The 56369-nt window shown below is 72.1% G+C and carries 52 protein-coding genes and 1 pseudogene (2 of these 53 cut by a window edge); 31 read left to right on the forward strand and 22 right to left on the reverse strand.

Annotated elements, in window-relative coordinates:
* The 3 genes from AB0B55_RS20525 to AB0B55_RS20535 all read left to right on the forward strand — a co-directional run.
* Positions 1-122 carry the final stretch of an AAA family ATPase gene (locus AB0B55_RS20525; protein WP_357172980.1) on the forward strand. Its footprint begins 337 nt before the window's first position, so only the last 122 of its 459 coding nucleotides appear in the window; its start codon lies off the left edge, out of view; its stop codon occupies positions 120-122.
* Positions 123-157: 35 nt separating this feature from the next.
* Positions 158-1087, forward strand: a complete 930-nt coding sequence (locus tag AB0B55_RS20530) for a DUF234 domain-containing protein (RefSeq protein ID WP_357172983.1) — start codon at positions 158-160, stop codon at positions 1085-1087.
* Between the two features lie 88 nt (positions 1088-1175).
* Complete coding sequence (locus tag AB0B55_RS20535) at positions 1176-1667, forward strand: hypothetical protein (protein ID WP_357127772.1); 492 nt, start codon at positions 1176-1178, stop codon at positions 1665-1667.
* Between the two features lie 102 nt (positions 1668-1769).
* Here the strand turns inward: AB0B55_RS20535 and AB0B55_RS20540 are convergent, their stop codons facing one another.
* Positions 1770-2558 (reverse strand): D-Ala-D-Ala carboxypeptidase family metallohydrolase, encoded by a 789-nt coding sequence (locus AB0B55_RS20540; RefSeq protein WP_357127769.1) that lies wholly within the window; start codon positions 2556-2558, stop codon positions 1770-1772.
* 304 nt (positions 2559-2862) lie between these two features.
* Here AB0B55_RS20540 and AB0B55_RS20545 point away from each other — a divergent pair, with 304 nt between their 5' ends.
* Together AB0B55_RS20545 and AB0B55_RS20550 are read left to right on the forward strand one after the other, a co-directional pair.
* A complete protein-coding gene (locus AB0B55_RS20545) occupies positions 2863-3501 on the forward strand; it encodes a hypothetical protein (protein ID WP_357127766.1) in 639 nt (212 codons plus the stop codon).
* Between the two features lie 95 nt (positions 3502-3596).
* Positions 3597-4061, forward strand: coding sequence for a PPOX class F420-dependent oxidoreductase (locus tag AB0B55_RS20550; RefSeq protein ID WP_357127763.1), 465 nt, complete (start codon positions 3597-3599; stop codon positions 4059-4061).
* A 444-nt stretch (positions 4062-4505) separates the two neighbouring features.
* On the opposite strand, the gene AB0B55_RS20555 is transcribed toward AB0B55_RS20550, so the two are convergent.
* Positions 4506-5147 (reverse strand): NAD(P)H-binding protein, encoded by a 642-nt coding sequence (locus AB0B55_RS20555; RefSeq protein WP_357127760.1) that lies wholly within the window; start codon positions 5145-5147, stop codon positions 4506-4508.
* A gap of 133 nt (positions 5148-5280) precedes the next feature.
* On the opposite strand from AB0B55_RS20555, the gene AB0B55_RS20560 reads away from it, so the two are divergent.
* Positions 5281-6327, forward strand: coding sequence for a hypothetical protein (locus AB0B55_RS20560; protein ID WP_357127757.1), 1047 nt, complete (start codon positions 5281-5283; stop codon positions 6325-6327).
* A gap of 45 nt (positions 6328-6372) precedes the next feature.
* On the opposite strand, the gene AB0B55_RS20565 is transcribed toward AB0B55_RS20560, so the two are convergent.
* Complete coding sequence (locus tag AB0B55_RS20565; RefSeq protein ID WP_357172986.1) at positions 6373-7605, reverse strand: serine hydrolase domain-containing protein; 1233 nt, start codon at positions 7603-7605, stop codon at positions 6373-6375.
* Positions 7606-7688: 83 nt separating this feature from the next.
* Between AB0B55_RS20565 and AB0B55_RS20570 the strand changes: the two genes are divergently transcribed.
* The 3 genes from AB0B55_RS20570 (at position 7689) to AB0B55_RS20580 (ending at position 9834) form a co-directional block, all read left to right on the forward strand.
* Complete coding sequence (locus tag AB0B55_RS20570; RefSeq protein ID WP_357127751.1) at positions 7689-8282, forward strand: pentapeptide repeat-containing protein; 594 nt, start codon at positions 7689-7691, stop codon at positions 8280-8282.
* 176 nt (positions 8283-8458) lie between these two features.
* Positions 8459-9424 (forward strand): hypothetical protein, encoded by a 966-nt coding sequence (locus tag AB0B55_RS20575; protein WP_357172989.1) that lies wholly within the window; start codon positions 8459-8461, stop codon positions 9422-9424.
* Positions 9425-9510: 86 nt separating this feature from the next.
* Entirely contained in the window at positions 9511-9834 is a 324-nt protein-coding gene (locus AB0B55_RS20580) for a hypothetical protein (RefSeq protein WP_357127745.1), read from the forward strand.
* Positions 9835-9865: 31 nt separating this feature from the next.
* Here the strand turns inward: AB0B55_RS20580 and AB0B55_RS20585 are convergent, their stop codons facing one another.
* Positions 9866-10600, reverse strand: a complete 735-nt coding sequence (locus tag AB0B55_RS20585; protein WP_357127742.1) for an aquaporin — start codon at positions 10598-10600, stop codon at positions 9866-9868.
* Between the two features lie 275 nt (positions 10601-10875).
* On the opposite strand from AB0B55_RS20585, the gene AB0B55_RS20590 reads away from it, so the two are divergent.
* Positions 10876-11151 carry an adhesin gene (locus tag AB0B55_RS20590; RefSeq protein WP_357172992.1) on the forward strand — a complete coding sequence of 92 codons (276 nt, stop codon included), beginning with the start codon at positions 10876-10878 and terminating at the stop codon, positions 11149-11151.
* A gap of 6 nt (positions 11152-11157) precedes the next feature.
* Here the strand turns inward: AB0B55_RS20590 and AB0B55_RS20595 are convergent, their stop codons facing one another.
* Positions 11158-12228, reverse strand: a complete 1071-nt coding sequence (locus AB0B55_RS20595; protein WP_357172995.1) for a hypothetical protein — start codon at positions 12226-12228, stop codon at positions 11158-11160.
* 92 nt (positions 12229-12320) lie between these two features.
* Here AB0B55_RS20595 and AB0B55_RS20600 point away from each other — a divergent pair, with 92 nt between their 5' ends.
* From AB0B55_RS20600 to AB0B55_RS20615, 4 genes are all read left to right on the forward strand, one after another.
* Positions 12321-13214, forward strand: a complete 894-nt coding sequence (locus tag AB0B55_RS20600; protein WP_357172998.1) for a sulfotransferase domain-containing protein — start codon at positions 12321-12323, stop codon at positions 13212-13214.
* Between the two features lie 245 nt (positions 13215-13459).
* Positions 13460-13852 (forward strand): cupin domain-containing protein, encoded by a 393-nt coding sequence (locus tag AB0B55_RS20605; RefSeq protein WP_355051904.1) that lies wholly within the window; start codon positions 13460-13462, stop codon positions 13850-13852.
* 42 nt (positions 13853-13894) lie between these two features.
* Positions 13895-15691 carry a glycoside hydrolase family 15 protein gene (locus AB0B55_RS20610; protein WP_357173001.1) on the forward strand — a complete coding sequence of 599 codons (1797 nt, stop codon included), beginning with the start codon at positions 13895-13897 and terminating at the stop codon, positions 15689-15691.
* A gap of 245 nt (positions 15692-15936) precedes the next feature.
* Positions 15937-17286, forward strand: a complete 1350-nt coding sequence (locus tag AB0B55_RS20615) for a pectate lyase (protein ID WP_357173004.1) — start codon at positions 15937-15939, stop codon at positions 17284-17286.
* A 40-nt stretch (positions 17287-17326) separates the two neighbouring features.
* Here the strand turns inward: AB0B55_RS20615 and AB0B55_RS20620 are convergent, their stop codons facing one another.
* Positions 17327-18517, reverse strand: a complete 1191-nt coding sequence (locus tag AB0B55_RS20620; RefSeq protein WP_357173007.1) for a threonine synthase — start codon at positions 18515-18517, stop codon at positions 17327-17329.
* Positions 18518-18531: 14 nt separating this feature from the next.
* Positions 18532-19581 carry a DNA polymerase ligase N-terminal domain-containing protein gene (locus AB0B55_RS20625; protein WP_357173009.1) on the reverse strand — a complete coding sequence of 350 codons (1050 nt, stop codon included), beginning with the start codon at positions 19579-19581 and terminating at the stop codon, positions 18532-18534.
* Positions 19582-19675: 94 nt separating this feature from the next.
* Here AB0B55_RS20625 and AB0B55_RS20630 point away from each other — a divergent pair, with 94 nt between their 5' ends.
* From AB0B55_RS20630 to AB0B55_RS20640, 3 genes are all read left to right on the forward strand, one after another.
* Positions 19676-20464: an aldo/keto reductase gene (locus AB0B55_RS20630; RefSeq protein ID WP_355051899.1), complete on the forward strand. Its 789-nt coding sequence runs from the start codon at positions 19676-19678 to the stop codon at positions 20462-20464.
* A gap of 126 nt (positions 20465-20590) precedes the next feature.
* Positions 20591-20746, forward strand: a complete 156-nt coding sequence (locus tag AB0B55_RS20635; RefSeq protein ID WP_357173011.1) for a hypothetical protein — start codon at positions 20591-20593, stop codon at positions 20744-20746.
* Positions 20746-21711 (forward strand): N-acetylmuramoyl-L-alanine amidase, encoded by a 966-nt coding sequence (locus tag AB0B55_RS20640; protein ID WP_357173014.1) that lies wholly within the window; start codon positions 20746-20748, stop codon positions 21709-21711. The genes AB0B55_RS20635 and AB0B55_RS20640 overlap by 1 nt, the downstream gene beginning before the upstream one ends.
* Positions 21712-21814: 103 nt before the next feature.
* On the opposite strand, the gene AB0B55_RS20645 is transcribed toward AB0B55_RS20640, so the two are convergent.
* Together AB0B55_RS20645 and AB0B55_RS20650 are read right to left on the reverse strand one after the other, a co-directional pair.
* A complete protein-coding gene (locus AB0B55_RS20645) occupies positions 21815-23356 on the reverse strand; it encodes a SulP family inorganic anion transporter (RefSeq protein ID WP_357173017.1) in 1542 nt (513 codons plus the stop codon).
* A 110-nt stretch (positions 23357-23466) separates the two neighbouring features.
* Entirely contained in the window at positions 23467-24591 is a 1125-nt protein-coding gene (locus AB0B55_RS20650; protein ID WP_357173021.1) for a cellulose binding domain-containing protein, read from the reverse strand.
* A 298-nt stretch (positions 24592-24889) separates the two neighbouring features.
* Here AB0B55_RS20650 and AB0B55_RS20655 point away from each other — a divergent pair, with 298 nt between their 5' ends.
* Together AB0B55_RS20655 and ctaD are read left to right on the forward strand one after the other, a co-directional pair.
* The gene (locus AB0B55_RS20655; protein WP_357173024.1) at positions 24890-25996 is read left to right on the forward strand and encodes an FAD-dependent monooxygenase; all 1107 of its coding nucleotides are present in this window, start codon (positions 24890-24892) and stop codon (positions 25994-25996) included.
* A gap of 130 nt (positions 25997-26126) precedes the next feature.
* A complete protein-coding gene (gene ctaD / locus AB0B55_RS20660) occupies positions 26127-27884 on the forward strand; it encodes a cytochrome c oxidase subunit I (RefSeq protein WP_357127703.1) in 1758 nt (585 codons plus the stop codon).
* Between the two features lie 493 nt (positions 27885-28377).
* On the opposite strand, the pseudogene AB0B55_RS20665 reads toward ctaD, so the two are convergent.
* The 4 genes and pseudogenes from AB0B55_RS20665 to AB0B55_RS20680 all read right to left on the reverse strand — a co-directional run bounded on the left by AB0B55_RS20665 (position 28378) and on the right by AB0B55_RS20680 (position 34228).
* Positions 28378-29593 (reverse strand): annotated as a pseudogene (locus AB0B55_RS20665) (MFS transporter).
* Positions 29594-29633: 40 nt separating this feature from the next.
* Positions 29634-30215 carry a nicotinamidase gene (locus tag AB0B55_RS20670; RefSeq protein ID WP_357173027.1) on the reverse strand — a complete coding sequence of 194 codons (582 nt, stop codon included), beginning with the start codon at positions 30213-30215 and terminating at the stop codon, positions 29634-29636.
* A gap of 31 nt (positions 30216-30246) precedes the next feature.
* On the reverse strand, positions 30247-31533 hold the full coding sequence (locus AB0B55_RS20675) for a nicotinate phosphoribosyltransferase (RefSeq protein ID WP_357127698.1): 1287 nt from the start codon (positions 31531-31533) through the stop codon (positions 30247-30249).
* 16 nt (positions 31534-31549) lie between these two features.
* On the reverse strand, positions 31550-34228 hold the full coding sequence (locus AB0B55_RS20680; protein WP_357127695.1) for a LuxR C-terminal-related transcriptional regulator: 2679 nt from the start codon (positions 34226-34228) through the stop codon (positions 31550-31552).
* Positions 34229-34425: 197 nt separating this feature from the next.
* Here AB0B55_RS20680 and AB0B55_RS20685 point away from each other — a divergent pair, with 197 nt between their 5' ends.
* The 11 genes from AB0B55_RS20685 (at position 34426) to rdgB (ending at position 43708) form a co-directional block, all read left to right on the forward strand.
* Positions 34426-35976 carry a hypothetical protein gene (locus AB0B55_RS20685; protein ID WP_357127692.1) on the forward strand — a complete coding sequence of 517 codons (1551 nt, stop codon included), beginning with the start codon at positions 34426-34428 and terminating at the stop codon, positions 35974-35976.
* A 148-nt stretch (positions 35977-36124) separates the two neighbouring features.
* Positions 36125-36415 (forward strand): ATP-dependent Clp protease adapter ClpS, encoded by a 291-nt coding sequence (clpS, locus tag AB0B55_RS20690; protein ID WP_039905549.1) that lies wholly within the window; start codon positions 36125-36127, stop codon positions 36413-36415.
* A gap of 61 nt (positions 36416-36476) precedes the next feature.
* Positions 36477-36971, forward strand: coding sequence for a DUF2017 domain-containing protein (locus AB0B55_RS20695; protein ID WP_357128035.1), 495 nt, complete (start codon positions 36477-36479; stop codon positions 36969-36971).
* Positions 36972-37023: 52 nt separating this feature from the next.
* On the forward strand, positions 37024-37512 hold the full coding sequence (locus AB0B55_RS20700) for a M67 family metallopeptidase (RefSeq protein ID WP_357127689.1): 489 nt from the start codon (positions 37024-37026) through the stop codon (positions 37510-37512).
* A 66-nt stretch (positions 37513-37578) separates the two neighbouring features.
* Positions 37579-37974 (forward strand): MoaD/ThiS family protein, encoded by a 396-nt coding sequence (locus tag AB0B55_RS20705; protein ID WP_357173030.1) that lies wholly within the window; start codon positions 37579-37581, stop codon positions 37972-37974.
* Between the two features lie 11 nt (positions 37975-37985).
* A complete protein-coding gene (locus AB0B55_RS20710; RefSeq protein ID WP_357127683.1) occupies positions 37986-38951 on the forward strand; it encodes a pyridoxal-phosphate dependent enzyme in 966 nt (321 codons plus the stop codon).
* 226 nt (positions 38952-39177) lie between these two features.
* Positions 39178-39921, forward strand: a complete 744-nt coding sequence (locus AB0B55_RS20715; protein WP_357173033.1) for an MBL fold metallo-hydrolase — start codon at positions 39178-39180, stop codon at positions 39919-39921.
* 123 nt (positions 39922-40044) lie between these two features.
* On the forward strand, positions 40045-41190 hold the full coding sequence (locus AB0B55_RS20720) for a glycosyltransferase family 1 protein (RefSeq protein ID WP_357127677.1): 1146 nt from the start codon (positions 40045-40047) through the stop codon (positions 41188-41190).
* On the forward strand, positions 41187-42356 hold the full coding sequence (locus tag AB0B55_RS20725) for a glycosyltransferase (RefSeq protein ID WP_357173036.1): 1170 nt from the start codon (positions 41187-41189) through the stop codon (positions 42354-42356). Before AB0B55_RS20720 ends, AB0B55_RS20725 begins: the two co-directional genes overlap by 4 nt.
* Before the next feature lie 9 nt (positions 42357-42365).
* Complete coding sequence (gene rph, locus AB0B55_RS20730; RefSeq protein ID WP_357173039.1) at positions 42366-43094, forward strand: ribonuclease PH; 729 nt, start codon at positions 42366-42368, stop codon at positions 43092-43094.
* Positions 43091-43708 carry an RdgB/HAM1 family non-canonical purine NTP pyrophosphatase gene (gene rdgB, locus AB0B55_RS20735; RefSeq protein ID WP_357173043.1) on the forward strand — a complete coding sequence of 206 codons (618 nt, stop codon included), beginning with the start codon at positions 43091-43093 and terminating at the stop codon, positions 43706-43708. Before rph ends, rdgB begins: the two co-directional genes overlap by 4 nt.
* A 61-nt stretch (positions 43709-43769) precedes the next feature.
* On the opposite strand, the gene hutH is transcribed toward rdgB, so the two are convergent.
* The 6 genes from hutH to AB0B55_RS20765 are packed head-to-tail and all read right to left on the reverse strand — an operon-like array spanning position 43770 to position 51582.
* Entirely contained in the window at positions 43770-45308 is a 1539-nt protein-coding gene (gene hutH / locus AB0B55_RS20740) for a histidine ammonia-lyase (RefSeq protein ID WP_357127669.1), read from the reverse strand.
* Positions 45305-46489, reverse strand: coding sequence for an imidazolonepropionase (gene hutI, locus AB0B55_RS20745; RefSeq protein ID WP_357173046.1), 1185 nt, complete (start codon positions 46487-46489; stop codon positions 45305-45307). Before hutI ends, hutH begins: the two co-directional genes overlap by 4 nt.
* Entirely contained in the window at positions 46486-47853 is a 1368-nt protein-coding gene (locus AB0B55_RS20750; RefSeq protein ID WP_357173049.1) for a formimidoylglutamate deiminase, read from the reverse strand. Before AB0B55_RS20750 ends, hutI begins: the two co-directional genes overlap by 4 nt.
* The gene (locus AB0B55_RS20755; RefSeq protein WP_357173052.1) at positions 47844-49064 is read right to left on the reverse strand and encodes an allantoate amidohydrolase; all 1221 of its coding nucleotides are present in this window, start codon (positions 49062-49064) and stop codon (positions 47844-47846) included. Before AB0B55_RS20755 ends, AB0B55_RS20750 begins: the two co-directional genes overlap by 10 nt.
* Before the next feature lie 11 nt (positions 49065-49075).
* Positions 49076-50725, reverse strand: coding sequence for a urocanate hydratase (gene hutU / locus AB0B55_RS20760; RefSeq protein WP_357127658.1), 1650 nt, complete (start codon positions 50723-50725; stop codon positions 49076-49078).
* A gap of 14 nt (positions 50726-50739) precedes the next feature.
* The gene (locus AB0B55_RS20765; protein ID WP_357173055.1) at positions 50740-51582 is read right to left on the reverse strand and encodes a MurR/RpiR family transcriptional regulator; all 843 of its coding nucleotides are present in this window, start codon (positions 51580-51582) and stop codon (positions 50740-50742) included.
* 126 nt (positions 51583-51708) lie between these two features.
* Here AB0B55_RS20765 and AB0B55_RS20770 point away from each other — a divergent pair, with 126 nt between their 5' ends.
* A complete protein-coding gene (locus tag AB0B55_RS20770; protein ID WP_357127652.1) occupies positions 51709-53007 on the forward strand; it encodes a hypothetical protein in 1299 nt (432 codons plus the stop codon).
* A 7-nt stretch (positions 53008-53014) separates the two neighbouring features.
* Here AB0B55_RS20770 and AB0B55_RS20775 read toward each other — a convergent pair whose 3' ends face one another.
* The 3 genes in view from AB0B55_RS20775 to AB0B55_RS20785 are tightly spaced (at most 10 nt apart) and all read right to left on the reverse strand, a layout consistent with a single transcriptional unit that may run on beyond the window.
* Positions 53015-55048, reverse strand: coding sequence for a hypothetical protein (locus tag AB0B55_RS20775; RefSeq protein WP_357127649.1), 2034 nt, complete (start codon positions 55046-55048; stop codon positions 53015-53017).
* A gap of 10 nt (positions 55049-55058) precedes the next feature.
* Entirely contained in the window at positions 55059-55928 is an 870-nt protein-coding gene (locus AB0B55_RS20780) for a glycosyltransferase family 2 protein (protein ID WP_357127646.1), read from the reverse strand.
* Positions 55928-56369, reverse strand: partial view of a glycosyltransferase family 2 protein gene (locus AB0B55_RS20785; protein ID WP_357127643.1) — the final stretch only. Its footprint extends 470 nt past the window's final position; the window shows 442 of its 912 coding nt (coding positions 471-912); its start codon lies beyond the right edge, outside the window; its stop codon occupies positions 55928-55930. Before AB0B55_RS20785 ends, AB0B55_RS20780 begins: the two co-directional genes overlap by 1 nt.

The raw sequence follows: 56369 nt of genomic DNA on the forward strand, positions 1-56369 counted from the left end.
CCGATCGGCCGAGCGTCGTCGTCCTGGACGAGATGCCGTACCTCATCGCGAGCGATCCGGGTTTCGAGGGCACGCTGCAGAAGGTCTTCGACGCGAGCTGTCCCGGCGGCCGGTCCTGCTGATCTGCGTCGGCTCGGACCTGGCCATGATGGAGGCCTTGAACGACTATGGTCGGCCGTTCCACCAGCGGGCCACCGAGATGGTCGTCCCTCCGCTGAGCCCGGCCGATGTCCGCGACATGCTCGACCTCTCCGCCGCCGACGCGTTCGACGCCTACCTGGTGTCCGGGGGTCTGCCGCTGATCCTCGACGAGTGGCCGACCGGTGCGTCGGTGCACGACTATCTGGCCGACGCGGTACGCGATCCGACCTCGGCCCTGCTGGTCAGCGGCGAACGCGCGCTCGCGGCGGAGTTTCCACCCCAGTCCCAGGCAGGTCTGGTGCTGCGGGCCATCGGCTCCGGTGAACGGACCTTTACGCTGATCTCCCGTGCGGCGGGGGACCTACCGCAGGCGTCCCTGAACCGTGCCCTGGGTCTGCTGACCCAGAAGCGGGCCGTGGAGGTCACCGTCCCGCTGTCGACCAAGCCGTCACGGGAAACGAGGTATGCGGTGGCTGACCCGTACTTGCGTTTCTGGCTGTCGTTCCTGGGGCCCCACCTGGCCGAGATCGAGCGTGGGCGAGGTGACCTGACCCTGCAGCGGATCCTGCGATCGTGGACGTCCTGGCGGGGTCGGGCGATCGAGCCTGTCGTCCGCGAGACGATGCGCCGGCTGCCCGGAGACACGCTGCCGGCCGAAGCGTCGGCGATCGGCGGCTATTGGACGCGTACGAACGACCCGGAGATCGACATCGTCGGTGCCGATCGGGGGCCGGTCGCTGAGCGCATCTGCTTCGTCGGCTCGGTGAAGTGGCAGGAGAACCGGCCCTTCGACGCCCATGACCTGGGCCGACTACTTCTTCACCGGTCCCGGCTACCCGGAGCGGACGAATCGGTACCGACCGTTGCCGTGTCGCGTAGCGGCACCGCCGTCGATGGGCTCCGTGTGCTATCGCCGGAGGATCTGCTTACCGCGTACCGGAATTGAACCTTCGTCCGATGCCGGCCGTACCAATGCCCGAGGATGTCGGTGCGGTCAGTCCGCCGTACCGCTGCCGAGCTGCGGGAGGCCTGCCGTGCGTGTTGGTGAGCAGTCGACGGATCCCATCGACCAGGTGCTGGGTGAGGTGCCGATGCCGGCGCCACTGACCCCCGAGGATGTCCGGCTCGCGGTCCGGGCGGTGGTCGTGCACACCGCCGAGGAGTGGCCGACCGGACCGCTGTGCCGCAACGACGGCGCGTCCTACCCGTGCCGCCTGCACCGCTGGGGGCGTCGGGTCCTGGAGGCGCACGGGCTCAACGAGCGGCAGATCGAGGCGTTGATCCGGCACGGCAACCCGTTCGTGCACGTGCCGTTCCCGTTCACGGCGACCGGGCCGTCGTCCGCGCGCCCCGCCGGCGTCCGGCCGGCCACGCCCCCCGGCTATCCGGCGCCGGCCCCGGGCCGGGCCGGACTGCCCGCGCGACACCAGGCCGCGCGGGCCACCCCCACGGGGGTACGACCCGCGCCTGCCAGCCGCCCGGTGAGTCCCGGTGTCACCGCGCCGCGCTGGCCCCGGGCGAGCTGAGCGGCGTCACCCCACGGCCCGCTCTGCCCGGGGCGACAGGGCGTCGGCCCGGCGCGGAGGTTTCCCCACCGCGCCGGGCCGACGTCACGCCGACCGGCTGGTTCAGTCGTTGCCAGCGCCGATCCCGCAGTCCGGCGCGGACCAGTTCGTCGTGTTCGAACTGCCGTCGCTGTTGTTCTCGCGCCGCGAGTCGACGTGCACGTGGTCGTCGTGGTCGGGGTAGCCGGGCCCGTAGATCCCGCTGAAGCCGTGGTTACGGGCGTCCCGCGCGACCGTGCACAGGGACGACGTCCGTGAGGTGACGTCGGCCGCGTGGCCGTACAGGTGCTGGCTGTCCGACGCGCCGCCGACCTGGTTGTTGCAGGCACGGCTGCGGAAACCGCTCGTCACGTTCAGCGGCTTGTCGCCGAGGCTTTTGCGCAACGCCTCCAACTTCCACATGGTGCGCAGCGCGTTCTGCTTGGTCTGGGCCGCCGACAGCGGACCGCCGCTCCACCCGCTGCCGCCGCACCCGTTGTCCAACTCGTTGTAGCTGAAGTGCGCGGGCGTGCAGTCGTTGTCCTGGAGCTGGTACAGCTTGGCGTACGTCTGCGGGCCGGCGATGCCGTCGGCGCGCAACCCGTACGCCTGCTGGAACCGCTTCACCGCGGCGGCGGTCTTCGGTCCGTAGCGGCCGTCGTTCTCGACGATGTCCCGGTTGCCGGCCCAGCCAGCGACCCGGATCTGCAGCTGACGGACGTCGTCGCCCGAGCGCCCCTGGTAGAGGTTGCGGTTCCAGGTATAACAGCCGTCCGCGTACGCTGCCGGCGCGGCGACCACCGAGGCGATCGCTGCCCCGGGCAACGCCAGGGCGAAAGCGACAGCAACTCGCTTCAAGGTGTTTACGCGCACAGAAGTCCTCCCGTTAGGAGAGCGAATGGGGTGGCTCTGGGACATCGACCGGGACGTCCCGCGATTTCCACCTTCGCACTGATCAGTGCGGTTGGCGGCAATAACGAGAATTGTCCTCACGATTCGCCCGTTCCTGGGCAGCGCCTGTGAATTCGGCTGATTTGCGAAACAGCCATTTCCCCCGATCGGCCCGGGAACGCGGGAACGGCACCGAACGTCGCATTCAGTCGCACCCAGGGTGATGTTCCACTCCACTGGGCGGGCGGTAACGTCAGGCCCGGGTGGCGAACTGGCGGAGGTGCGCGTGGCACGCGGTGGCGTCTTCTGTGTCGAGGGTCAGTGGCACCGTGACCTCAACGAACGCGGTTCCGTGCTGCCCACCCTCGAACTGCTGGAGCGACTCGGCAAGATCCGCTTCATCCACAAGGACGCCGCCACCCGCGACGAGTTGTTCTACTTCCTGGACCGCTGGCTGCTCAAGCAGTACGCCGATCACCGGGTCGGCTTCTTCGCCATGCACGGTGAGCCGAGCCGGCTCTGCCTCACCGACTGGCAGTCGGTGGAGCTGAACGAGGTGGCCGAGTTGATGGCCGGCCGCTGTGAGGGGCGGCGGCTCTACTTCGGCAGTTGCTCGGTGCTGCGCGCGTCGGACGCGGTGCTGCGCGAGTTCCTGGAGGTCACCGGCGCCGCCCTGATCTGCGGTTTCACCCGGGACGTCGACTGGGTTGAATCGGCCGCCTTCGAAACCGTCCTGCTCGACGTGCTGGCCAACGGGCAGCGGCACAACGCCGCCGAACTGCGGATGGGCTCCGCGCACTGGGCGCCGCTCGCCTCGTACCTCGGCTTTCGGGTGATCTATGCCAACGGCCGGGCGTGGCGCCCGGCCGGTCGGCCTCGCGTGCCCACCCAGGCGGTGCACCGCACCGCCGCCGACCCGCGCTGACCTCCACCGCCCGCTGACCCCCACGCCCGCTGACCTCCACCGCCCGCTGACCCCCACCGCCCGCGGACCCGCCGCCGGCCTGGTAGGAACGAGTGATGGCACGCAGCATCGCGAAGAACACCCGGGTCGACCGGGACACCCTGCTCGACTTCCTCCGGCCGCGACACCGCGTCGTGCTGATGACCACCCGAGCCGACGGCCGGCCGCAGTCCTCCCCGGTCTCCGCCGGCATCGACGGCGAGGGTCGCCTGGTGGTGTCCACGTACCCCGAGCGGGCGAAGGTGACCAACATCCGCCGCGACCCCCGGGTTTCGGCGTGCGTCCTCTCCGACGACTGGAACGGCCCGTGGGTGCAGATCGACGGCACGGCCGAGGTGCTGGACCTGCCCGAGGCGCTGGAGCCGTTGGTCGAGTACTTCCGCAGCATCTCCGGCGAGCACCCGGACTGGGACGACTACCGGGCGGCGATGGTGCGCCAGGGCAAGTCGCTGATCCGAGTGACCATTGATGCCTGGGGTCCGATCGCCACCGGCGGTTTCCCGGCCCGCCTCGCCGACTGAGCGCGCGCTTCGAACGCGTCCGTACCCGCCAGCTGTTCGTCCGCTGTCGAGCTGCCCCGGATGTGGGGCGGCGGTGGTGGGGCGCGGTCGCGGTGGTGGGTTGGCCGTGCAGGGGTGGTGCGCTGTCGAGCTGCCCCGGATGTGGGGCGGGCGGTCGTCGTGGTGGGTTGGCCGTGTAGGGGTGGTGCGCTGTCGAGTTGCCCCGGATGTGGGGCGGCGGGCGACGACGGTGCCGTTCGATCCGCCGGGTGCGGGTGCGGGTGCGGGTGCGGGTGCGGGTGCGGGTGCGGGTGCGGGGGTGCGGGGGTGCGGCGCTGTCTACCGCAAGCTGTTCTTCCGCATCTCGCTGCGTCTGCCCCATATCTGGAGCAGCTCGACAGGGGCTGAGGGGGAGGTCGGCCCGACCGCCGAGCGCCGAGCGCCGACCGCCGACCGCCGTGCCGGTCAGTACGCGGCGGTGAAGCGCGCGTTCATGTGTTGGGGCTGCTCGATCTCGTCGACGATCGCTACCGCGAGGTCCTCGTAGGTGAGCACCGACCGGCCCTGGTCATCGGTGACCGGCTCGTCGGTGCCCGTGCGGTAGTGCCCGGTGCGGTCGCCGGGGTGGAACTCCAGCGGCGGCGGCGAGACGTAGGTCCAGCGCACCCCGTCGGCGGAGCTGCGGTAGTAGTCCAGAGCGTCGGCCTGGCCCATCGCCGAGTCCCGGTACTGCTCGGGGAAGTCGGGCTCGTCGAGGAAGCGGGTGCCGCGCGGGGTGAGCAGGGTGGACCCGCCACCCAGATGGATGATCCGGGGCGCGGCCGGCATGGGCCGCAGGGCGGTCACCAGGGTCTCGGCGGCCGTGCGCCAGAGCCCGCGCTCGCCGCCGCCGATCGCCACCACCAGCGCGTCCGCGTCCGGCGCCAACTCCCGGACACTGCGCTCGCTGGTGGCGTCGCCGGTGACCGTCCGTACCCCGTCCGGCAGGTACGAGGTCGCCTCCGGGCGACGGACCGCGGCGATCACCCGGTGTCCCCGGTCGACGGCCTCGGCGGCGATCCGCGACCCGGCGGTGCCGCCCGCGCCAAACACGACGATGGTGCTCACCAGCCCAGGCTAGGGCCGGCTCGCCCCGGAGATGCCGTTATGACGAACCCGGCCGGGCGTTCAGGGGAGCGACCGACTGGCATGGGCCCACTACGGTGAGCCAAACAAGATCCATTGACTGAACGGGGAATCCATGAAGCACCTCTCCGCCCGTCGCCGGCTGCTCGCCTGGACGGTGCCTGCCACCCTGGCGCTCGCCGTCGTCCCGGCCCTGCCGGCCCAGGCCGCACCGGTCCACACGCCGACCACCGCCGTCACCGGCCCGGTCGACAAGGACCTCAACGGTGACGGCGTACCGGACCTGGTGACCGCCGGCGGCACCACGACGCGCCTCGACTCCGGTGTCTGGACGGCGCGGGGCCGGATCAACGCGACCACCGGCGTCGGCACCGGCCGGGTGAAGGTCCCAGCGGTGAACATCGGTATCTACGGCAACGGCGTCACCGGCAATGAATCGCCGGCCGACTTCGACGGCGCCCAGATGATCACCGGCACCTTCTGGGGCACCGCGAACCAGGACTTCCTGGCCTACTACCCGGGCGGCGACAACGCCGGTGGCGGCGTCATCATCAAGGGTGTCGGCGACGGAACGATGGCAAAGCCCTACAGCGCCTCGGTCAGCCTCGCGCGCGAATTCCTGGCCGACGACTACGGCAACTCCCCGATCCAGCTCGTCAGCGGGTACGTGGCGGACGGCGTCGGCGACTACATCCCTGACCTGGTCGGGATCGTCGGCGACACGACGAACGGTTACCGACTGGCCTACTACCCGAACGCCTGGGCGGTGGGCCTCTACCTCCGGGTGGCGTTGAACACCGCCACCCCGACCGGCGGCAGCGACTGGCAGAACTGGACCCTGGCCAGCACCGAGTTGGCTTCGGGCGTGGCCCTGGTCCTGCGCAACGCCACTACCGGCGACCTGTACCTGTGGCAGGGCGTGACGATGACCGACAACGGCGACGGGACCGGCGCGCTCGCCTACACCCAGTACCGGCTCGCCTCGGGCTGGAACACCGGCGTGGCAGTCAGCAGCCTCCTCGCCGCCGACCTGAACGCCGACGGCGTGGCCGACCTGTGGGCGGTGTTCCCCGACGGCAGCGTGCGGGCGTACCTGATCTCGAACCTCTCCGTCAGCAAGCCGGCGAAGATCCGCGCGATCCAGGCCCAGCAGCTCGGCTGAGCTGCGGTGTGGGGTCCGTCAGCCGTGGGCGACGGACCCCACCCCTCAGTCGATGAGCGCGGAGTAGACGAGTTGGCGCAGCTGGGAGCGGAGGGGATAGGTGCTCGACGGCAGGAGCTGGGTGAAGAGCAGCGCGGTGATCTCCTCGGTCGGGTCCACCCAGAACGCGGTGCTGGCGACCCCGCCCCAGTAGTACTCGCCGACGCTGCTCGGCACCCGGCTCGGGACCGGGTCCTCGACGACCGCGAAGCCGAGGCCGAAGCCGACCCCGTCCAGGGTGCTCTCGGCGAAGCCGCCGGTGGACAGGGTGCCCAGGTCCTGCCCGCCGGGCAGGTGGTTGCGGGCCATGAAACGCACCGTGCGTGGCCCGAGCAGACGTACGCCGTCCCACTCGCCGCCGCGCAGCAGCATCTGGGTGAAGCGGTGGTAGTCGGCGGCGCTGGAGATCAGGCCGCCGCCACCGGAGAGCAGGCCGGGCTTGTGGTGCGCCAGGGCGCCGAGCCGGTCGTAGCGGAACGCCTGCCCGCTGCGCGGATCCGGCGCGTAGAGCGCGGCCAGTCGTTCGGCCTCGTCGCCCTCGACCCACCAGCGGCTGTCCGTCATGCCCAGCGGGGCGAAGATCCGGTCGGCGAAGAAGGCGTCGAGGCTCTGCCCGGAGACCACCTCGACCAGTCGACCGAGCACGTCGGTGGCGACCGAGTAACCCCAGGCCGTGCCGGGCTCGAAGAGCAGGGGGAACTCGGCGAAGGCCGCGCAGGCCGTGGCCAGGTCGACGCCGGGCGGCGGGTACATGTCGTAGCCGGCGGCCCGGTAGAGCCCGTCGACCACCGACGTCTGCATGAAGCCGTACGTCAGGCCGGCCGTGTGGGTGAGCAGGTGCCAGACCCGGATCGGCTCGGTCGCCGGCACCGTGTACGGCTTGAGCGTCGAGCCCTTCGAGTAGACCCGCAGGTCGGCGAACTCGGGCAGCCAGCGGCTGATCTCGTCGGTCAGCTCGAAGCGACCCTCCTCCCACAGCATCATCGCCGCGACCGAGGTGATCGGCTTGGTCATCGAGTAGATGCGCCAGAGCGTGTCCGCCCCGACCGGCGCACCCGACTCGCGGTCCCGCAGGCCGTACGTCGAGGAGTGCGCCACCTCGCCGCGGCGGGTGACCACCACCTGCCAGCCGGCGAGCCGGCCGTCGTCGACGTACCTGCCGAAGTGTTCGTCGATCCGGGCCAGCCGTTCCGGGTCGAAGCCGATCTCATCCGGGTCCTTGCTCCGCGCCACACTCACGCCGCCGAAACTACTCGCCGGTACGCCGCTACCGGAAGGGGCGGCTCCCCGGTGGTGTCGGTCGGCGGCACTAGCCTGGCCGGATGCCGGAGTTGACCGAGGACGTGACCTTCCGCCACGAGGACTGGTACGGCGAGGAGTTGACCGACCGCCAGTTCGTCGCCTGCGAGTTCTTCGACGTGGATTTGACCGAGGCGGTCACCCGGGGCGCGGTCTTCACCGGATGCACGTTCGGCAACGTACGGTTCAACGCGTCCCGGCACCTCGACTCGGCGTTCACCCGCTGTGTCTTCAAGCGCTGCAACTTCTTCGAGGCCGAGTTCACCGGCTGCAAGCTGGTGGGCAGCACCTTCGTCCAGTGCGAGCTGCGCCCGTTACGCGTCGACGGCGGTGACTGGTCGTTCGTCGCGCTGCCCGGCGCGGACCTGCGCGCTGTCCGGCTGAGCGACGTGCGGATGCGCGAGGCCGACCTGACCGGCGCGAACCTCACCGGGGCCACCGTTACCGGCGTCGACCTCTCCGGAGCGCAACTTCAGCGCTGCCGCCTCGGCGGCGCCGACCTGCGGCGCAGTGATCTCACCGCGCTCGACCCGACGTCGGTCGAGCGGGCCGGCGCGCTCGTGGACGTCGAGCAGGCTCTCGTCATCGCGCAGGCGCTCGGCTTCCGCATCGGCTGAGCCGGGGTGACCACCGGAGGGTGAGCCGGCCGTCCCATACCGTCCCGATCCGGACTGGACACGTCATGCTGTCCCGATTTAGCGTGTCGACCACGCCGGTGCAATCGTGAACGACCCACAGTGGACGGTCGATCCGTCACGTGCGGTGGCGGTCGGGCGGCAACGTGGAGGAGTCGGTGGCGGACGAGGACCGTACGCGGGATGGTTCGCGGGCCGGGGACGAGTCGGCCGCTCGACCCGCGTCGCACCGGCCGCGATCTGCCGGGGCCGGACTGGGCCACCGAGCGCTGCGCCGGCTCGCCCGCGCCCGGCAGCGGCGGCGCTGGGCACTGGAAGGCGTCGGCGCGGTCGTCTGCCTCGTGGTGCTCGTGGCGTACCTCGGCACGCGGTCCGGTCCCGATTCGGGCGACGCGACGGTCGGCGGCCCGGGCGGCGTGCCCGCCGGCGCCGCCCGTCCGACGGGCCTGCCGGGCGCGGACGGACGTACCAGCGAGGCCGGCCCGGCGCTGCCGGGTCTGCGGCCCCGGCAGCGGCCACCCTCACCCGAACCGACCCCGTCGACCAGCCCACCGGCCCCCGAGTCGGCGAAGCCGGCCGCGCCGCTGCTGTCGCTGACCCGCGCCGAGGTGCCCGCCGAGGTCGACCTGACGGCCGTGGGCACCCGGGACTGGATGCACTGGGGGCAGCGCGGCGGCAACTCGACGGTCCGCAAGCAGTCCGGCTCCGGGGAGATCGTCGACGGGGGCGGGAAGGGTCGCCGGATCGGCTGGGACGGCAACCAGGAGGTGGTCCGCTGGTCCGACGGCGCGCCCGACCGGTGGGACCGGGGCACCTCCGACGGTGTCTACACCTGCGGTGTGGGCAACGGGTTCAGCCTGACCGTCGTCGGCAGCGATGCGCCGCGCACGGTCCAGGTGTACGCCGGAATCTGGATGGCGCGCGGTCGGCTCGACGTGCGGTTGTCGACGGGCGGGCCGGTCAGCACCCTGCGCCTGGAGGACCCGTACACCAGTCAGAGCGCCCAGTTCGTCATCCGGTTCGCGGCGCCGAAGGACGCCCGGCTGGTGGTGAGCTGGACGGTCGAGAAGGTCTACACCGAGCACTGCGGGAACGTCGGCCTGCAAGCCGTCGCGCTGCGCTGAGCGGGACAGTTTGTCCGTCGCCCTCCGTCGCTGAGGACGTAACTTTCTGCTGTCCCCGTCCACCTTCCATTGTGGAGGCAGCGCAGATGAGCAGCAGTACCGCCCACCGCGTCCGTCCTGCCGTTTCTCCCGGCCACGACGAGCCGGAGGTGCTCCGCGACATCCCCCTGCCGCCGTACGTGACGGGCGAGGATGCCCAGTTCGCGGTACGCGCGGTGGTGGTACACGCGCCCCGGCGCTGGTCCGGTGGGGTGGTCTGTCGCAACGACGCCAGCCCTCACCCGTGCCGGCTGCACCGGTGGGGCACCCAGGTGTTGACGCTCCGCGGGCTGCATGCCGCCGAGATCGCCGCGCTCATCGAGCGCGGTGATCCCGCGGCGGTACCCCCCACACCGAACCGCCCCGCCTGACCCGCGTCCTGCTCTCAGCAGGTGACGAGGCTTATTGCCCTTCGCGATGTCCCGGTCGGCCGAGCCCTCGTTCGTGGCCGCCCCAGTAGTGCCGTTGCCCGCCCATCACCAGCGGGGCCACCAACGCGGCGAGCGCTCCGCCGAGCAGCGGAAAGACGATGAACACCCAGAGTTGGCGGAGCGCCACCCCGCCCTCGAAGACGGCCGGACCGAAGGCGCGGGCCGGGTTGACCGCCGCGCCGGTCAGCGTCACGCCGACGAGTTGGGTCGTGGCCAGGGCCAGACCGATGGCAACCCCCGCGATGCCGGGGTTCTCGCTGCGACTGGTCACGACGAGCACGACCAGGACGAAGAGGAAGGTCAGCACGATCTCCAGTACGGCCGCGCCACCTCGGTTGATGTGGGCGCCGTACCCGTTCGAGCCCAGCGCCCCGGTCTGGTCCGCGACGTCACCCCACCGGGTCAGTGCCCAGAGCAGGAAGCCGGCCACGGTCGCCCCGGCGAACTGCGCGATCCAGTAGGCGACTGCGCCGATCACCGAAATCTTGCCGGAGAGCAGGACGCCGAGCGTCACCGCCGGATTGACGTGACTGCCGGAGAGCGGGCCGATCGTGTAGACGAGGGCCAGCATGACGAACCCGAAGGCCAGCGCGACGACCACGACGCCGCCCTGGACCCGCGCGGCGACGGCGGCGCCTACGCCGAAGAAGACCAGCAGCAGCGTGCCGAGGAATTCGGCAGCCGCACGGCGGGCGTCATCCATCATTTACTCAGCGTAAGGATAGTTCCGCTCGCTGGTGGGCAAATCAGGGCCGTGACCAGCGCGGAAGCGAGAGCGGGACTGATCCGGCTCTATTTGACGTATCGCTCGGTAACGGGCACCGTGGGCTGGGAAGGGGCCCGTCAGCCGCCCCGATTCGACGCGACGGCGATGACCGTCCGTACCTCCCGTCGCCTCCCACGCGTGCTCGTACGCGGGCCGTTTGTCCGCCTCTGCGTGACATCAGGCCGCGAGCCGAGAAACCACGAGGAGTTCCACCAATGCTCACCATGACCGACAACGCCGTGCTCGTCATCCGTGACCTCGCCAACCAGCAGGACGTGGCCCAGGACGGTGGCGTGCGGATCGCCGCCGACGCCGGATCGCTCACCGTTGAGCTGGTGCCCGAGCCGGAGCAGGGTGACCAGGTCGTCGACAACCAGGGCGCACGGATCTTCCTCGACCCGGACGCCGCCGACCTGCTCGGCGACGCCTCGGTGGACGCCACGGTCGACGACGAGGGCATCATCCAGTTCGGCTTCACCGAGCAGCAGTAGGGGCTCTCACCGGGGCGATCGCCCCCGCTGCGGTGGCCCCGGCCGGGAGTCCCAACCCGACCGGCCGGGGTCGTCGGGTCGCAGCAGTGCGGCGAGCACGTGCGCCACATGGTGCGACGTGCTCCACGCCGTCCAGTTGGCGGCGGACCCGGCCCCGGCACCTCGCCGTGCCCGGCGTAGCAGCTCGTGGTCGCCCCAGGAGAACGCCGCGCCGACGCTCGACCAGTGTGGTGCCGTCACCAGCGTCCGGCAGAGGTCGGCGAAGCGGTCGTCGCCCCGGCCGCCCCGGCGCGACCAGCGGTAGACCCACCAGCCGTCGTCGGCGGTGTACCGCACGGTGGGTAGCCGGTCGCCGGGGTCGCCCGCGTCGGGTAGCGCCGGACCGACGCCGTAGTCGCCGTAGTCGACTCCGAGGTCGACCAGCCGCTGCCAGAGCTGCCAGTCCCAGCGTTCCAGCCGTACCGGCTCGTCGGCGGGCAGCCGGGACAGCGTCGGCGGCATGCCGCCCGCCGCCACCGTCGCCGAGCGCCAGGCGTGGCGACGGGCCCAGTCCAGCAGCCGCCGTACCCGGGGCTCCGCCACCCGTACGTCCGCCGGGCAGCAGACGTCACCCGCGTCCACCAGCAGGTCGCACTCCTCCGGCGCGAGGCCGGTGTACCGCCAGATCCGCTCGACGGCGGTCGTGTCCGCGTCCGGGCCCGCCCGGTCGTGCGCGGCCCGCACCCGCACCAGCGCCCGCCGGGTGTACGCCCGGGCCGCCGCGCCGTGCGCGACGAGCCGCCGCTCACTCTCCGCGAGGCCGATGACAGGCATCAGCGGTACGCCCCACCGGGCCAGCTCCGTATCGACCGAGTCGGGTTGCGCGGTCACGTCGACGGCCGGCAGCAGGCCGGCCGGCAGTCGGCGCAGACCGTCCCTCGTGGAACGGTCGACGGCGTTGACCTCCAGGATCGGCGCGACGAGCGGGGCGGCCGCGGGATCGAGGTGGGTCAGGGCTTCCAGCTCACCGCGTCGGCGGCTGGTGAGGATGGGGCGGTAGACCGGCGCCACTGCCCGGCCCCCGTGGGCGGGCACCATACTTCAATCTAGTCAGGCATTCGCATGCCTCCACACTTTCTGGTACCGAAAATCCGCTGTCCGGCTGTCGGTTCGGCGACTACGCTCGCCCGATGTCCGCGTCGCCGTACCGTTACCGCTCCACCGACGAGGACAGCGCCCGCTGGCTCGGCTTCCCGTTCCGCGATGGCGACATCGTGATCAGCACCCGCTCCAAGAGCGGCACCACCTGGATGCAGATGATCTGCGCGCTGCTGGTGCTGGGCACGCCGAAGCTGCCGGCGCCGCTGTCCGAGTTGTCGCCCTGGCTGGACTGGTTGGGCGAGCCGCGGGACGTGGTGTACGAGCGGTTGGCCGCGCAGTCGCACCGCCGGTTCATCAAGACGCACACCCCGCTGGACGGGGTACCGCTCGACCCCCGGGCGCACTATGTGGTGGTGGCGCGGCATCCACTGGACATGGCCGTCTCCCTCTACCACCAAGCGGGAAACCTGGACCGGACCCGAGTCGCGGAGCTGACCGGCCAACCCGCGCCGGCGGGACCGCCGCGTGTCCGTCCACCGCTCGGGCAGTGGCTGGCGAGCTGGGTCGACCACGAGGTCGACCCGCGCGTCGAGCTGGACTCGCTGCCCGGGGTGTTCGGGCACCTGCGGGACGCCTGGGCCCGTCGGCACGAGCCGAACATCGCGCTGGTGCACTACGACGACCTCCGCGCCGACCTGGGCGCACAGATGCGACTGCTGGCCGACCGCTGGGGTGTCGAGGTGCCCGCCGGACGGTGGCCCGCGTTGGTCGAGGCGGCCACGTTCGACCGGATGCGCGAGCGCGCCGACCAACTCGCCCCGGACACGCTCGGCGTGTTGCGGGACCGCCAGGCGTTCTTCCGTCGCGGCGGCTCGGGGCAGGGGCGTGATCTGCTCGACGCGGCCGCGCTGGCCCGCTACGAGCGGCGGGCGCGAGGGCTGGCCCCGCCCGACCTGCTCGCCTGGCTGCACCGCGACACCTGAGTCGTACGCGCAAACGAGCGCGCGGCGCCGCTGCGATCGTGGTCGCAACGTCGCCGCGCTCTGGCCGTCTCCCACCACCGCAGCCGTTCGGCGGTACGCCAGCGGGGACCTGGCTCGACCGGCCGTTCGCGCCGGTCAGCGTTGTCGATCCCCGCTCGGCGCGGATCCAAACCTGCCGACCGTGGGGAATTCCACCATCCGCCAGTCCCGGCGTGACGCGGGACCGAACGGGGTATGAGCGGGCCATGGAGCATTTCACGATCGCGACCGTCGCCGAGAAGAGCCCGGACTTCCGGCGGGTGCTGTGGACCGGCGAGCACACCCAGTTGGTGATCATGACGATTCCGCCGGGCGGGGAGATCGGCGAGGAGGTGCACGAGGGCATCGACCAGATCCTGACGTTCGTCAGCGGGACGGGCGAGGCCCGGGTCGCCGGCGAGAAGCGGGAGGTCGTCGCGGGTGACCTGGTCGTCGTGCCGTCCGGCACGAAGCACAACTTCGTCAACACCGGTCCGAATCCGCTGGTGCTCTACACCGTCTACGGCCCTCCGGAGCACGCCGACCAGGCGGTGCACCACACCAAGGAGGAGGCCGACCGGGCCGAGGAGGCCGGCGAGGACGAACCGCCGACCGCGTGACGGCGTCGGCCTGAATCGGGCCGATCCGGGTACGCGCGGCTGGTGACACAGCCGCCGATCTCCGACTACGGGTTCCTCTCGGACTCCCGTTCCGGCGCGCTGGTCGGCGTCGACGGCTCGATCGACTGGTGGTGTCCGCACCGGTTCGACGGCGCCTCCGTCTTCGGCAGGCTGCTCGACCCGGACGGTGGGCACTTCCGGTTGGCGCCGGTCGGTGCCGGTGGCCCCGGTTACCGGGTCGAGCGCGCCTACCGGCCGGACACGCTCATCCTGCGGACGGTGCACCACACGCCGCACGGCAGCGTCTCGGTGACGGACGCGCTCGCCGCCGAGCCCGGTGCCCGCGCGCACGAGTTGGGCGTGAACTCGCCCGCCGTACTCGTCCGCGTGGTCGAGGGCCTCACCGGGCGGGTCCGGATGGCGCTGGACTTCGCCCCCCGCCCGGAGTGCGGCCTGCTCACGCCGTACCTGCACGAGCGGCCCGGCGGCGCGGTGGTGGCCGGCGCCGGCCCGGTGGTGCTGGTGTTGCGGGCCGGGGGCATGCCGCTGCGGGCTGGCCGGGACCGGGTGACCCACGAGTTCGAGGTCTCCTCCGGCCAGGTGGTGGGGATCGACGTGGCGTTCGGGCAGACGTACGGCAAACCACCGGTCCAGATGGACCCGCTGGCCGCCCTCGCCGACACGACCCGGGCCTGGGAGGCGTTCCGGGAGACGCACACGTACTCGGGCCGGCACCCGGAGCTGGTGCGGCACAGCGCGACCGTGTTGGCCGGTCTCACGTACGCCCGCAGTGGCGCGGTGGCGGCGGCGCTGACCAGTTCGTTGCCGGAGCGGATCGGCGGCGACCGTAACTACGACTACCGGTACTCCTGGTTGCGGGACTTCTCGTTGACGATGCGGGCACTCTGGGTGGCCGCCTGTCCGGACGAGGCGTCGCGACTGTTCGCCTGGGTGTCCCGGTCGATCGGCCAGTTCGGCGACGAGCCGGTGCCGGTGCTCTTCGGGTTGGAGGGCGAGCGTGACCTCTCCGAGCACCACTGCAATCACCTGCGCGGATACCGCGACAGTCGCCCGGTGCGCATCGGCAACGACGCCTGGAAGCAGCGGCAGCTCGACGTGCCGGGTGAGGTGCTGTCGGCGGTGTGGCGACTGCGCGATTACCTCGGCACGACGTTCGAGTCGGAGCTGCGGGAGATGGTGCTCGGGCTGACCGAGCAGGTGGCGGCGACCTGGCACCTGCCGGACCGGGGCATCTGGGAGACCCGGGACGAGGAACGGCACTACCTCTCCTCGAAGGTCTCCTGCTGGTTGGCCATGGATCGGGCGGTGGGGCTCGCCGACCGGTTGGGTGAGCGGGCCGACCCGCGTCGCTGGGCCGGCGTCCGTGACGAGATCCGCGAGACGGTGCTGCGCGAAGGCTGGAACGACCGGATCGGCGCGTTCACCGGCTCGTTCGGCTCGGCGGAGCTGGACGCCTCGGTGCTCGCCCTGCCGGTGGCGCACTTCCTGCCGGCCACCGACCCCCGGATGCGCTCGACCATCGCGATGGTGGAGCGTGAGCTGGGCACGGAGGACGGGCTGGTCCGGCGCTGGACGAGCGACCCGGCCGGCTTCCTGCTGTGCTCGTTCTGGCTGGTGGAGTGCCTGGTGATGGCGGGTGAGCCGCAGCGGGCCGAGGAGCTGTTCGAGCGCGTGGTGGGTCGCGCCAACGACGTGGGCCTGTTCAGCGAGCAGATCGACCTGACCACCGGGGCGCAGCTCGGCAACATGCCGCAGGCGCTCTCCCACATCGGGCTGATCAACGCGGCCTGGCGGCTGACCGAGCCGAACAGCTTCTGAATCCCGCGCCGAAATCCTGCAACAGACCTGCAAGCGTCAGGCATTGACGCTGATATGTGCGTAGTCCTAGCCTCGGAGAGACGGGAAAGCCCTTTCCCACGGCTTTCGTCCCGCTTCACCCCGCTGTCGGATCCGGGCGTCCGACGGGGCACACCGATCCCGCTCTCGCGTCAGCGCGCCGTGCCGGCACGTCCCCGCGCGTCCGTGTCCCGGGATCACCACCACCCGCGTCAAGGAGGACAACCGTGCACAGGAGACGACGACCACTGGTGCTGGCGGTGTGCGCCGGCGTGACCGTGGCGGCCCTCGCCGCCAGCATGACCTCGGCCTTCGCGGCCACCATCTTCACCGACACCTTCAGCGACGGCGACGCCTCCGGCTGGTCCAAGTCCGGTGGCACCTGGACGGTCGACGGCGCGGGCGTGTTCCAGCAGTCCAACACGGGCAGTGAACTGGCCCGGCAGTTCGCCGGCGACACCGGGTGGACCGACTACGCCGTGCAGGCCCGCGTCCGGCCGGTGAGCTTCGGCTCGTCCAGCGCTCTGGTCGGGCTCGCCGCCCGCTCCACCAGCAGCACCAGGATGTATCGCCTCGCCCTGCTCGGCTCCGGCCGGGCCGAACTCCAGGCCGTCAACGGCAGCAGCGTCACGGCGATCGGCTCCGCCCCGCTCGGCGTCACCACCGGCACCTGGTACACCCTGCGTGTCGAGGTCATCGGCAGCACCATCCGCGGCTTCGTCAACGGCGCGCAGATCGCCTCCGGCAGCAACAGCCTGGCCGGCGCCGGGCGGATCGGGCTGGTCACCGCGTACGCCAGCGGCGGCTTCGACGACGTGGTCGTCGACTCCTCCGGCGGCGGCGCCCCGACCACACCGCCGGCCACCAGCACGCCGCCCACCACGTCGAGCCCGACCGCCCCACCACCCTCCGGGTGGCCGACGCCGACCGGCAGCCAGAAGGTGGACGCCACGATCCCGGTGTCCGGCACCTTCGACGGCGGGCTGAGGCGCTACTACGGCATCGGCGACGGTGGGCAGAGCGAGAGTCAGGACCCGATGTTCGAGCTGGCCGCCGGCGCCACCCTGCGCAACGTGATCATCGGCGCGCCGGCCGGTGACGGCGTGCACTGCGAGGGCGACTGCACCCTGGTCAACGTCTGGTGGGAGGACGTGGGCGAGGACGCCGCCACCTTCCGGGGCGGGACCACGTACACGGTCGACGGCGGCGGGGCGCGGTCGGCCAGCGACAAGGTCTTCCAGCACAACGGCGCGGGCACTGTCTACATCAGGAACTTCCGGGTGGAGAACTCCGGGAAGCTCTACCGGGCCTGCGGCAACTGCTCCACGTCGTACCAGCGGCACGTGGTGATCGACAACGTGGTCGTCCGCGACACCGACACGATCGCCGGCATCAACACCAACTGGGGCGACACCGCCCGCTTCAGCCGCGTCGCCATCGTCGGCGACCCGGACCGGGAGACCTCGATCTGCGTCAAGTACAAGGGCGTACCCAAGGGCAGCGAACCGACCAAGATCGGTGAGGGCGCCGACGGCGTCAACTGCCTCTACTCGCCGTCCGACATCACCTACCGGTAGGCGCGGCACGCCGGCATCCCGCGCCGCGCGGGATGCCGGCTCAGGCCAGCACGGGTACGCCGGAGACGTCGACCGTCTCCGGATACTTCAACCCCGCGCCGGTGTTGAGCACCACCACCCGTTCCCCGGCCCGAATCCAGCCACCGGCGCGTAGCTGGCGCGCGGCGGTCAGGCAGGCCGCGCCCTCCGGGCAGAGCAGCAGCCCTTCCCGGGCCGCGAAGTCCCGCAGGTCGGTCAGGATCTCGGCGTCGTCGACGGCGACGGCGGTGCCGGCTGATGCCCGCAGCGCCGCCAGGATCAGCTCGTCACCCAGCGGCGACGGCACGGTGATGCCGAACGCCACCGTGTGCGCGTCCGCCCACGGGCGGGCCCGGGACTCACCGGCGGCGAAGGCCCGCACGATCGGCGCGCAGCCGGTCGACTGCACCGCCACCAGCCGGGGCAGCTTGTCGCCGACCCAGCCCAGCTCGCGCATCTCGTGCAGCGCCTTGTGGATGCCGATCAGGCCGACCCCGCCACCCGTCGGATAGATGATCACGTCGGGCGCCTGCCAGCCGAGCTGCTCGACGATCTCGTACCCCATCGTCTTCTTGCCCTCGAGCCGGTAGGGCTCGCGCAGCGTGCCGGCGTCGAAGATCGCGCCGTCCGACTCGGCGACCAGCTCGGCCACCCGCCGGCCGGCGTCGCTGATCAGCCCGTCCACCAGGCGCAGGTCGGCGCCGGCGGCCACGCACTCGCGCCGGCAGATGGTCGGCGCCGCCAGCGGCATGACGATCGTGGCGCCCATTCCGGCGCGCGCCGCGTAGGTTGCCCAGGCCGACCCGGCGTTGCCGTTGGTGGGCATCGCGATCCGCTTGATGCCCAGCTCGCGGGCCCGGCTCACGCCGACCGCCGCGCCCCGCGCCTTGAACGAGCCGGTCGGGATCAGCCCTTCGTCCTTGACCATCAAATCCGCGATGCCGATCTCGGCACCGTACGAGGGAGCGCGCAGCAGCGGCGTCCAACCCTCGCCGAGCGTGGTGACGTGCCGGGGGTCGGCGACCGGCAGCAGCTCCCGGTACCGCCACAGGTCGGCTGGGCGCAGGCCGAAGCGCTCCGGGGTGACCGCCTTCGCGACCGCCGGCAGGTCGTACCGGGCCAGCAGCGGCGAACCACAGTCGCAGAGGTTCTGTACCTCGTCGGCGGCGTACTCCAAGCCGCAGCGCGGGCAGTCCAGGTGGGTCAGGTACACGTCGCTCCTCGCCGTCAGGCCGCGTCGACACTCAACCAGCGCCGACTGCGTACGCCCGGCTCGTAGACCGAGTCGAGCCGCTTGGCGACCACACCGGGCAGCCCCTGCTCCCGCCCGGTGCGCAGGGCCTCGTCGCCGGCACCGGAGAACCACGGCGGAGTCTGCCAGTGCGTACCGGCCAACGCCAGCCCATCGAGCAGTTCGCGGCGTTGCGCGTACGGGACGTCGACGCTGCTCACACCCTCCAACCACAGCAGGTCGACGAGCAGGAACTGCGCGCCGGTCGGCACCCGGCCCCCGCTGGTCGGGCGTGCCGGACGCACCCGGCCCGATCCGTCGATGCGCACCAGCACGCCGTCGAGCACCGCCTCGGTCGGCGCCAGGGCCTCGGCCATCGCGCGCAGCCACGGGTACCCGCCGGTGATCTCCTCGTCGGTCTCGGAGAGCAGCCGTAGCCGCCCGCCGGAGACGTACGCCACCGCGCGTACCCCGTCCCAACGCAGCTCGTACCCCCATTTGCCGGCGTCGCGCGGCAGCCCGGCGGCGGGGGTGGCGTGCATCGGGCGGACCAGTTCGGGCATCGGCGTCCAGCCCGGCGGCGCGGGATCGGTGCGGCGGATCATCCAGTCCCGGCCGCCGGTGGCGAACAGCGCGTACCGGCCCTCGGTGCGCGCGCCGGAGAGCGTCACGATGACCTCGTCGTCGCGCCACTTCTCGCAGCGGTACGTGCCCCGGTCGTGGATGATCATCCGGCCGCCCCCGTACTCGCCGGCTGGGATCTCGCCGGCGAAGTCGAGGTACTCCATCGGGTGGTCCTCGGTATGGACGGCGAGGTGGTTGCGGCCCGGGTCGCGGGGCAGGCCGCGCGGCACCGCCCAGGACGCGAGCACGCCCTCGTGCTCCAACCGCAGGTCCCAGTGCAGGCTACGGGCGTGGTGCTGCTGGATGACGAAGCGGGCGCGGTCGCCGTCGTCACCGGCCGGCCGGGGCGTCGCCCGCGGCACGGGTTCCGGGGTGCGGGCCGCGTCGCGCCGGCGTCGGTACTCGTCCAGCCGGTCCGTCACACCCGCATTCTCCGGCAAAACGGGCCCTTGTGCGGGCCGCCGGAGTGTCCGATTCGCTCGGCGGCCGGGCATGAGGCGGGGTAAAACGGACTTCATGGACCTCCGTGACCAGCCCACCGCCCTCCTTCCGGGTGACGTGCGAATGCCCCTGCTCGGCTTCGGCACCTGGCAGGCCACCGGCCAGGCGGGCTACGACGCCGTGCTGGCCGCACTCGACACCGGCTACCGGCACCTCGACACCGCCACCGTGTACGGCAACGAGCGGGAGGTGGGTCGGGCGGTCCGGGAGAGCGGGCTGCGTCGGGAGGACATCTTCCTCACCACGAAGCTGCCGCCGGACCGGATCGGCCGGGAGCGCGAGACCCTGGAGGCCAGCCTCGAGGCGCTCGGCGTCGACCAGGTGGACCTCTGGTTGATCCACTGGCCGCCGTCGTCGGCGGCCGACAGCATCCCGCTGTGGCGGGAGTTGCTGGCCGCCCGGGACGAGAACCTGACGCGGGCCGTCGGGGTCAGCAACTACAGCACGAGCGAGATCGATGAGCTGATCCAGTCGACCGAGGAGAACCCGGCGGTCAACCAGATCAGGTGGAGTCCCGCGCTGTACGACCGGCAGCGGCACGCCGAGCACCGGGACCGGGGCGTCGTGCTGGAGGGGTACAGCCCGTTCAAGACCAGCGATCTCAGCGATCCGGTGCTGACCAGGATCGCCGCGGCGCACGGCGTCTCGCCGGCGCAGGTGGTGCTGCGGTGGCACATTGACCACGAGATCGTGGTGATCCCCAAGTCGGTGACGCCGGAGCGGATCACCGCCAACTTCGACGTCTTCCACTTCTCGCTGACGGCGGAGGAGATGCGCGACATCGACGCGCTCGGCGACGCCTGAGTCGGCGGAATCCTTCAGGCTTCGGGTGGCAGGTGAAGGGTATCGACATTGACGCGTGTGACGGTATAGCGTGCCGTCATCACGTCCATCGATCCGTTCCCCACCCGCCTCAGCTGGAGGATCGCCATGGCCCGACCACCGTCCATTCGTCTGCGCCGTCGTGGGGTGCTCGGCATCCCCGCCCTGGTGGCCGCCGCGCTGACCACCCTCGCCGTCCGACCCGCACCGGCGAGCGCCGCGCCGAAGGTCGAGTGCCTGGCCGACCTGCTGCAGGACTCCTGATGGCGACCATCCCGTGGCTCGTGGACGTGCTGCGCGCCGCCGGGGTCCAGGTCGTCGTCGAGGGCGACTGGCTCAACCGGATGCGCCCCGGCTCCTTCGACCCGATCGGGGTGCTCTGGCACCACACCGCCTCGACCTCCAGCGCCAGCAACCCGCACCCGGCGCTGGGCATCTGCATCAACGGTCGCTCCGACCTGGCCGGCCCGCTCTGTCAGGCCCTCGTCGACTACAACGGCGTCTTCCACGTGATCTCCGCCGGCCGCTGTAACCACGCCGGCGTCAGCGGCGGCAGCGGACCCATCCCCGCGGGTGACGGCAACACCCTGATGATCGGGTGGGAGATCGACTACAACGGCGTCGACCAGCAGATGACGACCGCGCAGTACAACGCGTCGATCGCCGCCACGGCCGCCGTGCTCACCCGGCTGGGTCGGGACAGCAGCTATGCCCGCGGTCACCGGGAGACCAGCACCACCGGCAAGATCGACCCGTCCTTCATCGACCTGAACGTGATGCGGGCCGACGTCGCCGCGAAGATGGCCGGCGGGAGCACGGCCTGGTCGTCGATCGTGGACAACACGACCTCGGGTCGCTTCACGGCCAGCGCCAGCTGGGGTGTGTCGACGTTCTCCACCCAGCGGTACGGCGCCGACTACCGCTACGCCGAACCCGTCGCGGCCAGCGACCCGGCCTGGTACCGGTTCAACGTTCCGGCGACCGGCAACTACCGGGTGGACGCGTGGTGGCCGACGAACAGCGGCTACAACAGCGCCACCCCGTACATCGTCGCCACCACCACCGGCAACCGCACGGTCTACGTCGACCAGCGGGCGACCGGCGGGCAGTGGCGCGTTCTCGGTACGTTCACCCTGCCCGCCGGGGACGCCAACCGGGTGGCGGTGAGTCGCTGGAGCAACGCGACGGGCCTGGTCATCGCCGACGCCGTACGCCTCACCCGGGTCTGACCCGCGTGACGCGCCCCGCCCCGGCTTGATCGGCTCGACTTCCCGGATGTCGGGGTGTCCCTCGTCCGAGGATGCCCCGACGTCAAGGATCCCGAGTGGATCATCACCCCGACGGGTGAGGGGTCGGCCCCTGCGCCTCCGCAGACCGACAACCCCGAGTCACGCAGAGGGCGGTGCGTTTGCCGGTGCCGAGCCCGTCGGTGCCCGCCCGATGGAGCCACGAGCCGTGCACCTCGCTGACCTGCGCGCTGCCACCGGACCGTGTGTAGGACGCCTGCCAGTCGCGGATGGTCTCGTAGGCGCCGTGGTCGAGATAGTCGAGGTGCAGCTCGACGTCGACGTGCTGCCCCGGGGGCAGGGCGGTGAGTCGGCGGGTGAGCCGTCCGCAGGCGACGAAGGCGAGCGTTCCGGTAATCGACACGTGCCAGGCGCCGGGGTTCGGCTCGCTGACGTGGATGTCGCAGCGGGCCAACCGCCACAACATGAACAGCGCGGCCGTCGCCATGCCCAGCCCGACCCCGATCAGCAGGTCCGTCGCGGCCACGCCGAGCGCGGTGACCACGTAGATGGGCAGCTCCCGGTGTCGGGCGTACGTACGGATCTGGGCGAGGCTCACCAACCGCAGGCCGACCACCACGAGAACGGCGGCGAGGGCGGCCATCGGGATCATCTCCAGCAGCGCGGAGCCGGCCAGCACGAACCCGGCGATCCAGACGCCGTGCAGGATGGCCGACGCCCGGGTGCGTGCCCCGGCGGCGACGTTGGCCGAGCTGCGCACGATGACGCCGGTCACCGGGAGGCCGCCGAGCGTTCCGGACACGGCGTTCGCGGCGCCCTGGGCGATGAGCTCCCGATCGAGGTTCGCGCGTGGGCCGTGGTGCATGCGGTCGACGGCCACCGCCGAGAGAAGAGACTCCACGCTCGCCACCAGGGCGATGGTGACGACTGCCGGGAGGACCTCCCACGGCGGCGAGTCGGGCCAGCGGGGGAGGGCGAGCGCGTTCAAGGGGTTGGCGGGCAGATTCACCCGCTCCACGTCGGCGCCGAGGACCGTCGCCACCACGGTGGTGACCACCACCGCCACCAGGGTCGCCGGCAGCATGGTGGTCTTGACCAGCCGGGACCAGACCAGCAACAGCCCGATGGTCAGCGCGCCGAGCAGCACGGACACGCTGTGGTGGTCGGCGACCTGGCCGGGCAGGTCACATAGGTTCGCCCACGCGGAGCTCTGGGGCGCGCCGCCGAGCGCGACGTGCACCTGGCTCAACGCGATGACCAGGCCGATGCCGGCCAACATTCCGTGTACGACGGTTGGCGACAGCGCGAGCGCGGCCCGCCCGAGGCGGGTGATGCCCAGCAGGATCTGTAGCAGTCCGGCGACGGTCACGATCGCGGCGGTGCCGGCGAAACCGAACTCGGCGATGGTGCCCGCGACGATCACGGTGAGCCCGGCCGCTGGTCCGCTGACTTGAAGCGGCGCTCCGCTGAGCGCGCCGGCGACCACCCCGCCCACGACGGCGGCGATCAGTCCGGCCAGCAGCGGTGCTCCGGAGGCGGCGGCGATGCCCAGGGACAACGGGATGGCGATCAGGAAGACCACGATCGACGAGGGGATATCGTGCCGAAATGACGCTAAAGTCGACATCTTGCGAAAGCTACCGATATAATATTAATGCATAGTTAAGCGTGATTCTTTCACCCGGGACACGAACGGGGCGCGACCGCTCGGTCGCGCCCCGCCGTTGTGCCGTCGACTCAGTTACGCGTACAGCTCCTGCCGTTCAGCGAGAAGCTGCTCGGGGACGAGTACGACCCGTTCAGCGTCCCCTGGTAGCCGAAGCTGGCCGTGCCGCCGGGGGCGAGCGACCCGTTGTGGCTCACGTTTCGGGCGGTCACCGCGGATCCGCTCTGGCTGACCGTCGCGTTCCAGGCGTTGGTGACCGTCTGCCCGCCGGGCAGGTTGTAGTTCAGCGTCCAGCCGTTGATCGCGCTGGACCCGGTGTTGGTGATCTGCACGTCGGCGGTGAAGCCGTTGTTCCACGAGTTGGCCGTGTACTTGACCGCGCAGCCCGAGGTGCCGCCCGGCGGCGGGGTGGTCGGCGGCGGGTTGGTGGGGTTGCCGCCGCCGTTGACGTTGGCCGAGAACGAGGTCACCGCGAGCCCGACGCCGCCCTGCCACGGCTCGAAGCCGGCCTGGATGCTCGTCAGGTACCAGGAGTTCGTGATCGCGCCCCGGTTGCGGGTGTCGTTGACGAAGTCCATGACGCTGAAGTTCAGGCTGGAGGTCGTGGACTGCGCGACGTACGAGATGACGTTGTTGGAGCCGTTGCTGCCGCGCCAGACCTCCCAGGTCCGGCCGGCCAGGTTCGTCGTGCCGACCACCGAGCCGATGGGCTGGATCGGGCCCTGGCGGTTGAGCCAGATCATGATCTCCATCTGGTTCACGCCGTCCCGCTTGGGTGACGGGTCCAGCCAGATGTCGTACGAGGCGTTGTAGGTCGCGCCGCTCACGTACCGGTAGCTGATGCTGCTGGTGGCGCTGCTGATCTGCGACACCTGGATCGGCAGGTTCGTGCCGGGGGAGCAGTTGGTGTAGTGACAGCCGAAGAAGATCGAGGGGTACGCCGTGGGCGCGCCATTGGTGGGGCTGCTGCCGTTCAGCGTGGTGATCTCGAAGCCGTTGCTGGTGGCGTTGATGCACTGCTGGGCGGTCGTGCCCCACCGGTTGTTCTGCACCACGTAGCGGCCCTGGATCACGGTGGAGCCGTACTGCTCGCAGATCAGGGTGTCGGCGGAGGCGCTGCCGCCGAGGGCCACGGCCACGAGGGAACTGGTGAGCAGCAGCCCGGCGGCGGCCAGGGCTCGAAGGTGACGCTTCATGACGCTCCTTGACTCGGCGCAAGCTGGGCGCCGGCTGTGGTGGGGTGGTGCGGGAGCGCTCCCACGCTCAACGACACATTTACATGTCTGAAACTGTGACGCAACCGCATGCGTCAAACTGGCGAATTGTGAGGATTGCCATGCCCCTCCGGTCGGCTGTCAGCCCACCTCCCGGTCAGCGGCAGCGGCCGACGGCGAGCGGTTCGCGCCGGGCCGATCGGCTCTGGTGTGCGTCGATCGCTCCGAGTAGCGTGTTGCCTCCAACGCGTGCCGTTCCCCTCCGGAGGCGTACACCACCATGCGTAGCTCCCCCCTGCGCATCCTCATCGTCGGCGCGGGCATCGCCGGCCTGGCCGTGGCCCGGGCCCTGCGCCTGGCGGGCTTCCGGCCGGATGTGACCGACAAGCTACCGGCGGGAGAGTCGACCGATGTCGGCCTCTACCTACCCGGCAACGCCGCCCGCGCGCTGCACCGGCTGGACCTGCACGATCCCGTCCGCCCGCTCGGGCAGGTGATCCACCGGCAGCGCTTCTTCGACGCCTTCGGGGCCCCGCTCTGCCAGGTCGACCTGGACGCGCTCTGGGCCGGCGTCGGGGAGTGCCGGGCGCTGCCCCGGAGCGACCTGCACCGGGTCCTGCTCAGCGGCGCCGGCGGCGCCGTCCGCCACGGCGCCGAGGTCCGCACCCTGGAGCTGCTGCCGGGCGCCGTCGGCGTCACCTTCACGGACGGCACCCGCACCGAGTACGACCTGGTCATCGGCGCCGACGGACCGCGATCGTCGGTCCGGACCCTGGCCGCGCTCGGCGGGCCACCCCGCCCGGCCGGGCACGTCGTCTACCGGGCCGTCCTGCGCGACGGTCCGGCCGTCACCGACTGGACCGCGCTGCTCGGGCAGCGCTGCGGCCTGCTGCTCGTGCCGATCGGGGAGGGCCGGCTGCACTGCTACGCCGACGAGGTGGGCACCGAGCCGCCCGCGGACCCGCTGGCCCGGCTGCGGGAACTCTTCGCCGACTACCGGGGCCCGGTGCCCGAGGTGCTCGACACACTCGACCGGGTGGACGTCGGGATCACCGACGAGGTCGAGCTGGGTCGCTGGCACCGGGGGAGGGTGCTGCTGGTCGGCGACGCCGCCCACGCCACCGCGCCCACCCTGTCGCAGGGCGCGGCGATGGCCCTCGAGGACGCCGTGGTGCTGGCCGAATCACTGCGCGCGGCCGGCAGCGTCGAGGCGGCGCTGATGGCGTACGAGAGTCGTCGTCGCCCGCGTACCCGATGGGTGGCCGACCGGACCCGGGACCGCAACCGGACCCGGGACGTCCCGCCGGCGCTGCGCGACCCGCTGCTGCGCGGACGCGGCGGCCGGATCTTCGGGGAGCACTACCGGCTACTGGTCGGCCCGCTGTAGGCCCGTTGTAGATCGTGTCACGCCACCCCACGCGGCGCTGCGACCTGCCGGGGACTATCCTCCTTGCGGATGACGGCCCGCCGATAAACAGCGTGAGCCGAGCGGGACAACCGAGAACCGGAGGCCACTCGTGACCACCGTCGCACCCAAGCCGGTCGTGACCCGGCCCTGGCCGGTCCGGGAGCCGGTCAAGGGGTCGGCCATCGCGCGGCTGCTGCGAACCACGGACGCGAAGCAGATCGGGATCATGTACATGATCACCGCATTCGTGTTCTTCCTGATCGGTGGCGTGATGGCCCTGATCATGCGGGCTGAGCTGGCCCGACCCGGGCTGCAGTTCCTGTCGCCCGAGCAGTACAACCAGCTCTTCACGATGCACGGCACGATCATGCTGCTGTTCTTCGCGACGCCGATCGTGTTCGCCTTCGCGAACTACATCGTGCCGATCCAGATCGGCGCGCCCGACGTTTCCTTCCCCCGCCTGAACAGCTTCGCCTACTGGCTGTACCTGTTCGGCGGCACGATCGCGACCGCCGGCTTCATCACCCCGGGCGGCGCCGCCGACTTCGGCTGGTTCGCGTACTCGCCGCTGAGCAGCGTCGAGAACTCGCCCGGCGTCGGCGCCAACATGTGGATCATGGGTCTGGCCATCTCCGGCCTGGGCACGATCCTCGGCGCGGTGAACATGATCACCACGGTGCTCACCCTGCGCGCGCCCGGCATGACCATGTTCCGGATGCCGATCTTCACCTGGAACATCCTGGTCACCAGCCTCCTGGTGATCCTGGTCTTCCCGCTGCTGGCCGCCGCGCTGTTCGCGCTCGCCGCAGACCGCATGATCGGCGCCCACGTGTACGACCCCGCCACCGGCGGGCCGATGCTCTGGCAGCACCTGTTCTGGTTCTTCGGGCACCCCGAGGTGTACATCGTCGCGCTGCCGTTCTTCGGCATCATCAGCGAGATCATCCCGGTCTTCTCCCGCAAGCCGATCTTCGGCTACAAGGGCCTGGTCGCCGCGACCATCTCCATCGCCGCGCTGTCGATGAGCGTCTGGGCGCACCACATGTTCGCCACCGGCCAGGTGCTGCTGCCGTTCTTCAGCTTCCTGAGCTACCTGATCGCGGTGCCCACCGGTATGAAGTTCTTCAACTGGATCGGCACCATGTGGCGGGGCCAGATCAGCTTCGAGACGCCCATGCTCTGGGCGGTCGGCTTCCTGGTCACCTTCCTCTTCGGTGGTCTCACCGGCGTGCTGCTGGCCAGCCCGCCGCTCGACTTCCACGTGTCGGACTCGTACTTCGTGGTGGCGCACTTCCACTACGTGCTCTTCGGCACCATCGTGTTCGCGGTCTTCGCCGGCATCTACTTCTGGTTCCCGAAGATGTTCGGCCGGATGCTCGACGAGCGCCTGGGCAAGGTGCACTTCTGGCTCACCATGATCGGCTTCCACACCACCTTCCTGGTGCAGCACTGGCTCGGCGCCGAGGGCATGCCCCGTCGGTACGCCGACTACCTGCCCGGCGACGGGTTCACCACGCTGAACACGATCTCCACGATCGGCGCGTTCATCACCGGTATCTCCACGCTGCCGTTCATCTACAACTGCTGGAAGTCGTACAAGACCGGTCCCGTGGTCGAGGTGAACGACCCCTGGGGTCACGGCAACTCGCTGGAGTGGGCGACCAGCAGCCCGCCGCCGCTGCGCAACTTCGACCGGATGCCGCGCATCCGCTCCGAGCGGCCGGCGTTCGACGCGAAGTTCCCGGAGCTGGCCGCCGGCCAGAGTGTGGCCGGCCCGCCGGAGGGTGGCGCCAAGCCGCTCACCAGCGAGTCGGACGGCGGCGCCACCTACACCGAGGACACCGCCAGCAACCTCGACCGGCACTGACGCTCGACCGAACCAGCACGACGGGCGCCGCCCCCCGGGACCACCGGGAGCGGCGCCCGTCGCGTTACCCCCCAGCCCCGCGCACTCCGCGCGTCGCTCGGCCCAGCCCTGCGCACTCCGCGCCGGCCCAGCGCACCCGCGCCGCACCCCGCTCCGCGCCGATCTTGCACTTTCTGTCGCGGCCAAAGGGGTGAAGTGGGCAAAACGGCGACAGTTTGTGCAAGATCGGCGCGGGGAGGGGCAGGGCTTCCTGTTCGCGAGCGCACTCAAGGGCAAGATCCGCGCAACATCAGGGATGTTGCTGCTTCCCGCGCTCTCGAAGCAGCAACATCAGGTAAGTTGCGCGGATCTTGGTGCCGGGGTGCCGGGGTGCCGGGGTGCCGGGGTGCCGGGGTGCCGGGCGTGCGGGGTGCCGGGCGTGCGGGGTGCCGGGCGTGCGGGGTGCCGGGCGTGCGGGGTGCGGGGGGTGCCGGGGTGCGGGGGGTGCCGGGTGCTAGCGGGTTGTGGCGGCTAGTTCCTGCTCGGTTGGTGTCGTCGGGGGGTGGGTGGTGGCGTTGCGACGGCGGCGCAGCTCGATGGGGAGCACGATCAGGGTGACCAGCGCGCCGAGCGCCCCCGTCACCACGAAGCCCCACAGTGGCGCGCCGACCGCGATGCCGACGGTGACGGCCGAGCCGTGCAGGCCCATCGCCTCACCGCGTACCTCGGCCGGGGCGAGCCGGCTGACGGCGTCGGCGGAGGCCGCGATGGTCGGCGCGCAGAGCGCGCCGGCCGGGATCAGCGCGAGAGAGAGCAGCCACCAGTGGGCGCCGCCCAGCCCGACCGGGATGGTGCAGAGCGCGAGCGCCGCGGTGAGCGCCAGCGGCGACAGCGAGCGGTGCACGGCCCCGTAGGCGAAGCCGCCGATCAGCGAGGCGATCGCCCAGCCGGCCAGGACGACGCCGGTCCAGCCGGCCTCGCCGCTGGCCCGCAGGACGGCGACCACCGCGACGTCGGTACCCCCGGACCAGGGTGGCGGCGGTGCTGAGCGCCAGTACGGCGAGCAGCCGGGGCGTCAGCCACTCCCGGCGGGACACCTGGCGTTGTGGGCCGACCGGCTCGGCCGCGCCCCGAATCGGCGGGTTCAGCAGCCACAGCGCGGCCCCGGCGGCGACGATGCCGCCACCGACGAGGTACATGGTGGTCTGCGCCGAGATCGCGGTGACCAGGGCCACCGCCAGCGCCGGACCGATCATGAAGGACAGCTCGACGGACATGGAGTCCAGCGCGTACGCCGGCCGCCGTTGATCTTCCGGGACCAGCGCGGCGATCGACTGGCGGACCACCGAGAAGATCGGCAGGGCCAATGAGCCGGCCACGAAGGCGGCCGGCAGCAGCAGCGGGTACGCCAGCGAGGGCGCGGTGACCCAGAACACCGCCTCGGCGAGCCCGGTGAGGACCAGCACCGGACGCAGGCCGCGCCGGTCGACCAGGCGGCCGAGCAGCGGGCCGCCGATCGCCGCGCCGATCGTGATGGCGGCGCCCACCAGGCCCGCCGCGCCTTAACCCCGGTCGAGGTCGAGCACCACGTGGAAGGTCAGGGTGACCCCGGTGGCCGTGAGCGGGATGCGGGCGAGGACGGCGACCAGCAGCAGCGACCGCAGGCCGGGCAGGGCGAGCGCGGTCCGGTAAGGCTTGATGTTCACGTTGGTCCGTACCTCCGGCGACATCCTCGACGGGTCGCGGACCGTTGGCCAACCAATTAGCGCCTCATGCGGCCCTGATCACAGGCTCACCGTGCAGGACCACGCCGGCGCCGTCCATCGCGCGCAGCGCTACGTCGGTGGTCTCCGGGGCGACCGCGGCGGTCAGTTCCAGCAGGACCGTGGTGGCGAAGCCCTCCCGGGCGGCGTCGAGCGCGGTGGCGCGGACGCAGTGGTCGGTGGCGATGCCGACCACATCGACGGTGTCCACGTCGTGCCGGCGCAGCCAGTCGGCCAGGCACTCGCCGTCGTCGGCGTGGCCCTCGAAGCCGGAGTACGCGGCGGCGTGCTCGCCCTTGTGGAAGATCGCCTCGACCCGTCCGGTCTCCAGCTCCGGGTGGAACTCCGAGCCGCTGGTGCCGACCACGCAGTGCCGCGGCCAGGACTCCACGAAGTCCGGCGGATCGCCGAAGTGCGCCCCCGGATCGACGTGGTAATCCTTCGTGGCGACCACGTGCCGCCACCGGCCCGGCTCGCTGGCGAGCAGCCGGGAGATCCCGGCGGCCACCCCGGCCCCACCCGGGACGGCCAGCGAGCCGCCCTCACAGAAGTCGTTCTGCACATCCACGATGATCAGCGCGTTGGCCATCGGGGGTCCCTTCGAGGTCGGATCGGCGGGCTCAGCCGGCGGGTACGACGGTGACCGGCACGGCGGGGTCGCCGGCGGAGAGCTTCAACCCCTCCCACGGGATGGAGATGAGGCACTCGCGCAGGTGTTCCCGGGACTCGTCGAGGGTCGGCAGGGCCACGGGCTCGCCGTCGACCACGTACGAGCGCTGGAGCACCCGGTCGTTGGCCTGCCGGTCCGGCACGCCCTGCGGGACGATGATCTCTTCCGTGGCGGTGCCGGTGGGCTTGTGCCGACGAACCGCCACCTTGCGCCCCCCGATGGTGGCCTTGTGCTCGGACCGCTTCACCACCGGCCGGCCGTCGACCTCGACGAGCTTGTAGACCAGCCCTGCCGTGGGCGCTCCGGAGCCGGTGACGACGGCCGTACCCGCGCCGTACATGTCGACGGGCTCGGCGGCGAGCGCCGCGATCGAGTACTCGTCCAGGTCGCCCGAAACGATGATCTTGGTCTCGGTCGCGCCCAGGGAGTCGAGCAGTTCCCGGGACTGCTGCGCGATCACCGCCAGGTCACCCGAGTCGATCCGGACCGCCCGCAGCTCCGGTCCGGCCACCGCGATGGCGTTGCGGATGCCCTGCGAGATGTCGTACGTGTCGACCAGCAGCGTGGTGTCCTTGCCCAGCGTGGCGACCTGCGAGGCGAAGGCCGCCCGCTCGTCGTCGTGCAGCAGCGTGAACGCGTGCGCCGCCGTACCCGCGGTGGGGATGCCGTAGCGCTCGCCGGCGGCGAGGTTGGAGGTGAACCGGAAACCGGCCAGGTACGCGGCGCGCGCCGCCGCCACGGCCGCCTCCTCGTGGGCCCGACGTGACCCCATCTCGATCAGGGCGCGGCCCCGGGCGGCGGTGACCATCCGCGCCGCGGCGGCCGCCACCGCGCAGTCGTGGTTGAGCACGGAGAGCGCCACCGTCTCCAGCACCACACACTCGGCGAAGCCGCCGGAGACGGTCAGGATCGGCGAACCGGGGAAGAACAGCTCACCCTCGGCGTACCCGTCGATGTCGCCCGTGAAGCGGTAGTCGGTGAGCCAGGCCGCCGCCGCGTCGTCGACCACCCCGGTGCGACGCAGGAAGTCGACCTCGGCCGGATCGAACCGGAAGTCGCGGATCAGCTCGATCAGTCGCGCGGTGCCGGCGACCACGCCGTAGCGTCGGCCGCTGGGCAGCCGGCGGCTGAACACCTCGAAGACGCAGCGGCGGTCGGCGGTGCCGTCCTTGAGTGCCGCGCTGACCATGGTCAGCTCGTAGTGGTCGGTCAGCAGCGCGGGGCGGAGGGTGCTCACCGTCCCAGCCTAAGGTTCAGGCCGAGTCGTCGCCCTCGTGGCCCGGGATCGACCGCAGCGCGGCCCACAACTCGGCCCGGCCGGTCACGCCGAGTTTGGTGTAGATCCGCTGGAGGTGGTTCTCCACCGTGCGGGCGGAGAGGTACAGCCGTTCGGCGATGGCCCTGCTGGTCGCGCCGTGCACGGCGAGGCGCGCCACCTGCCACTCGCGTTCGGTCAGCACCGGCGCTCCGGCCCGTAGCGCCGGCGTCCGGATCAGGTTGCACCGCCCGAGCAGCCCCGCGAGCCGTTCGCGTGCCTCGCCGGCCACCACCGAGTGCTGCTGACGCAGCCGGTGCAGGGCCTGGGCGGTGGCCTCGGCGGCGTACACGGTCAGCTCCAGCGCGGCGTAGTCGTCGGCGACCGACAGCAGGTCCGCCGCCGAGTCGGTCACCGCAGCACGGGCGTGCCGGGCCAGCAGCGGCGGCAACACCCCGTCCACCCGCTCGGACAGTTCGGCGAGGCGCTGCGCCACGGTCCGCCGCCCGCCGTCGGAGCAGGTGGGGCCGATCGGCGCACCGGCCTGGTCCAGCCGGACCAGATCGTGCAGGACGTGCACCTCGTGCCCGGCGAAGCCGTCGGCGCGAAGCCGGTCGGCCAGGTCGCCGAGGTGCTTCACCGCGCCCGGCAGGTCACCCGACACGGCCAGCACCGCGCCCCGGGCCTGTTCCAACCACGGGTAGAGCACCGCCATCCCCGGCGCGTGGGTGCGGTCGGCCTCGGCCATCGCCTCGGTGGCCTGCGCCGCGTCGCCGCGCAGCGCCGCCGCCTGGGCCCGTTCGGCCTGGGCCAGGCCCGCGTAGACCCGGCTGGTGGCCAGCACCGCGCAGGCACCCAACGAGGTACGCATGGCCGCGTCACTCTGACCCCGCAGCCGCGCGGCGTACGCCGCCAGGATCGCCAGGTAGCCGGTGCCGAGCCGGAAGTCACCGGCCCCCGCGAGGTCGGCGAACTCGTCGGCCACGATCGCGTCGATCCCGACGAGATCGCCGGTGAGCATGAGCCGGGTGCCGCGCGCCAACTCCAGGGCCAGTTGCAGGTACGGCATGTCGGTGCGCCAACTCGCCGCGGCCGAGTGCACCTGCGCGATGGCCGCGCCGCTGCGCGTCAGCTGACCCTCGGCGGCCTGGACGTACGCGATGGTGCTGCGGGCCAGCTCGCGGGCGGCGATGCTGGCCGCGGGCCGGTCGAGCACGGTCTGGCTGAGCCGTACGGCGGTTGCCGTGTCCAGTCGGTGCAGCCGCATGATCGCCTCGAAGGCGTGCACCCGGGCCCGGTCGGCGGAGTCGCCGAGTTGCTCGACGCGGCTCGCGATCTCCTCCACCGTGGACTCCCGACTGAGCCCCCAGTAGCTGACCATGCCGCGGACGGTCAGCCATCGGCAGAGGCGGCGCTCGTCGCCGGGCTCCAGGGTCACCGCGTCGAGAACGCTGAGCGCCTCGTCCGGTCGGTCGGCGAACATCAGGATGGTGGCCAGCAGCTCCGCCGCGTCCGAGCCGCCGTCGGCGTGCAGCGCGGCCCGGGCCAGGCGGGTCGCCAACGGTACGTCGTACCGGGTGAACGCCTGCATCGCGGCGTCCACGAGCAGGGCGGCGTCCTGCGCGGTGCCGGAGTCGAGCCGCCAGACCGCCACCCGCAGCAGGTCGTCGCGGCGGCGCTTGCCGACCTGCTCCAGCAGTTCGGCGAGGTGCGCCTGGAGGCGTCGGGTGCGGCTGACCGGGCATCGGCGGCGCATCACCTCGCCGTAGAGCGGGTGCGCCAGGCGTACGTTCGTCCGCCGGTCGTGCTGGACGACGGTGATCAGCCCACGCTCCTCGGCGCACTCCACATCGGACTGCTCGGCGGCCTGGTTGAGCAGGTGCAGCCCGAGTGGCTCGCCGAAGGCGACCAGCTCGACGACCGTACGGACGCCGTCGGTGAGCTGCCCGACGCGGGTGTCGATCAGATCGGTGAGGCTGGGCGCCAGCTCCAGTCGCCCGGTCCACTTCCAGAGGCCGTAGGTGCGCTTCAACTCCTCGCTGCCGTTGGCGGCATGCACCAGCTCGCGCAGCAGCAGCGGGTTGCCGGCCGACAGCCGCCCGAGCCGGTCGGCGGAGTTGGCGTCGACGGGCCCGCCCAGGATCGCGGCCAGCAGGCCGGCGGTCTCCGACGGTGGCATCGGGGTCAGCTCGACGTGCTCGACCAGGTCGTCGGTCCACAGCGCGCGGATCGGCAGGGGGATCTGCTCGCCGTCGCGCAGGGTGCCGACCACGGTGGCGTTGTCCGCGCGGGCGACCAGGTGCACGAGCGCGGCGGACGGCGGGTCGAGCAGGTGCGCGTCGTCGATGGCGAGCACGATCCGCCGGCCGGCGGCCTGCTGTTGCAGCACGCCCAACGCCCAGCGCAGGATGCCGGCGGGGGAGAGCCCCTGTGGCTGCTCCGCCGGGAGGACCTGCACCAGCCCGCCGAACGGCAGCGCCGCGGTGGTGGCGCTCGCGGCGATGGACCAGATGGCGTACCGGTCGGTGGGCAGGGTGTTGACGCCCTCCCGCAACAGCCGGCTCTTGCCGATGCCGGCGCTGCCGCTGAAGAAGAGCCCTCGGCCGGCCTCGCCGGTAACCGCCGCCAGCAGGCGGTTGAGTTCATCGGTCCGGCCGACGAACTTCCATCGACTCATCCGCGCAGCATATCCATCGAGTTCGGTCCGCGCCCGCACCGTCACGCACCGAAGTTGAGTAGTCGCACAATTACCGGTGAGTACCTGCGGTATTCCGCCTGGTCGGCGGGCCACACGTACTCTTCGGGCATCCGGGTAGTGTCACCGGAATTTCCATCCGACCGGCGTGCCGGTCGCCAGCTCCGGGAGGCCACCCGATGCAGCAGGGCCCTCTCCCCTCGCTCGACTCGCCCGGCGACATGGCCAGCTCAGCCGACCCGCCGAGTTGCGCCCCGTTGCCCACCGAGCTTGAGGTTTCCAATCCCCGGTCGGACGAGCCGCTCGGCGTCGTCGCCGTCGGTCCCGCCGGCGCTGACCGGCGTGCCGTGCTCGCCACCCTCGTCGGACTCGACCCGGTGATGCTCACCGTGCCGGCCGGCAGTTGGCTGGTGGTCCGGCACGCCAAGGTGCCGACGCGGGCGGCGTTCGTCCCGGGCTACCGCCAGCCGCACTCGTACGGCGCGGACCGGGACGCGGCCGGCCCGGCACTGGCCCGCCCGCCCCGGCGGGTCGAGCTGAGCGTGCCCGAGCCGCTGCTGCGCCACTTCACCCTGATCGACACGCCGGACACCGGCGCGCTCGGTGTGGCCGGCGTCCGGGTGCTGCGTGACGCCGTCGGCCGGGCCGGCGCGCTGCTCTTCGTGATCGCGGCCGACCAGGCGTTCACCGCCCAGGAGTTGAACCTGCTCGCCGAGGTGGCCGCGGCCCCGGTGGAGGTCGTCTTCGCGGTGACGCCCGGCACGGCCGGTTGGGCGCCGCTGGCCGACGGCACGGCGACGACGGAGGACACGGGGGCGTCCGTCCCGCCGGCGGCCGGCCGTTCGGGGGAGGTGGACCCGGTCGCGGTGACCGTCGCGGCGCACCGCGCGGCGCTGCTGGCCGCCGTCCCCGACCTGGCCGCCGCCCGCTGGTTCCCGGTCGACGGCGTCGACAGCGCGGCCGACCTGCGCCGGGCGTTGGTGGGGTGGTCGGCGACCGAGGGGTTGCAGCGGGCCAGCGCCGAACCGCCCGTGCTGCCGGGGCAGCACGACCGCGTGGCGGTGGCCGCCGACCCGGGCGACTGGTCCGAACGGCTCGACCGGCAGGCCCGCTCCTGCGCCCAGCGGATCCGCCAGCACCTGGCCCTGGAACTGGCGAACATCCATCTGCGGGCCGTTCAGGAGATCGTCTTCGGGGTCGGCTGCGCCGGCCTTCCCGATCTGCTCGACCGGGAGATGGCGGCACTGTCGCTGCTGGCCACCGCGCAGTGCGACCGCGCGGTGCGGGGCATCGTGTCGGACACCACCGCCCAGGTGCTCGGCACGCCGCCCACGGAGGGCGTACGTCGGCGGATCGCCACGGCCGTCCAGTACGGCCTGGCCGACCACCGCACGGGACGCGACCTGGACCGGGTTCTGCTGGTCACCAGTACGGCGGGAGTGGCCGGACTGACCGGCGTCGAGGCGATCGACGCACTCGCCGGTTATCCGACGGCAACCCGTGACGAGGTGCTTCCGCCGATCGCGGTGGGGCTCTCCGGCGGATGCTGGCAGCAGTGGCGTACCCCGGGAAACGACGACCACAGCGCGGCGCGGGCCTGGTCGCAGCGGGCGCTTCGGGAGGTCGAGTTGGAGCTCGCCCGCGAGATCTCCCGGCGGTTCGAGGTGATCCGTCTCTCGCTGGGCGTGGTGCTGTCCGATGCGATCGACCACGGCATCCTGCTTGCCTGAGAGCGTGCCCGCCGTGCGGCTCGACCTCGCTCCGCGTCTCGCCTCCGCCGAGGTGCGAGGCGGCTTCGTGGCGGGCACGACGGGCGATCCGGATTCGTCCGGCGTTCCGGTTCCTCGGTTCCGGGAAACCGGTGGCACGATGGGGGGCATGGCGGCTCCACAGGTTGCACCGGTCGAGACGCCGGCCACTGACGACGTGCCGGCGCCCGACCGGCAATGGGTGACGATCGTGTGGGACGACCCGGTCAACCTGATGACGTACGTGACCTGGGTCTTCCAGAAGCTGTTCGGCTACAGCCGGGAGAGGGCGGAGCAGCTCATGCTGGACGTGCACCACAAGGGCCGCGCCGTGGTCTCGACGGGCGCCCGCGAGCGCATGGAGCACGACGCGTCGCAGCTGCACGCGTACGGGCTCTGGGCAACGGTGGATCGCTCGTGAGCGCGAGGAGTGAGCCGGGGTTGCGAGCCCCGCAGTCGCGAACCGGGCTGGCATCGTGAGCATGTTCCGGCGGCAGGCGGGCCGCTACGTCGCCACCTTCGCCGTCGACGAGGTGCGGGTGCTGCGCAAGGTCGCCTCCGAGGTGGTCGGTCTGCTCACCGACGGCTTCGACCACACCGACCCGGTCGTCGGCCGGCTGTTCCCGGCGGTGTACCCGGAGGACGCGGCCAGCACGTCGGAGTTCCGCCGCTACACCGAGGGTGACCTGAAGACCGCGAAGATCGACCAGGCCGGGGCGATCCTGGCCGCGCTGCCCGACGATGCCGGCGGCGAGGTGCGGTTGGACGCCGAGGCGGCCGAGGCGTGGCTAAGGGCGCTCAACGACGCACGGCTGGCGATGGGTGTGCGGCTGGAGATCAAGGACGGCACCGACCTGGGCGAGGAGTTGGACGACGCGGTGACCGAGGATCCGGGGTCGAGCCGGGTGTTCCAACTGTCGGTCTACGCGTATCTCGGATATCTCCAGGAGTCGCTGCTCAACGCCTTGATCGACTAGGCGTGACCCGCGCCACTTCAGGCCCTGCCTGGGAGGCGTTAGGCTGGTACACGTGCTGAGCATCGACCGGTCGATCATCGACGCGATCGTCGCCCACGCGCGCCGGGACCACCCCGACGAGGCGTGCGGCGTCGTCGCCGGTGCCGTCGGCAGCGACACCCCGACCCGGCACATCCCGATGGACAATGCCGCGCGGTCGATGACCTTCTACGAGTTCGACTCGATGGAGCACCTGCGCGTCTGGCGGGAGATGGACGACCGCGACGAGGAGCCGGTGGTCATCTACCACTCGCACACCGCGACCGAGGCGTACCCGTCGCGTACCGACGTGTCCTTCGCCGGCGAGCCGAACGCGCACTACCTGCTCGTCTCGACCCGCGAGCCCGACTCGGAGGAGATCCGCTCGTTCCGGATCGTCGACGGCGTGGTGGCCGAGGAGCCGGTCCAGATCGTGGAGGCCGGGGTCGACCCGCACGCCGTGCAGTCCTACATGTTCGGGCAGAGCCCGGCGACGGTCGACTACGAGTGTTCCGGCCGCTGACCCGTCAGCGTCCGCACCCGTTTCCTCCCGTCACCGTTGGCACACCCGATCAAGGAGCACGACATCATGGCCATCGAAGTTCGCATCCCCACCATCCTGCGTAGCTACACCGGCGGCGCCAAGGTCGTCGAGGGCGCCGGCGACACGCTGGCGGACCTGCTCACCGACCTGGACTCCCGGCACGCCGGCCTGCGCGGCCGGCTGGTCACCGACGCCGGCGCGCTGCACCGCTTCGTCAACGTCTACGTCAACGACGAGGACGTGCGCTTCCTCGGCGCGCTCGACGCCAAGCTCTCCGACGGCGACAGCGTGACCATCCTGCCGGCCGTGGCCGGCGGCGCGTTCGGCTTCGCGGCGGCAGCGGCGATCAGCTCGCACAGCGCCGCGGCAGCGGCGATCAGTTCGCACAGCATCAGCCAGGACAGCGCGGCAGCGGCTCGCGACGCCGTCGCCGCTCACTGAGGGCGGCCGTCGTGGCGCGGTACGACAGCCTGCTCGACGCATGCGGAGGTACGCCGCTCGTCGGGCTGCCCCGGCTCTCCCCGACGGTGCCCGACGGGGCGCCGCCGGTGCGGCTCTGGGCCAAGCTGGAGGACCGGAACCCGACGGGCAGCATCAAGGACCGCGCGGCGATGTTCATGGTCCGCGCGGCGGAGGAGGCGGGCCGGCTCCGGGCTGGTGACACCATCCTGGAGCCGACCAGCGGCAACACCGGTATCTCGTTGGCCATGGTGGCGAAGCTGCGCGGGTACCGGCTGGTCTGCGTGATGCCCGAGAACGTCTCGACCGAGCGGGTTCAACTACTCCGCATGTACGGGGCGGAAATCATCTTCTCGGAGGCGGCGGGCGGCTCGAACCAGGCCGTCGCGACGGCCAAGCAGATCGCTGCCGACCACCCGGACTGGGTGATGCTCTACCAGTACGGCAACGAGGCCAACGCGCGGGCGCACTACGAGACGACCGGCCCGGAGCTGCTGCACGACCTGCCCACCATCACGCACTTCGTGGCCGGACTGGGCACCACCGGCACCCTGATGGGTACCGGGCGCTACCTGCGCGAAAAGGTCGAGGGCATCCAGGTCGTGGCGGCCGAGCCGCGCTACGGCGAGCTGGTCTACGGGCTGCGCAACATCGACGAGGGGTACGTGCCGGAGCTGTACGACGCCTCGGTGCTGTCCCGGCGTTTCTCGGTCGGCACGCGGGACGCGGTGCTGCGCACCCGTCAGCTCGTGGAGGTGGAGGGCATCTTCGCCGGGTTCTCCACGGGCGCGATCCTGCACGCCGCGCTGGCGGTGGCCCACGAGGCGGTCCGCGCCGGCCGCCGTGCCGATGTCGCGTTCGTGGTGTGCGACGGCGGCTGGAAGTACCTGTCCACCGGCGCGTACGGCGGCACCCTCGGCGACGCCGAGGACGCGCTGGAAGGTCAGCTCTGGGCCTGAGGGCCGGGTCCCTGCGCGAACGGGCCGTCGGCGTACGCGTCGATGGCCCGTCGCGCGTCGCGGCTCGCCGTGAGCGTGTGTCACGTTCGTGACAACTTCCAACGGATGATTCTTGTCCTCGGGTACCCCGGCGTAGGCTGCGCAGCGTGGCGTACGCGTCGGTAGAGATCATGGCCGGTACGACCGCCGGCAGAGATACTACCGACAGTGACAGTGAGAAAACCCGATGCGACTGACTGTCCTTGGGTGTGCCGGCAGCTTCCCGGGCCCCGAGTCACCGTGCTCCGCCTACCTCGTCGAGGCGGATGGTTTCCGGCTCCTGGTCGACTTCGGCTCGGGGTCGTTGTCCAGCCTCCAGCGGTACGTGGGGCTGCACGCTCCGGACGCGATCCTGCTGACCCACCTGCACTGTGACCACATCCTCGACGCGGTGACGTACGTGGTGGTCCGCCGGTACGCCCCCGAGGGCCCCTACCCGGCGCTGCCGGTGTACGCCCCGGCCGGCGCCCCGGACCGGCTCAGCGCCGCCTACGGCGACGACGGCACGGTCGACGACGTCTACCAGTTCTACGCCCTCCAGCCGGGCACGTTCCCGATCGGGCCGTTCACGGTCACCGTCGACCGGGTCAACCACCCCGTCGAGACGTACGGCGTGCGGCTCGAGCACGGTGGGCGGTCGCTGTGCTACTCGTCGGACACCGCCGAGTGCGACGCGTTGCTACGGCTGGCGCAGAACGCCGACGTGTTCCTGTGCGAGGCCAGCTACCTGGACGGCGTGGACAATCCGCCGGATCTGCACCTGACCGGCCGGGAGGCGGGTGAGATCGCGACGAAGGCGGCGGTGGGTCGTCTGCTGCTGACCCACCTGGTCGCGGCCTGGGGCAGCGAGGCGCACACGCTGGAGTCGGCGGCCGGCGCGTACAGCGGGCCGCTCGGAGTGGTCCGGGCGGGCGCCAGCTACGACATCTGACCGCCTCACGGCCACCCGGCGCTTTCGTGGGCGTCGTCGATGGTCCGGTGTTGTGCCGTACTGTTCGCCGGCCGGTCAGCGGCTGGTCGTCTGGCGCACCCGTGGCACCCGCACGGTGTGGACATGCGGATCGCCATCGTGACCGAGTCGTTCCCGCCGGACGTCAACGGCGTCGCGCACTCCGTGGTGCGTACGGCCGAGCACCTGCTGGCCCGTGGCCACGAGCCGGTCGTCATCGCACCCGCGCCCGCCGGGGCGGACCGGCGGGGCGTCGACCGTCTGGCGTACCCGGTGGTGCGTATCCCCAGCGTGCCGTTGCCCCGCTACCAGGGTTTCCGGCTGGGCGTGCCGACGGGTACCCGGCTGGCGGGGGCGCTGCTGTCGGCGGCGCCGGACGTGGTGCACCTGGCGAGCCCGTTCGTTCTCGGCGCGCGGGCGGCCACCCTCGCCGACCGGTACGGGCTGCCGATGGTGGCGGTCTACCAGACCGACGTGGCGGCCTACGCCAGGGCGTACCGGGTGAGCTGGGGTGAGGCGGCCGCGTGGCGGCGCCTCCGGGAGATCCACAATCTGGCCCAGCGGACGCTCGCGCCGTCGACCCGGGCTGCGGCCGATCTGATCGCCAACGGGGTGCAGCGGATCTGGTTGTGGGGCCGGGGCGTCGACGCCGTCCAGTTCGACCCGGCCAAGCGCTGCGCCGACCTGCGCCGTCGGCTGGCCCCGGGCGGGGAACTGCTGGTCGGCTACGTCGGCCGGTTGGCCCCGGAGAAGCGGGTGGAGCTGTTGGCGGCGACGTCCCGGCTGCCGGGCGTACGGGTGGTGGTGGCCGGTGACGGCCCGGCCCGTCGTCAGCTCGAGCGGGCGTTGCCGGGGGTCACGTTCCTGGGGGTGCGGCACGGCGAGGACCTGGCACGGCTCTACGCCAGCCTGGACGTGTTCGCGCACACCGGTCCGCACGAGACGTTCGGCCAGACCGTGCAGGAGGCGTTGGCGTCTGGGGTGCCGGTGGTCGCCCCGGCCAGCGGTGGGCCGGTCGACCTGGTCGACTCGGGCCGGACCGGGCTGCTGGTGCCGCCCGGCGACGGGGACGCGCTGGCCGCCGCCGTGGCCGAGCTGACCGGGGACGCCGACCGGCGGCGGGCGTACGGGGTGGCGGCCCGCGCCGCGGTGCGCCGGCGTAGCTGGGCGGCCGTCGGCGACGAGCTGGTCGGGCACTATCACGCGGTACGCGCCAACGCCGCCACCGTCGGCCTGCCGGCCGCGTCGTGACGGCGACAGCCGGTGGGCTGCGGATCGTCCGGCTCGCGAACTTCGTGACCGAGCGCTCCGGTGGCCTGCGTACGGCGCTGCGGCACCTCGGCGAGGGCTACCGCACGGCGGGACACGATCCGGTGCTGGTGGTGCCCGGCCGACGGAACACCCACGAGTGGCACCCGTGGGGTCGGGTGGTCACCCTGCCGGGTCTGGAGCTGCCGGGCACGGGTGGTTACCGGCTGCTGGCCGGCCGGCAGCGGCTGGCCCGGGTGCTCACCGAGCTGACGCCGGACCGGCTGGAGGTGTCCGACCGGTCCTCGCTGCGCTGGACGGGGGCCTGGGCGAAGGCGCACGGGGTGCCGTCGGTGATGGTCTCGCACGAGTCGCTGACCGGCCTGCTCGGCCAGTGGGGAGTGCCGGACGTGCTGCGCCGGCCGACCGCCGACCGCCTCAACCGGGCCACCAGCCGGGCGTACGACCGGATCGTGTGCACGACCCGGTGGGCGGCCGAGGAGTTCGCGCGCATCGGGGCCGACAACGTCCACCTGGTGCCGCTCGGCGTGGACCTGGACACCTTCGGACCGGAGCGGGCCGACCCGCGGCTGCGGGAACGCTACGCCGACCCGACCGAGCTGCTGCTCGTACACTGCGCGCGGTTGTCTCCGGAGAAGCGGCCGGAACTGGCGGTCGAAGCCCTCGCCGAGCTGCGCCGGGCCGGTGTGCCGGCGGTGCTCGTGCTGGCCGGGGACGGCCCGCTGCGCGCGTCGCTGGCCCGCCGGGCGGCCGGCCTGCCGGTCACGTTCACCGGCTTCCTGCCCGACCGTGCCGCGGTGGCCGCGCTGCTCGCGAGCGCGGACGTGGTGCTGGCGCCCGGCCCGGTGGAGACCTTCGGCCTGGCCGGGCTGGAGGCGCTGGCCTGCGGCACTCCCGTGGTGGTGAACGCCGCGAGCGCGTTGCCCGAGGTGGCCGGCTCGGCGGGGCTGGCCGCGTACGGCTCCGGGGCGTCGCTGGCCGAGGCCGTGCTGCGCCTCGTGGCCCGTCCGGAGGCGCAGCGGCGGCGGGCCGCTCGGGCGCGGGCCGAGGAGTTCGGGTGGCCGGCGGCGGTCGCCGGATTCCTGGCGGCACACGGCGCGGACGTGCCGCAGGGCACCCGGGGCGAGGTGGATCCCCGCACCGCATAGGGTGCAGGGATGGCGCGACCTGACGGGCGAGAGCCCTCTCAACTCCGACCGGTGACCCTGACCCGAGGCTGGAGCACCCACCCGGAGGGGTCGGTGCTCGTCGAGTTCGGCGGCACCCGGGTGCTCTGCACGGCGAGCGTCACCGAGGGCGTGCCCCGCTGGCGCAAGGGCTCCGGGCTCGGCTGGGTGACCGCCGAGTACGCGATGCTGCCCCGGGCCACCAACACCCGCTCCGACCGGGAGAGCGTCAAGGGCCGGGTCGGTGGGCGTACCCACGAGATCTCCCGCCTGATCGGTCGCAGCCTGCGCGCCTGCATCGACCTGAAGGCGCTCGGCGAGAACTCGATCGTGCTCGACTGCGACGTGTTGCAGGCCGACGGAGGTACCCGGACCGCCGCGATCACCGGCGCGTACGTGGCGCTGCACGACGCGGTGGGCTGGTTGGCCGCCCGCAAGGCCCTCGCCGGCAAGCCGGAAAAGGTCATGCACCGCTCGGTGGCCGCCGTCAGCGTCGGGATCATCGCCGGCGAGGCGCGCCTGGACCTCTGCTACGAAGAGGACGTGGCCGCCGAGGTGGACATGAACGTGGTGTGCACCGGCACGGGCGACTTCGTCGAGGTGCAGGGCACCGGTGAGGCGGGCGTGTTCGCCCGGGACCAGCTCGACAGCCTGCTCGACCTGGCCGTGGCCGGGTGCGCCGAGTTGGCCGAAGCCCAGCGGAAGGCGCTTTCCTCATGAACAAGGTTTTGCTGGCTACCCGGAACCGGAAGAAGCTGGTGGAGCTTCAGCGGATCCTGGACGGCGCGCTCGGCGCGCACCGGATCGCCCTGCTCGGCCTCGACGACGTCGAGGAGTACCCGGAGCTGCCCGAGACCGGCCTCACCTTCGGCGAGAACGCGCTGATCAAGGCGCGGGAGGGCTGCCGCCGGACGGGGTTGCCGACGATCGCCGACGACTCGGGCATCGCCGTGGACGCGCTGAACGGGATGCCCGGGGTGTTCAGTGCCCGGTGGGCCGGTAAGCACGGCGACGACCAGGCCAATCTCCAGCTCGTGCTGGACCAGATCGCCGACGTGCCCGACGAGTACCGGGCGGCGTCCTTCGTCTGCACGGTCGCGCTGGTGCTGCCCGGCGGCAAGGAGCACCTGGTCGACGGCCGGCAGCCCGGTCGGGTGCTGCGCGCGCCGCGTGGCGACGGCGGATTCGGGTACGACCCCATCTTCCTGGGCGACGGCCAGGACCGGACCAACGCCGAGCTGACCCCGGCCGAGAAGGACGCGGTCAGCCACCGGGGCAAGGCGCTGCGCGAGCTGGCCAAGCTGGTCGCCAAGGTCCTGCCGCCCGCCGCCTGACCGGCGCGAGGTCCTGCCGCCCGCCGCCTGACCCGCGGCGGACGACAGCGACCCCTGGAGGTCAGCCCAGCGGGCCGACCTCCCGCTCGATGGCGGCGCGCAGCTCGGGGCCGGCGACGACCGCACGGGCCGCCTCCATCACCGGGGCGAGGAACACGTCCGGGCCGGGGTCGCCGGCCGCCGCACCGAGCGCGGCGACGGCGGCCCGACCGGCCGGCGACGGCACCAGCGGTTCGCGCAGTTGCAGGCCGCGTACTCCGGCCAGCAGCTCCACCGCGAGCAGGCTGGTGAGGTTGTCCAGCACGGTGCGCAGCTTCTTGGCCCCCGCCCAGCCCATCGAGACGTGGTCCTCCTGCATGCCGCTGGTGGGCAGCGAGTCCACCGACGCGGGCGCGGCCAGCCGCCGGTTCTCCGCGACGATCCCGGCCGCCGTGTACTGGGCGATCATCAGCCCGGAGTTGACCCCGGCGTCGGGGGAGAGGAACGCCGGCAGCTCCCGGGAGCGGGTCACGTCGAGCAGCCGGTCCACCCGCCGCTCGGCGATCGCGCCTACCTCGGCGGCGGCGATGGCGAGGAAGTCGGCGGCGAAGCCGAGCGGTGCGCCGTGGAAGTTCCCGGTCGACTCGACCCGACCGTCCGGCAGCACCACCGGGTTGTCCACCACGGACACCAGCTCCCGGCCCGCGACCGTGCGGACGAAGTCCAGGGTGTCGCGGGCCGCGCCGGCCACCTGCGGCGCGCAGCGCATCGAGTACGCGTCCTGCACGGCGTGCGCCAGGTCGTCGCGGTGCGAGTCCATGACCCGCGAATCCTGCAACAGCCGGTGGATGTTCGCCGCCGACGCCGCCTGACCGGGGTGCGGCCGGATGGCGTGCAGCTCGGGCAGGAACGGCCGCTCCGAGCCGAGCATCGCCTCGATGGCCAGCGCCGCGGTCACGTCCGCCATCGCGAAGAGGTGCGCCGCGTCGTGGATGGCCAGCAGCAGCATGCCGAGCATGCCGTCGGTGCCGTTGATCAGCGCCAGCCCCTCCTTGGCGGCCAGCTCGATCGGCTTGAGCCCGTTGGCGGCCAGCACGTCGGCCGCGTCCTGCCGCTCGCCGGCCGGGCCCAGCACCCAGCCCTCACCGAGCAGCACCAGCGCGCAGTGCGCCAGCGGCGCCAGGTCGCCGGACGCGCCCAGCGAGCCGTGCTCCGGCACCCACGGGGTGATGTCGTGGTTGAGCAGGTCGACGAGGGCCTCGGCGACCAGCGGCCGGACCCCGGAGCGGCCCAGGGCGAGCGAGCGTACGCGCAGCAGCATCATGGCGCGGACCACCTCGCGGGGCATCGGTGCGCCCACCCCGGCGGCGTGCGAACGGATCAGCGCGTGTTGCAGCTCGGCCCGCCGCTCCGGCGCGACGAAGGTGTTCGCCAGGGCCCCGAACCCGGTCGAAACGCCGTACACCGGTCGTCCGGCGGCCTCGATCCCGTCCACGATCGCGCGGCTGGTCGCCATCGCGTCCCGGGCGGCCGGAGCGAGGACCACCGTGGCGGTGCCGCGGGCCACCGCGAGCACGTCGTCGGCGGTGATCCCGGTGGGTTGGATGGTCACGTGCGTCATTGCGGAACTCCGTTGCGAATTACCTGGCGGATCAGGGGGACACCGGGCCGGTAGGCCAGATGCAGGTAGGACGGCGCGTCCAGGACGACGAGGTCGGCCCGCGCGCCGGGGGTGAGCACGCCGAGGTCGTCGCGGCGCAGCGCCCGCGCGCCACCGGCGGTGGCGGCCCAGACCGCCTCCGCCGGGGTCATCCGCATCTCGCGGACCGCGAGGGCGATGCAGAAGGGCATCGACGAGGTGTACGACGAACCGGGGTTGCAGTCCGTCGCCAGGGCCACGGTCACACCGGCGTCGAGCAGCCGGCGGGCGTCCGGGTACGGCGAGCGGGTGGAGAACTCGGCGCCCGGCAGCAGGGTGGCGACGGTGGTGGTCCCGAACCCGTCGGTGTGGGCCGTGCCGGCCAGCGCGTCGACGTCGGCGTCGCTCAGGTGGGTGCAGTGGTCGACGCTGGCCGCTCCCAACTCCACCCCGAGCTGCACGCCCGGCCCGGGGCCGAGCTGGTTGGCGTGCAGTCGTACGCCCAGCCCGGCGGCCTGGCCGCAGGCGAGGATGGCGCGGGCGTGGTCGACGTCGAAGGCGCCCCGCTCGCAGAACACGTCGATCCACTTCGCGTGCGGCGCGGCGGCGGCCAGCATCGGCCCGCAGACCAGCCCGACGTAGTCGTCCGGCCGGTCGGCGTACTCGGCGGGCACCACGTGCGCGCCCAGGAAGGTGGTCTCGGAGCTGGTCTCGGCGGCGATCCGCAGCGAGCGGGCCTCGTCGGCGACGTTCAGCCCGTACCCACTCTTGATCTCCATGGTCGTGGTGCCCTGGCGCAGCGCCTCCCCGCGCAGCCGGCGCACGGTGGCCCGCAGCTCCCCGTCGGTGGCGGCCCGGGTCGCGCCCACGGTGGTCCGGATGCCGCCGCCGGTGTACGGCTCGCCGGCCATCCGCGCGGCGAACTCGGCGGCCCGGTCCCCGGCGAAGACCAGGTGGGCGTGGCTGTCCACGAAGCCGGGCAGTACGGCGGCACCGCCGACGTCGATCCGGTGGTCGGCGGCCGGCGCGTACGCGGCCGGCCCGACCCAGGCCACCCGGTCCTCCTCGACGAGCACGGCCGCCCTGCGGCGGATGCCCAGCGGGTCCGCGCCGACGCCGTTGGTGACCAGCTCCCCGATGTTGTCGACAAGCAGACTGCTCATGCTGGGGTCACCGCCTCGATCGACGCCGACAGCTCGGCCGGCACGTCCACGCTCAGGTGCCGGCCGTCGGCCACCACCACGCGACCGTCCACCATGACCTGGTCGACGTCCGCCGCGCCGGCCGCGAAGAACACCCCCACCGGCGGTACGCCGGCGGTACGGGCGGTGTCGAGTCGTACCGTCACCAGGTCGGCGCGGGCGCCGACGGCGATCCGCCCGGCGTCGGCCCAGCCCAGCGCGGCGTGCCCGGCGGCGGTGGCGGTGGCGAACAGGTCGACCGGGGTGAAGTGGCCGCGGCGGCGGGTGCGCAGCCGTTCGTCCAGCTCCACGGCGCGGGCCTCCTCGAACATGTCGACCACGGCGTGACTGTCGCTGCCCAGGCTCAGCCGGATACCGGCGTCGGCCATCCGGCGGGCCGGTCCGATGCCGTCGGCGAGATCCCGCTCGGTGGTGGGGCAGAGGCACACGCCGGTCCGGCTGTCGGCGAGCAGGGTCAGGTCGGCGCTGGTCGGATGGGTGGCGTGGACGGCGGTGGTGTCCGGCCCGAGCACGCCGTGGTCCGCGAGCAGGGCGGTGGGCGTACGCCCGTGCACGGCCCGGCACTCGTCGTTCTCGGCGGGCTGCTCGGAGAGGTGCACGTGCAGCGGAGCCTGCCGGTCGCGGGCCCAGTCGGCGACCGTGCGGAGCTGGTCGGCGGGGACCGCCCGCACCGAGTGCACGGCCGCGCCGACCCGCGCGTGCGAGTCCGTCGGCTGAAACGCGCCCGCCCGCCGCGCCCAGCCGGCCGCGTCTCCGTCGCCGAAGCGCCGCTGCGGTCCGGCGAGCGGCCGACCATCCACAGTGGAGGCGAGGTAGCAGGTGTCCAGCAGGGTGAGTCGGACCCCGGCGTGCGCGGCCGCCTCGACCAGTGCCGCGCCCATCGCGTTCGGGTCGTCGTACGCGCCGCCGTCGGGCCGGTGGTGCAGGTAGTGGAACTCGCCCACGCAGGTGATCCCGGCAAGCGCCATCTCGGCGTACACCGCCCGGGCCAGCGCCAGGTAGGTGTCCGGGTCGAGCCGGTCCGCGACCGCGTACATGCGCTCCCGCCAGGAGAAGAAGTCACCCCGCCCGCCGTGGGTGCGCCCCCGCAGGGCCCGGTGGAAGGCGTGCGAGTGCGCGTTCGCGAGGCCCGGCAGCGTCAGGCCGGGCAGCGGCACGGCGTCGGCGTACACGTCGACCCCGGACGGCGGCCGGCTCCCGGGGGTCAGCGGCGTCACCGCGCTGATCCGACCGTCCTCGACCTCGATCAGCACGTCGGGCGTGGGCTCGGCGTGCGCGGGCAGCCAGGCGTACTCGGCGAGCCAGCGGGTGGCGGTCAGCGGCATGTCAGCTCCTCAAGCACGCGGGCCAGCGCGCGCACCCCGGCCGCGCAGTCGTCGTCGCTCGCGGACTCGGCGGGGGAGTGCGACACCCCGGTCGGATTGCGCACGAACAGCATCGCCGTGGGCAGGTACGCAGCGAGCACCCCGGCGTCGTGTCCGGCGCCCGTGGGCAGCACCGGCGCGTCGAGCAGCGTCGCCAGCCGGGCGGCCAGGTCGCCGTCGAAGGCGACCAGCGGGGTCACCGACTCCTCGGTGACCAGCACCTCCGTGCCGTCGCGGCGGGACCGCTCGGCGAGCTTGGCCCGAACCGCGTCGACCAGCCCGGTCAGGGTCTCCGGGTCGGCGGCGCGCGCGTCCAGCCAGCCGGTCACCCTCGACGGGATCGCGTTGGTGGCGTTGGGTTCCACGGCGACCCGACCCACGGTGGCGTGCGCCCCACGCAGCCGGGCCTCCTTGTTCGCGGCCAACACCCCGAACGCGTAGGTGAGCATCGGGTCGCGGCGGTCGGCCATCCGCGTCGTACCCGCGTGGTTGCCCTCGCCGACCACGTCGAAACGCCAGCGGCCGTGCGGCCAGATCGCGCTCGCCACCCCCACCGGCGCGTCCGCGTCCGCGAGCGCGCGGCCCTGCTCGACGTGCAGCTCCACGAACGCGCCGAACCGGCCGAGCAGCTCCGGTCGGGCGCCCGCCGGCCGCCCGCCGAGCGCGTCGGCGAAGCTCACCCCGGCCGCGTCGCGCAGGCCGGCCGCGCGGTCGGCCGCCAGCACGCCGGTGAGCAGCCGCGACCCCAGGCAGGGTACGCCGAAGCGCGCGCCCTCCTCCTCCACGAACGCGGCCACCACCAGCGGCCGGACCGGGGTGACACCGGCGGCGCGCAGCTCGTCCACGGCGAGGAACGCGCTGACGATGCCGAGCGGGCCGTCGTACGCCCCGCCGTGCGGCACCGAGTCGAAGTGGCTACCGGTCAGCACGGCGTCCGCGCCCTCCGGGTCACCCCAGTGGGCGAACAGGTTGCCGTTGCCGTCCTCGGTGACCGGCAGGCCGCGACGGTCGGCCTGTGCCCGGAACCAGGCCCGCAGTTGGTGTTCCGGCTCGGTCAGCGCGTACCGCAGGTAGCCGCCGCTGCCGGCGTCCCGCCCAACCGGCGCGATCTCGTCCCACAGCGCCCGGAACCTGAAAGGAAGGGCCCCTTCTTCAACAAAATCCGATAACAAGGTGCCCTTCCTTACTGCTCGGTCATCGGGACGCGGACGCCGGTGCGGTCGGCGACCTCGCGGGCGCTGTCGTAGCCGGCGTCGACGTGCCGGATGACGCCCATCGCCGGGTCGTTGGTGAGCACCCGCTCGATCTTCTGGCCGGCCAGGGCGGTGCCGTCGGCCACGCAGACCTGCCCAGCGTGGATCGACCGGCCGATGCCCACCCCGCCGCCGTGGTGGATGGACACCCAGGACGCCCCGCTGGCGGTGTTGACCAGCGCGTTCAGCAGCGGCCAGTCCGCGATCGCGTCGGAGCCGTCGGCCATCCCCTCGGTCTCCCGGTACGGGCTCGCGACGCTGCCGGTGTCCAGATGGTCCCGGCCGATCACCACCGGCGCGGAGAGCTCACCGGAGGCGACCATGTCGTTGAACCGCACGCCCGCCCGGTCGCGCTCGCCCTGGCCGAGCCAGCAGATCCGGGCCGGCAGGCCCTGGAACGCGACCCGCTCACCGGCCAGCTTGATCCAGCGGGCCAGGGACTCGTTCTCCGGGAACAGGTCCAGGATGGCCCGGTCGGTGGCGGCGATGTCGGCCGGGTCGCCGGAGAGCGCCGCCCACCGGAACGGTCCCCGGCCCTCGCAGAACAGCGGGCGGATGTACGCGGGCACGAAGCCCGGGAAGTCGAACGCCCGCTGGTAGCCGCCGAGCTGCGCCTCGCCCCGGATCGAGTTGCCGTAGTCGAAGACCTCGGCCCCGGCGTCGAGGAACCCGACCATCGCCTCGACGTGCCGTGCCATCGACGCGCGGGCCCGATCGGTGAACTCGGCGGGCTTCGCCGCTGCGTAGTCCCGGGCTTCGGCCAGCTCGACGCCCACCGGCAGGTACGCCAGCGGGTCGTGGGCGCTGGTCTGGTCGGTCACGATGTCGATCTCGACGCCTCGGCCCAGCAGCTCCGGGAAGACCTCGGCGGCGTTGCCGACGACCCCGACGCTCAACGCGCGCCGGTCCCGCTTCGCCGCGCGGACCCGCGCGACCGCGTCGTCCAGGGAGTCGGCCACCTCGTCCAGGTAGCGGTCGTGCACCCGGCGGTCCAGACGGGTGCGGTCGACGTCGACGATCAGGCAGACGCCGTCGTTCATGGTGACCGCGAGGGGCTGCGCGCCACCCATCCCGCCGCACCCGGCGGTGAGCGTCAGCGTCCCGGCCAGGGTGCCGCCGAACCTCTTGGCGGCGACGGCGGCGAACGTCTCGTAGGTGCCCTGGAGGATGCCCTGCGTGCCGATGTAGATCCACGAGCCGGCGGTCATCTGCCCGTACATGGTCAGGCCGAGCTGTTCCAGGCGACGGAACTCGGGCCAGGTCGCCCAGTCGCCGACCAGGTTGGAGTTCGCCAGCAGCACCCGGGGCGCCCACTCGTGCGTACGCATCACACCGACCGGTCGCCCGGACTGCACCAGCATCGTCTCGTCCGCGCGCAGGTCGGTCAGCGTACGCACCAACGCGTGGTACGACGGCCAGTCCCGCGCCGCCTTTCCGGTCCCGCCGTAGACCACCAGGTCGTCGGGGCGTTCGGCCACCTCCGGATCGAGGTTGTTCATCAGCATCCGCAGGGCGGCCTCCTGCTGCCAGCCACGGGCGGTGAGCTGGCTGCCCCGTGCGGCACGGATGGGCTGGGTCATCTCCGGTCTCCTCCTCATCCGAGGAACAACTGTCGGCGGGCCGCGGAGGCTTCGAACGCCTCCAGGCGGCGCTGGGTGTCGGCCGGCGCGGCGTCGCAGATCGCCTGCAACAGGACCATCGCCAGGGTCATCGGGGCGGTGTGCAGGTCGAAGACGAGTTGGGCGCCGACGGCGGCCGGCAGCACCACGTCGGCGTGTTCGGTGGCCGGGCTGACCGGCGAGTCGGTGATCGCCACGACGGTCAGCCCGGCGGCACGCGCGTCGCGCAGGGCGTCCAGGGTTTCCCGGGGGTAGCGGGGCAGCACGAAGGCGAGCACGGCGGACGCCCCGGCCTCGGCGGCCTGCTCCAGCCGGTCGGTGAGCAGGCTGCCGCCGTCGTTGAGCACCCGCACGTCCGGGTGGACCTTCGCGGCGAAGTAGGCGAAGTACGCGGCCAGCGGCGCGGCGGCCCGCAGGCCCAGCACCGGCAGCGGCCGGCTGGACGCGAGCAGCCGCCCGGTCTCGGCGATCCGGCCGGTGTCGGCGAGCTGTCCGGCCAACCGGTCCAGGTTGCCCATCTCGGCGCGTACCGCCTGCTGGAGCTCGTTGGCGGTGTCCGCCGGGCCGCCGGTCGTGCTGGCGGTGAGGTCGCGCAGGCGGCGGCGCAGCGCCGGATAGCCGTCGTGGCCGAGCGCGACGGCGAATCGGGTGACCGAGGGCTGGCTGACCCCGGCCAGCTCGGCGACCTCCGCGGCGGAGAGGTACGCGACGGTCGGCGCGTGCTGCACGAGACAGTGCGCGATCCGGCGCTGGGTGGGGGTGAGCCGTACCCCGTCGAACAGGTCGAGGACCTGCTCGGCCGTCGCTCCTTCATTCACATCGTGACTGTATGCATGAAAACTTTCAATAGGCAAGGGCGCCGCACCCTGCCGCTCCGCCGGCGGGCGGCACGCTGAGATGGCGACACCTCTGTAGGATCCACGGCGGTTGAGCTAAGGAGTGGCATGCAGCCGGAGAGCCCCTACAGGTACACGCACATGCTGGGCGCGTGCCAGGTTGGTAAGGCCTGGGCCGCAGTGGACGGGCAGGGTCAGTTCGCCACCGTGGCGGTGCTGGACGGCGTGGCCGCGTCCGACGAGCGCTGGCGGGTGGCCTTCGGCAACGCGGCCAACGCGCTGGCGCAGGCCGTCGGCGGTCACCGCTACGCGGACGCCGACCTGTCCGCCGCCCACCCGTGGGTGGCCTACCGGGCCGAGGAGGGGCACGCGCCGCAGCGGCTCTTCCAGAGCCTCGGCATGGACTACCAGCCCGTGCCCGACCTGCCGGTCTCCGCCCCGCCCACGTCGGCCCCGCCTGCCTCCTCCCCGCCCGTCTCCGCGCCGCCGGTGTCCGGTGTGCCGCAGCAGGCCAGCGGACCGCCGAGCCCGGTCTCCGGCGCTCCGGAACTCCTGGCGTACCCGCCGCAGCTGCCGTGGGCGGTGCACGCCAACCCGGTCTCCGGGCAGCCGGTGTCCGCGTCCCCGCAACCGGTGTCGGCAGCGCCGGCCTCCCCCGCGCCGACGCCGGCAAAGGCCGCGCCGCAGTCCCCGGCGTACGCCTCCAACGCCGCACCGATCCCGTCGTTCGATCCGCTCTCGTCCTCGGGCGGACGGCGGATCGCGCCGGTGGCGCGCCCGCCGCGGAGTCGGACCGGCCTGTGGGTCGGTGCCCTCGTCCTGACCGCGGTGGTGGCCGCCGGCGCCGGGCTCCTCGGTGGCGGTGCCCTCGGTGGTGACACGAAGCCCGAGACGCAGCCTGCGGCCAGCCCTCCGGTGCCGCTGTTCGAGAAGACCCAGTACGCCCTCAACAAGGCGAAGTTCGACCCCGATCTGGTGCCGCTCGCCGAGCCCTGGCTCGCCCGGATGGGCGACTGCGCCTCGGACCGGGAGGCCGGCGGTCCGAAGCTGCCGAAGGACGAGAAGCGGCATGTCTTCTGTCGGTACGGCAACGTGTTCGTCCACTTCGCACTTTTCGAGTCCACGACGACGAAGGACGCCGCACGCGCCTACCGTGAGCAGCTCGCCTTCCTCGCCGGCACCCTCTCACCGGGGATCAGGCAGGGCGCGCGGACCACGGGTGGCTCCAGCGGAGCAACCGGCAGCTACGTCGAGTACGCCGGCGACCCCGGGAACGGGCCGGTCATGTGCGGCATCTGGTGGGACCGGGACGACCGGCTGGGCGCGGTGTACTTCGAGACCCCGTGTGAGGCCGGGATCGCCGGCAACTGGGACGCGTTGCGCGATCTGTGGCATCGGAACAGCTGACCGCCGTTCACCAGAACTCGTAGATGAGGAACGTGGCCTCCGGATAGCGGACCGTGGCCCGCAGCTTCAGGCACGACTCGTTGATCTCGGTGCCCGTCACGAGGTACTTGACGCGATGCTGGCGGAGGAAGGGGCCGCACGGCTCGGTGTTGACCCGGAAGTGGTCCGGTGCCGTGAGGGTGAAGGTGGTCGTCGACATGACGGCGGGGTTCCGGTCGAAGGTGAACCAGACGTGCGCGTAGCGGTTGACGATGTACTCCTGCTGGCCCTGCTGGTCGGCGGTCCGCCACAACGTCAGCTGCGGGTACGCGTAGACACCGGACAGTGACCGGGCGCCGTTCATGGTGGGGAAGTTTTGGACGATGCCCACCTCCGCCGTCCACACGGCATCCGGATCCTCGGCGGCGATGGCCCGGATGGATCGGGACAGCGGCGTCTGGGTCAACGTGGCGGTGCCCCGGTAGAGCGGATGGATGAAGGCCGTCATGGCCACCGAGAACGCCAGGAGAACCGATGTCGCCCAGACGAAGCGGCGGCGCAGTGCCAGATGGACGACCAACGGCACGGGGACGAGGGACAGGACGAAGCCGCCGAGGCCCAGGAAGCCGGGGGATGTCTGCGCCACGTGCAGGCTGAGTAACGCCTGGACGAGCAGGAGCGCGAGTGTGTAACCGATGATGACGGTGCGCCCCGGCAGAGTCGACCGCTGGTCGCGGAGCCGCCGGACGAACAGCACCAGCCCGATGAAGTTGAGCAGGCCGATGCCGATGAGCAATCGCGTGTGCGGCACCCGGTCCAGATACAGCAGCCTGCCGAAGAAGTCGAGATGGGGTACGAACAGCCGGACGAGTGCTCCGAGGAATGCGAGGTTGACGAGCAGCAGCGGCCAGTCGACGACGCGTCTGGCGCGGTACGACTGGTACAGCAGATAGAGGCACGGCACGCACAGGTACGGGAGCATGAGCAGGAAGTTGGAGTTCTCGCTCTGGTTGGTCAGCCCCTTGTCCGGAATGCTGTATTGCGCCGCTGATCTGCCCGACTCCAGGCCGAAGCTGGTGTGTCCAGAGAGCAGGTGGGCCAGGTCGAAGCCGCCGCTTCGGGTGAGCCGTTGCCCCGGGTAGGCGGTGTGCAGCACCGCGTTGATGGCGTCCAGCCGGGTGCCGACGAAGAGCCCGACCAGGAGGCCGGCGACGAGGAGCGCTGCCGCCACGAAGGCCAGCGGCCGCAGCATGGGACTTCGTGGCACGGTGTACCGCTCGATGAGATGGCCCACGCAGAACGCGGCAAGCGCCAGGGCACAGGGAATCTGGAAGGGCGGATAGAGGACCAGCGCGAAACACGTGAGCAGGTACGCCAGTAACGCCGCCCAGGCGACGGTGGCGAGCAGGCGGGTCGACCGCAGCAGAAGGACGAAGACCGTCGCGATGAACAGTGCGTAGTACAGCGGCCCGAGGGTGATGTACTGGTACCACCAGTGCACGAACGGGCTGAAGAAGAGTGTCGACGAGAGACCGGCGGCTAGCCAGTGCTGGCCCGGCATCAGCACCAGGACGAAGAAGTAGGCGCTCAGGATGAGCAGCACCGCCATCAGCCACCACTTGAACGCGAAGGCGTAGTCGAGCGGAAGAACCAGGAACGCGAGGTTGTGCGGCTTGAAAGCCGCCGACCAGTCCCGGTACGGCACGTCCACGACCAGGGAGACGTCCGCGCCCTGACCCATGTTCGGGTTTATCCGGGGGTAGCCGGCGGCGTCCTGGGCGATGGTCAGCTGGGTGTTGACGGCCCACTCGTCCGATCGGATCGGCTGCGGTGCGTTGAGCAGCAGGTTCGCGTCCGGTTGCGAGCCGTACAGCATCGACTGGTAGACGCCCATCGACGACCCGCTGATTTGCAGGACGGTCAGCAACGTCAACAGGACGGTGAGCAGGGCCGGAAAGAACCAGATGCCGCGGACGAAGCTCCGGCCGAGCCGCGCGACCCGGTCGCGGCTGCCGGACGGGACCGCCCAGGTGTCCCGAGCGTCGGCGGTGGTCACTGCCAACGCGCCCCCTTCAGGTCGTCGCCCGCTGGCCCGGCGCGTTCACCGGCTGGGCCGCGCTGTCGTTCACGACCGGCACCGGCGAACCGACCAGCCGCGCCGCCTGCCGATGCCGGCGTGGTGCCGGCGGCAGTCCCGTCAGGAACTCCGGGAACATGCCGAAGAACGTCCGGGCGCTGCGCAGTTCCAGGGTGTGCGCCCGGGACCAGCGGAACGAGTTCGTCGCCCGGCCCCAGTGGTGTGTCCACCGCACGTCGCCGAGCAGCGCCACAGGGAGCCCGTTGCGCCAGGCGCGCAGACCGAGCTCATGGTCCTCGTAGTAGAGGAAGAACCTCTCGTTCCAGCCGCCCAGGTCGATGAAGTCGGTGGTCCGTGCGGCGACCGCGGCACCCATGACCCAGGCCACCCAGACCGCCGTGCCCGGTTCGGCCGTCATCCGGTACGAGGCGTGCAGCCGGGACAACGGCCACAGTTTCCGGTTGCCCAGCTTGGCGGTGGCGTAGGGAAAGCCACGGCCGTTGGGCTGAACGACGCCGTCCGAGGAGAGCAGTTGCGGCGCGGCCAGGCCGCCGTGCGCGTCGAGGTGCCGCCGCAGCACCTCGAAGCCCTCGGTCGAAGTGATCTCGAGGTCAGGGTTGGCGAACAGGACGTACTCGCCCGCCGCTTGGCGCAGACCGATGTTGTTGGCGCGGGAGAAGCCGACGTTCTCCGGCAGGCGGATGACCTGGGCGCCCATCTCCTGGGCTACGCCGGCCGAATCGTCGGAGGAGCAGTTGTCGACGACGATCCACTCGTACGGCCGGGCATCGCCGCGCCAGCACGCGCGCAGCGTCTCCGCCGAGTTGTAGGTGACCGTCACGACACTCCAGCGACGTCCTGTCATCACGCTCTCCGAACTGTCAAGTAGCTGAACAGGGCGGCGAAACCGAACCGGTCGCCCTGCCACTGGCGTCGGGCGCGCAGCCCTCCACGCAGGCCCTCGCCCATTCCCCGCAGGAAGGGCCGCAGCAGGCCCTGTCGTGCCCGGCGTACGGCCAGCGCGAGGTGCGCCAGGGCCAGCACGGGTGTCGCGACGATCATCAACGGCCAGGTGAAGGTGCGCGCCGCGACGATGAGCCGGTTGCGGGCGAGCAGGAAGGCGCGGAACGCCTGGAGCTTGTGGTCGCCCTCGACGCTGTGGCCTCCGGCGTGCGGCAGCACCAGCTCCGACCGACGTGTGCGCACGCCGGACGCGTAGAGACGGAAGGCGAGGTCGGCGTCCTCACCCCAGGCGAACAGCTGCTCGTGGAAGCCGCCGAACCGACGGAACAGCTCGGTCGGGAAG

This window comes from Micromonospora sp. NPDC049107 (assembly GCF_040648595.1).
Classification (GTDB): Bacteria; Actinomycetota; Actinomycetes; order Mycobacteriales; family Micromonosporaceae; genus Micromonospora.

Bases quoted from the DNA above. Each gene is read 5' to 3' on its own strand.
- AB0B55_RS20550 (WP_357127763.1), top strand. From the start codon at position 3,597: ATGGCACGCAGCATCGCGAAGAACACCCGGGTCGACCGGGACACCCTG.
- AB0B55_RS20560 (WP_357127757.1), top strand. From the start codon at position 5,281: ATGAAGCACCTCTCCGCCCGTCGCCGGCTGCTCGCCTGGACGGTGCCT.
- AB0B55_RS20570 (WP_357127751.1), top strand. From the start codon at position 7,689: ATGCCGGAGTTGACCGAGGACGTGACCTTCCGCCACGAGGACTGGTAC.
- AB0B55_RS20580 (WP_357127745.1), top strand. From the start codon at position 9,511: ATGAGCAGCAGTACCGCCCACCGCGTCCGTCCTGCCGTTTCTCCCGGC.
- AB0B55_RS20585 (WP_357127742.1), bottom strand. From the start codon at position 10,600: ATGATGGATGACGCCCGCCGTGCGGCTGCCGAATTCCTCGGCACGCTG.
- AB0B55_RS20590 (WP_357172992.1), top strand. From the start codon at position 10,876: ATGCTCACCATGACCGACAACGCCGTGCTCGTCATCCGTGACCTCGCC.
- AB0B55_RS20595 (WP_357172995.1), bottom strand. From the start codon at position 12,228: ATGGTGCCCGCCCACGGGGGCCGGGCAGTGGCGCCGGTCTACCGCCCC.
- AB0B55_RS20600 (WP_357172998.1), top strand. From the start codon at position 12,321: ATGTCCGCGTCGCCGTACCGTTACCGCTCCACCGACGAGGACAGCGCC.
- AB0B55_RS20605 (WP_355051904.1), top strand. From the start codon at position 13,460: ATGGAGCATTTCACGATCGCGACCGTCGCCGAGAAGAGCCCGGACTTC.
- AB0B55_RS20630 (WP_355051899.1), top strand. From the start codon at position 19,676: ATGGACCTCCGTGACCAGCCCACCGCCCTCCTTCCGGGTGACGTGCGA.
- AB0B55_RS20635 (WP_357173011.1), top strand. From the start codon at position 20,591: ATGGCCCGACCACCGTCCATTCGTCTGCGCCGTCGTGGGGTGCTCGGC.
- AB0B55_RS20640 (WP_357173014.1), top strand. From the start codon at position 20,746: ATGGCGACCATCCCGTGGCTCGTGGACGTGCTGCGCGCCGCCGGGGTC.
- AB0B55_RS20645 (WP_357173017.1), bottom strand. From the start codon at position 23,356: ATGTCGACTTTAGCGTCATTTCGGCACGATATCCCCTCGTCGATCGTG.
- AB0B55_RS20650 (WP_357173021.1), bottom strand. From the start codon at position 24,591: ATGAAGCGTCACCTTCGAGCCCTGGCCGCCGCCGGGCTGCTGCTCACC.
- AB0B55_RS20655 (WP_357173024.1), top strand. From the start codon at position 24,890: ATGCGTAGCTCCCCCCTGCGCATCCTCATCGTCGGCGCGGGCATCGCC.
- AB0B55_RS20670 (WP_357173027.1), bottom strand. From the start codon at position 30,215: ATGGCCAACGCGCTGATCATCGTGGATGTGCAGAACGACTTCTGTGAG.
- AB0B55_RS20680 (WP_357127695.1), bottom strand. From the start codon at position 34,228: ATGAGTCGATGGAAGTTCGTCGGCCGGACCGATGAACTCAACCGCCTG.
- AB0B55_RS20685 (WP_357127692.1), top strand. From the start codon at position 34,426: ATGCAGCAGGGCCCTCTCCCCTCGCTCGACTCGCCCGGCGACATGGCC.
- clpS (WP_039905549.1), top strand. From the start codon at position 36,125: ATGGCGGCTCCACAGGTTGCACCGGTCGAGACGCCGGCCACTGACGAC.
- AB0B55_RS20695 (WP_357128035.1), top strand. From the start codon at position 36,477: ATGTTCCGGCGGCAGGCGGGCCGCTACGTCGCCACCTTCGCCGTCGAC.
- AB0B55_RS20705 (WP_357173030.1), top strand. From the start codon at position 37,579: ATGGCCATCGAAGTTCGCATCCCCACCATCCTGCGTAGCTACACCGGC.
- AB0B55_RS20715 (WP_357173033.1), top strand. From the start codon at position 39,178: ATGCGACTGACTGTCCTTGGGTGTGCCGGCAGCTTCCCGGGCCCCGAG.
- AB0B55_RS20720 (WP_357127677.1), top strand. From the start codon at position 40,045: ATGCGGATCGCCATCGTGACCGAGTCGTTCCCGCCGGACGTCAACGGC.
- rph (WP_357173039.1), top strand. From the start codon at position 42,366: ATGGCGCGACCTGACGGGCGAGAGCCCTCTCAACTCCGACCGGTGACC.
- rdgB (WP_357173043.1), top strand. From the start codon at position 43,091: ATGAACAAGGTTTTGCTGGCTACCCGGAACCGGAAGAAGCTGGTGGAG.
- hutH (WP_357127669.1), bottom strand. From the start codon at position 45,308: ATGACGCACGTGACCATCCAACCCACCGGGATCACCGCCGACGACGTG.
- hutI (WP_357173046.1), bottom strand. From the start codon at position 46,489: ATGAGCAGTCTGCTTGTCGACAACATCGGGGAGCTGGTCACCAACGGC.
- AB0B55_RS20750 (WP_357173049.1), bottom strand. From the start codon at position 47,853: ATGCCGCTGACCGCCACCCGCTGGCTCGCCGAGTACGCCTGGCTGCCC.
- hutU (WP_357127658.1), bottom strand. From the start codon at position 50,725: ATGACCCAGCCCATCCGTGCCGCACGGGGCAGCCAGCTCACCGCCCGT.
- AB0B55_RS20770 (WP_357127652.1), top strand. From the start codon at position 51,709: ATGCAGCCGGAGAGCCCCTACAGGTACACGCACATGCTGGGCGCGTGC.
- AB0B55_RS20780 (WP_357127646.1), bottom strand. From the start codon at position 55,928: ATGACAGGACGTCGCTGGAGTGTCGTGACGGTCACCTACAACTCGGCG.